Here is a 44962-nt window from a genome sequence, read left to right on the forward strand (position 1 = left end):
GTCGAGCAGTTCGCGCTGGACCAGGGCCGCCGCGTCGAGTTCGGCGTGCAGCGCCAGTACGCCCTGATTGGTCTCGTGCAGCTCCTCGCGGTGGAAGCGCATCAGGGATTCCTGTTCGTCCAGCCGCTCCAGGAGCACCGCGGTGTCCTCGTCGGCGGCCAGGACGGCCTCGGCCAGCCGGGTCGCGCCGGTGCCGGGCGATGGGGCGGCGCCGATGCGGTGGGGCGGTGCGGGGCACGCGAGCGTGCACTGCCAGGGCGGCGCCTGCCGCGGCGGATGACCGGCCGGTCGTACGGCGACGTGCAACTCCCCCGCGACCGCGCGGGCGTACGCGTCCGGTGCGGCGGGCCGGACGGTGAAGACGACCTCGGCTCGGCCCGCGCTCAGGCACCGCCGCAGCTCGGTGGAGAAGGCGGCGAGGAAGCGTGCGCGTTCCACGGCCGGCACCTCGGCGTCCGCCGTGAGCCGGGCCGCGTGGGTGCGGGCGTGGGCGGCGTCCGCGGCGGAGCTGATCGTCCGGATGTCAGGGGCGTCGGTCATCGGCAGTCCGGCGGTCGGGGAAGGGTACGGCCACGCCGGCGTCGCCCCGGAACGGGCGGGCGGCGGTTGCCGGAGCCACGCACGAGGGCGGCGAGCGACGCGGCCGGGTCGCGGGTGCGCGGCGGGCGGGCGTCGTCGGGGGCGGGGATGTCCCGGGGCCCGCTCATGGCGTGCCCGGGCGGCGTGCTGGGGGAACGACGGAGTTCCAGGAGACGACGGTCACGGTCGTGCCGCGGCCGGGCTCGGTGTCGACGGTGAGGTCGTGGACGAGCCGTTTCGCGCCGCTCAGGCCCAGGCCGAGACCCCCACCGGTGCTGTAGCCCTCGGTCATCGCCAGGCCGATGTCGCGGATGCCGGGGCCGTTGTCGCTGAACGACAGCCGCAGTCCCGAAGGGTGCTCGTCGTCCAGCGGGACGATGTCCACGTGTCCCCCGCCGCCGTGGACGAGGGTGTTGCGGGCGAGTTCGCTGGCCGCGGTGACCAGTTTGGTGAGGTGGACGAGGCTGAAGCCGAGCCCGGCGGCGATGTGCCGCACGTGCTGCCGGACCCGGGCCAGGTCGGCGTCCGAGGCGATCGGCAGGCTGGCCGGGGCGGAACGGCGGGAGGCCGGCATCATGTCCTCCCCCCGGGGGCGGGCGGGCCGGCCGGTGTGCCGCGCCGGAGCAGTTCCACGGCACGCTCGGTGTCCCGGGCGGTGGCCGGGCCGGGCAGCGCGAGCCCCAGCTCGACGAGGGCGATCGCCACGGCGGGCCGTATGCCGGCCGGCACGGTCCGGGCGGCCGGCAGCCGGGCACCGGCGGCGATCTCGGAGAGGACGCGTCCGAGGAACGAGCCGACGACGTCCACGCCGGAGAGGCCGATCACCGCACCCGAGACTCCGCCGCGGGCGGCACGCCGGGCGAGATCCTGACGGAGCTGCTCGGCGAGCCCGTCGCGCACCTCGCCCCGCAGGGCGACCAGCAGGATGTCCCCCAGGGCCCTTACGGGCACCCGGGCCGCGGAGTCGGTGGAGCCGGCGAGGGAGAAGGTCACAAGACGCTCGCCCCCGCCGTGTGCGGGGATGCCTCGAGCCTGCTGAGCGTGTAGGCCAGGGCGTCGGCCAGTGAGGAGTGGGTGAGGACCGTCCCGAGGTCGATGCCGAGGTGCACGATGGTCTGCGCGATCGCGGGGCGGATACCGGAGACGACGCATTCGGCGCCCATCAGCCGGGCGGCGGCCACCGTCTTCATCAGGTGCTGGGCAACGAGCGAGTCGACCGTGGGCACGCCGGTGATGTCGAGGATGGCATAGCGGGCGCGCTGGTCCACGATCGCCTCCAGCAGGCTCTCCATCACCACCTGGCTGCGGGCGCTGTCCAGGGTGCCGATGAGGGGTACGGCGACGACGCCCTCCCACAGCGCGATGACGGGGGTGGCCACTTCGAGCAGCTGCTGGCGCTGACGCTCGATCAGTTCCTTCCCGGCGCTGAGTGCCCGCTCCATGACCACCAGGCGCAGGGTGCCCATGAGCACGGTGAGGGCCAGCACGCTCTCGTGGGCCCGGGGATCGGACGGGTCGGCGAACTCGGCGCGCAGCAGGGACACGGCCGGCGACCGCAGTGCGGCCACCTCGTCGGCGATCTGCGCCGGGCTCAGTCCCGCACGGGCCCGGGAGGCGGCCGTCCGCCCCAGCTGATCGCATACCGCCTCGAATCCGGGGGCCGCGATGTCCTCCAGCCGCCCGGACCCGGCCACCACGGCGAGGGCGTCGACGACGGACTTGCAGGCCTCGACCGCCTCGTCCCTGGAAAGGGTGAAGACGGTGCGGAACAGAGCGGCGTCGGCCCACCGTTGGGCAATCTGCTCGCGGGAGCGCTCCAGGAAGGCCCCCACCTGCTTCGCCGCCGGCTCGCGGGTCGTGTCCTGCTCCAGCACGTGCACCGTCTCCCTCAGTACCGCCGACGGCTTCTGCGACCACTCGCTCGACGCAGAGCCATTAATTGCCGCATGACAAACATTAGCCGTGGCGGCGTCGACCGAACAACAGGTGATCATCACTCTTTGGAGGGGCATCGGCGGCCTCGCCGACGACCCCCGGCCCCGCCGCGCGTCACCTGCCGTGCCAGTCCAGGCAGACCACCAGGGCGTCGTCGTCCGGGACGGGTCTGCCGCGGTGGCCGGTGAGTTCCCGCAGGATGGCGCGCGGCACCTCGGCGGCCGGCAGCAGACGCGTGGCCGTGATCGCCCGGGTCAGGGCCGCCTCCCCGTACGCCTCGCCCTGCGGGGAGGCGTCCGCGTAGACGCCGTCGCTGACGAAGACCAGCCGGTCGCCGGGCTCGACGCGGAACTCCTGGGCCACGTAGTCGGTCTCCTCGAACATGCCGAGGGGCAGCTGCGCGTCGAAGGTGATGCGGTCCACGGTGCCGCCGCGCAGCCGCAGCATCTGCGGGGAGCCCGCGTCCACCACCCAGGCGCGGCCGGTGGCGAGTTCGAAGTCGAACATCAGCACCGACAGGTAGCAACGGCCCCGGTAGTGGGCGTAGATGGCCTGGTCGGCCAGGGCGGCCTGGTCGGCGATGGGGATGCCGGCCCGGCGGGCGTTGCGCAGGGCGTTGATGGCCAGGTTCGTCAGCAGGGATGCCTCTATGCCCTCGCCCATGCCGTTGGTGACGTAGAGCATGAGGTGGTCGGCGGTGGCGGACCAGTCGAAGTTGTCGCCGAAGATGGCGTAGGCGGGCTCCAGTTGGGCGCCCAGCTCGTACTCGGGCCGGGCGCAGGAGCGGCCGGGCAGGAGCTGCCACTGCATCTCGGCGGCGAGCGTGAGGCGGTCCTTGCGGCGGGCCTGGAGGTAGATGTCGGTGTCCCGTTCGGCGACGATCACCTCGTGGGCGAGCACCTCGGCGATCTCGCTCAGCTCGCCCAGGTGGCGCCGTGCCTGCTCCTCGCCGCGCAGGGTCACCGTCAGCACGCCGAGCCGGTCCCCGCGCACGGTGACCGGGAGGTGCAGGCGCACCAGGCCGTCGCCCGCGGGTTCCACGAACGGCTCCTGGGCGCCGAACGCCCGGCCGGCGGCGCTGTTGTGCACCGGCACGGGGTCGAGGGTGTGCGGCAGGACGGACACGGGTTGCAGGACGGTCAGGCCGTAGTCGGCCATGAGCAGCTCGACCGAGTCCGCCTGGTACTGCTCGGCCAGAGTGCGGCGGGCCGCGTCGAGCAGCTCGTGGGGTGCCGCCGTGCGCAGGGCGCGCTCGGCGGTCACGAATCTGTTCACGATGGTAAGTACACCAATCTTTCGCCGGACACCTGTGGACCTCGCCCGGACGGGGAGGACCGCTCCATCGGCCGCGCCGGTCGGGGAGTCGATCCTGACCGGCTCGGGCGTCTGGTACGCCTAGTACGCTGACAGCCACCCCAGTGCCTGCGAGAGTGTGATCGTGACTTCCTTCCGCCGACGCCCAGAGCCGCACGAGATCGCCGCACGCGTGACCTCAACGGCCGCGGAGCTGCTGGAAGTCCTGTGGGGCCGGGCCTCGACCGCGCCCGCGTCCGCCTCGCAGCTGCGGGTGCTGTTCATCCTGGAGCACCACGAGGGGATCAACCTGCGCACCCTCGCCGACTCCCTCGCCTCCACCCCGCCGTCGACCAGCCGGCTGTGCGACCGGCTGCAGGCCGCGGGCTTCGTCGACCGCATGGTGAGCCCGCACGACCGGCGCGAGGTGCGGCTGTACCTCAGCGGCCGGGGGCGCGCGTTCCTCGCCGATCTGCGGGTGCGCAGGGAGCGGGCGCTGCAGACGGTGCTGGAGCAGATGCCTGCCGCCGAGCGCGTGGCGCTGGTGCAGGGACTGGAGGCGTTCTGCGCGGTGGCCGCGGCGCAGATACACGACGAGGGCGCCGAGGACCGGCGCGACCGGACCGCCTGACCTCCCGTCACTGCCTCACCTCCTCCGCACCCCGCCGTCCCCGCGCACGCCGTCAGGGTTACTGTGTTGCCTGGTGAGCATAGTTGTCAAATGGCAACTGTTTGCCGGTCCGGCGGTCAACAGGGCGCTGGAACGCAGGGATTTGATCCGTCCGACGGCGACCCTGTGTGAAGCTGTCGCCATGGAATCTTCGCGTGATGACGTCAGGGCCAGGCTGCAGACCGATCGCCCTCATTCCGCCCGGGTCTGGAACTATCTGCTGGGAGGCAAGGACAACTACCCCGTCGACAGCGAGGTCGGCGACGTCATCCTGTCGAAGTTCCCCGAGTTCGCGGCCGTCGCCCGGCTTCAGCGGCAGTTCCTCGCCCGCGCCGTGCGCTTCCTGGTGCAGGAGGCCGGCATCCGGCAGTTCCTGGACATCGGCACGGGGCTGCCCACCGCGGACAACACGCATGAGCTGGCCCAGCGCATCGCGCCCGAGAGCCGCATCGTGTACGTCGACAACGATCCGCTCGTCCTGGTGCATGCCGAGGCCCTGCTCACCAGCACCGCCGAGGGAGCCTGCGCGTACATCGACGCCGATGTGCGCGACCCGGACCGGATCCTGGCCGAAGCCTCGAAGACCCTGGACCTCGACCGCCCGGTCGGCCTGACCATGCTCGGGATCCTGGGGCAGATCTCCGACGCCGACCGGCCGGCGGAGCTGGTGAGCGCCCTGCTGTCGGGACTGCCCTCGGGCAGCTGGCTGGCCCTGAGCGACGGCACGAACTCCGACGAGGCGCTCAACAGGGCGGTCGAGGCGTACAACCAGCAGTCGGCCAACACCTATCACCTGCGGTCCCCGCAGCAGATCGCCTCCTTCTTCGCGGGGCTGGACCTGGTGGAGCCGGGCGTCGTGCCCACGGCCGCCTGGCGCCCGGACGCCGGCCGGCCCGAGCAGGACACTCCCGACGTCTCGGTCTGCGGGGTCGCGGTCAAGAGCTGACCGTCCGGCAGGGAGGCGGCACCGGCCGGGGCGGGGCACCGGGAGACGGCGCGGCCCCCTCTGCCGTGATGTGTGGTCACGGCAGACGGGGCGGCGCAGGCGCTCGGCAGCGGGCGCGGGGGCTCAGGAGCGCTCGAGGGCCTTCCGGAAGGAGCCGCCGCGCTGCAGCGCGCGTTCGATGCTCTCCAGGGATCTCCCGCGGGTCTCCGGCACCTTCGCCGCGACGAACGCGATGCACGCGAGGTTCATCACGGCGTAGACGAAGAAGGTGCCGGAGCGGCCGATCGCCTCGATGGCGGTCAGGGCGGTCACCGCGATCAGCAGGTCGACGCCCCACAGGGTGACGGTGGCCAGGCTGGTCGCCGGGCCGCGCACGCTCAGCGGCAGGATCTCCGGGCCGAGGAGCCAGACCACCGCCTGGATCCCGATGCCGTTGAACAGGATGTACGCGAACAGGGCGACGATCACCGTCCAGCGCTGGGCCGCCGAGCCCTCCGGGCCGAGGAAGGCGAGCGCCATGACCGCCATGGCGAGACCGGAGCCCGGCAAAAACCACAGCATGATGCGCCGGCGGCCCACCCGGTCCACGGCGATCGCACCGACCACACCGGCGATCACCAGCATCACGCCGATCCCGACGCCGGTGAGCAGGGCGACCGAGTCTCCGAACCCCGCGTCCACGAGGATCGTCGGCGCGTAGTAGACGACGGCGTTGATGCCGGTCAGCTGGGAGAAGGCCGCGATGCCGACGGCGATCAGGAGGGCGGGGCGCAGCCAGTGCTGCCGCAGGTCGCGCCAGCCGCCGCCGGGAGCCGCGGTGACCACCCCGGTGATCTCGTCGATCTCGCGGCGGACGTCCGTGCCGGGCGGCCGCAGCCGGGTCAGCACCGTCGCCGCCTGCTCGCTGAGGCCGCGCTCCACGAGCCAGCGCGGACTCTCGGGCAGGAACAGCATGCCGACGCCCAGGACCACGGCGGGCAGGACGGCCAGGCCGAACATCAGACGCCAGCCGCCGGTGTCCGCCAGTGCCCAGCCGCAGATGTACGCGATGAGCTGCCCGCAGGCGACCATCAGCTGGAACAGCACCATGAGCCGGCCCCGGATCCTGGCGGGGGCGACCTCGGCGATGTAGACCGGCACCATGTTGGAGGCGCCGCCGACGGCGAGGCCGAGGGCGAAGCGCGCGGCGACGAGGCTGCCCGTGCCGGGTGCCGCAGCCGCCGCAGCGGCTCCCAGGGCGAACACCGCCGCGACGCCGATGACGACCTTGCGGCGTCCGTGGCGCACGGCCAGGCGCCCCGCGAGGAGTGCTCCCACCATCGCGCCGAGCAGGATGACGCTGACGACGATCTCCTGCTCGCGGGAGGTCAGGTGCAGGTCGTCGCGCAGGTGCAGCAGGGCCCCGGAGATGATGCCGGTGTCGTAGCCGAAGAGCAGGCCGCCGAGTGCGGACACGGCCGAGACCGCGTACACCGCGGCGGGGACCTTCCGCGGGTCGCCGGCGGGCGCCTCGGCGCCTGAGGATGCGGTGACGAGCTCAGGCATCGCCCATGACCAGACCCTCGATGGTGTGCTTCTGCGTCACCGGCTCCAGCACGTCGACGATCGGGCAGTCCAGGTGGCGGCGGACCCGCTCGGGCAGGGACTCCCAGTAGGCGCGGGTCACGGCCGTGTCGTGCCGGTCGCCGTTGGCGGCCTCGGGGCCGTCCACGCCCAGGACCAGCACCGGGCGCGACTTCGATGAGTTGTTCTTGGTGCCGCGGTGGATGGTCAGCGCGGTGCGCGCCGAGATGTCGCCGCGCTGCGGGTACTTGCGCACGGCCAGTTCCTCGTAGCGCGGGTAGTGCGACCGGGGCGGGAACATCCCGTGGCCGAACTCCGGGCTGTCGTCCCACTGGGTGCCCGGTGCGATCTCGAAGGGGCCCATGTCCTCCTGGGTGTCGACGGCCGTCACGTTGAAGGCGAGGGAGGTCAGCCGCCGCTCGGCGCGGGTCTCCTCCGGCATGGGGAAGTCCCGGTGCCAGGGCTGGTTGACGGCGCCCTCCAGCGGGACGTCGAAGCCGAGCTCGACGATGCGGTAGTCGGGGCCCAGGACGGCGGTGCAGACGGAGCGCACCCAGGGGTGGTCGACGAGGTCGACGAAGCCGCGCATCTGCTCGGGGTGGATCTCCACGTAGTAGCGGTGCGGTCCGCGGCCCACGGCGCCGCCGGGCCGCTCCAGTGCCTCCCGGAAGGCCCGGTCGATGTCCTCGCGCAGCTGGTCGGCCCATTCCGGGGTGAAGGCACCCTTGCGCGCCGTGATGCCGTCCGAGTACAGGGCCTCGACGTCGGCCGCCACGTCCACATCGAGGTCGGCCGGGTCGATACCGGGGTAGGCGTGCGGACTCATGGGTGTGCCTCCTTGCACGTGCGGCGGAACTGTCCCGCACATGTTGCATCGTTGAATTCAACGTGGCAATACCCTCTGGCTTGTTTCTGGAGCGATCTTGGTCGGGGTGGCACGGCATGCCACGATGTGCGGGTGAGCAGCAGCCTTAAAGACGTAGCCGCCCGCGCCGGGGTCTCGGCGCGCACCGTGTCGAACGTGGTGAACGGGACCGCCCGCGTCTCCGAGGAGACCCGCAGGCGGGTCCAGGAGGCCATCGACGAGCTGGGATACCGCCCGAACCTCGCCGCACGCAGCCTGCGGGCCGGCCGGACCGGCATCATCGGGCTCGCCATCCCGGAGCTGCACTCGCCCTACTTCAGCGAGCTCGCCGGGCTCCTGGTGGACGAGGCGGGACGCCGGTCCTGGACGGTGATCATCGACCAGACGCACGGGGACGCCGAGGCGGAACGGCGGCTGCTCAAAGGCGACGGCGGCCGGGTGATGGACGGCCTGATCATCAGCCCCTGGGCGCTGGAGGCCCAGGAGGTGGCGGACATCGCGCGCCCGCTGCCCGTCGTGCTGCTCGGTGAGCGCAGCCCCCAGGGCCGGGCGGACCGCGTGGCGGTGGACAACGTCGCCGCGGCGGACGAGGCGACCACCCACCTGCTGTCGCTGGGACGCCGTCGCGTCGCCGCCATCGGCCTGCAACCGCATCTCCACAACGGCACGGCCGAGCAGCGCGCCGAGGGCTACCGCAGGGCGCTGCGCCGTGCGGGCCTCACGCCCGAGCCACGGTGGGAGCGGACGGTGGACGCGCTGCACCGGGAGGACGGCGCGCGGGCCATGGCCGAACTGCTCGACGGGGACGCCGCCCCGGACGCGGTGTTCGCCTTCACCGACGAACTGGCGCTGGGCGCCCTGCACATGGCCCACGCCCGGGGCGTACGCGTGCCGCAGGAGCTGGCGATCGTCGGGTTCGACGACATCGAGGACGGCCGGTTCAGCCATCCGCCGCTGACCACGGTCTCCCCCGACAAACGCCAGATCGCCCAGCGGGCCCTGCAGTGCCTGGCGGACCGCATCTACAGTCCGGACAATGACGTGCCCGCCTCGGATCTGACGATCCCGCACCGGCTGGTGGTGCGCGGGAGCACCGGTCCGGAGGCACGGGCGACCTGATCCGCGCCCCGGCAGCAGGGCCCTTCGGGCTCAGTGCCTGCGGCCGGCCCGCAGTTCCAGTTGCTCTCCCCCGAAGTGTGCGCGGAAGGCGCGGTCGTGCGAGACCGCGACCACCGCGCCCGGGTACGCCGCGAGCGCGGCCTGCAGGTCCTCGACCAGGTCGAGCGCGATGTGGTTCGTCGGCTCGTCGAGGACGAGGAGGTCCGCGGGCCGGGTCACCAGGCGGGCGATCTGCAGCCGCCGCTGCTGTCCCGCGGACAGGGCGGCCACCGGGACGTGCAGGTCCTCCTCGCGGAACAGGCCCAGGGACAGGAGCTGTTCCGCGTACTCGTCCGGCGCTCCGGGACGCCCGGCGGCGAACGCGGCGAGCAGCGGGAGCCGCGTGGTGTGCGCGGGCAGCTCCTGTGCGAGGTAGCCGGTCCGGGCGGGGCGGTGTGCCGTGCCCGCGTCCGGTTCGAGGTCGCCCGCCAGGACACGCAGCAGCGTCGTCTTGCCCGCGCCGTTCTCGCCGGTGACGAGGAGCCGCTGTCCGGGCGCGATCGTCAGGAGCCCGTCCAGACGCAGGCGTTCGCCGACGCGTACGCCGTCGAGCTCGGCGAGCGGGCCCTCGGCCGGGACGCCCGCCGCCGGCAGCCCCGCGGTGAAGCGGAGGGGTGCAGGTGGCTCGGCCACCGGGTTGCGCCGCAGCTGGGCCAGGCGCTCGCGGGCGGCGCGCACCTGCCCGCCGAGCTTCGCCTCGCTGGAGCGGCGGTGCTTGCCGAATCCCTGCTTCGGATCGCGGCCGGTGGTGGCGAGCCGCCTGGCCGCGGCCTCGAGCAGTTCCTCCGTGCGGGCGACCTCCTCGACCCAGTCCGCGTACCGCTGTTCGGCGCCGCGCCGGGCGGCGGACTTCGCGGCGCGGTAGCCGGCCCAGCCGTCGCCGTACCGGCGCACCGTGCGCTCGTCCCGGTCGACCTCGAGGACGGTGGTGGCGATGCGCTCCAGGAAGCCCCGGTCGTGGGTGACGGCGACGACGGTGCCGCGGTGGGCGCGCAGGTGCTCCTCCAGCCAGCGCACGGCCGCCGCGTCGAGGTGGTTCGTCGGCTCGTCCAGCAGCAGCAGTTCGGGGGCGGCGGCCAGGACACAGGCGAGCGCGAGCCGCGACTGCTCGCCGCCGGACAGCGTGCCGAGCGGGCGGTCACGGGTGATCCGGGCGAGCCCGAGCCCGTGCATCGCGGCGTCCACCCGGGCGTCGGCCTCGTACCCGCCGCGTTCCTGGTACGCGGTCAGCAGGTCGCCGTAGGCGGCGAGTTCGTCGTCCGAGGCGTCGGCAAGGCACTGCTCGGCCGCACGGAGCCTGCTTTCCATGTCCCGCAGGTCGGACAGGGCGAGGTCGACGGCGTCCTGCACGGTGCAGGAGGCGTCGAGGTCGAGGGTCTGGGCGAGATGGCCGGTGCCGCCGGGGAAGCTGACGGTGATCTCCCCGGTGTCCGGCAGCTCGATCCCGGCGAGCAGCCGCAGCAGGGTGGACTTGCCGGATCCGTTCTCGCCGATGACGGCGGCCTTCTCGCCCGGCCGGACGGTGAAGCCGACCTGGTCGAGGACGGTGCGGGTGCCGTAGGACTTGGTGACGTCCCTGACGGACAGCTGCGCCACGGCGGTGGGGGCGACGGTGGGCAGGGTGGTGGTACGAGCGCGGTCGCGCATATGGCTTTCCCCGGGCATGCGAAGGGTCTACGGGCGGCAGAGACGGCGGCATCGGCCGTGCCCGGAATCAGACGAAGAAGAGGAAAGCCATGCCGACACCATAGCAAGACGAACCGTCTCGTTTCAACAGCGTCGGTCGCAGCAGGTCAGAGGTCCAGCGTGCCGAGATCACGACGGAGAACGGCGCGGGCCGCTCCGGTCGTGTCCTCGGGCGCCTGCCTGGCTGCCTGGTAGTCCGGCGACGGGACCGTGGAGCCGGCGGCGAACACCTCGCGGATCTCCCGCAGCGAGACATACGACGCCTCGGTCGCCGATGCCATCTCGTCGGACAGTCCGCGTAGAGGTTGCGGCGATCCAGCAGCTCGTTGACGGCCCCGAGCCCCGTGCCCACCAGAGTCGCCCACTCCACGCCGAGGGCTGGGGCCATACAGCGACGTCTGACGGGCGGTGCGGCCTCACACCGAGGCGCGGGCCACGAACTCGGCCTTGACGTGCACCGTCTTGTGCACCTTCCGCCGGCCGTTCAGGCGTTCGGTGAGCAGCCGGGCAGCGGCCCGGCCGACATCGGCCGCCGGATACCGGATGGTCGTCAGCCGAGGGCGGACCAAGGACGCGAAGGAGGCGTCGTCATGGCCGATGAGGGCGACGTCGCCGGGTATGTCGATGCCGAGTTCGTGGGCCTTGTCCATGGCGCCGACGGCGATCACGTCGTTGCCGCAGAAGACCGCGTCGGGACGGTAGCGGCGGCTCATGAGGTCGCCGAATCCGGCCGCACCCGCTTCCCGTGTGTGCTCACCCCTGACCACCAGTTCGTGCGGCAGCGACATACCGAACTGGAGGGCCAGCGCTCTGAGTTGCTCCAGCCGGGGATCCCCGCCCGTGGCGTCCCGCGGGCCCGCGATCATGGCGATGCGCCGCCGCCCCGCCCCGGCCACCTGCTCCAGCGCACGCCGGGTCGCCACACGGGCGTCGGGGGTCACGAGATCCATCGGCCCGAAGGAGACGTCAGCGCTGACGACCACGGGCATACCGGCGTCGACGACCGGCTGGAAGTCACGCGGCTTGAGCCGGAACGGCGTGATGATGACGCCCGCGAATCGCTGCTGGACCGCCTCGGCCAGCAGGGCCTTCTCCTCGTCGCGGCGGGCGCGGGTGTTGCAGACGACGACATGCAGCCCGAGGCCGCGCAGTTCCTCCTGAAGGGTCGCCGCGAGCTGGGCGAAGAAGGGGTTCGCGATGTCCGGCACGATCAGCGCCACCAGGCTCGACCGGCCGGTCCGCAGGCTGCGCGCCGTGACATTGACGGTGAACGACAGCTCCTCGATCGCGGCTTCCACCACGGCCCGGGTCTCGGGCGCCACCGGTCGCTTGCCGGAGAGCACGTAGGAGACCGTGGCGGACGACACCCCTGCCGCACGGGCGACATCGGCCATGGTGACCCGCTCTCGCACCACACACGCTCCCTTCGACGGCCACCCTACTTCACGTGCGGCAAGACCGAGAAAGCGCTCTCCGCGCCGGGCTCGGCCGACGCCACGGGACCGCTCGCGGCACTCCCGGCTGCGGGCGACGCACGGGAGTGAGCCGTGGGCCGGCCCGCCGCAGCCGCTGTCCCGACGGCGGCACGACGCACCGTCCGCGACGGCCGCCCGGCGACGCGCCGGGGCCGCTGGACGTCCGTCCCGTCAGCTCACGACACGGCGCAGCCGGACCAGGGCGCTCGCCCAGTCGCCCGGCGGCAGCGCGGGCAGCGGCAGGCCGAAGCCCATCAACGTCGCTCCCGACCACTCGCGTCCGGTGTCCTCGTCGCGGTAGCGGGCCGCCGCGTCCAGTCCGCGCAGGCGCAAGGGCGGCTCCGCGGGGCCGAACGCGGTACTGGGCCGCCAGACCAGGACGACGGCCCGGTCCCCGTCGGCGTACTGCACCGCCGTCAACGGCCCGGAGCCGGGCGCCAGGAGGCGGTACTGCTCTCCCCGCTGCACCACGGGACGGATGTCCTTGTACACCCCGATCAGGTCCGCGGCCTCAGCGAGTTCCGCCTCCGTCCAGCGTGTCAGATCCCCGCCGAGGCCGAGCACCCCGGCCATGGCGCTGTGGAAACGGAACCGCAGCGGCACCGCCCGACCGGTCAGCGGATTGGGGCTGTCGGTCACCCACGCCGACATCACGCCCGCCGGGTACAGCCCGCTGAAACCGTGCTGGATGCGCAAGCGGTCCACGGCGTCGGTGTTGTCGGACGTCCACACCTGGTCGGTGCGGCCCAGGATGCCCGGGTCGACGCGTCCGCCCCCGCCCGCGCACGCCTCGATGCGCAGGTCCGGGAACTCCGCCCGCAACTGGTCCAGCACCCGGTACAGCCCCCGGGCGTGATCGACGTGCGCCCGCCGGGCGTCGGGCCCGCCCGCGCGCGTGCCCGCCTCGGTGAACGAGCGGTTGAAGTCCCACTTGAGGAAGTCGACCGTGTTCTCGGTCACCAGCCGGCGCAGCTGTCCCAGCGCCCAGTCGGTCACCTCCGGCCGGGAGAAGTCCAGCACCAACTGGCGCCGCAGTTCGGTGGCGGTGCGGCCGGGGGCATGCAGGACCCAGTCCGGGTGGGCCCGGTACAAGTCGCTGTCGGCGTTGACCATCTCCGGCTCCACCCACAGACCGAACGCCATTCCCAGGCGGTGCACCTCGTCGGCGAGCGGACGCAGGCCCCGCGGGAACCGCCCGGGATGCGGCGTCCAGTCACCGAGTCCCGACCGGTCGTCGTCACGGCCGCGGAACCAGCCGTCGTCGAGCACGAACAGCTCGGCACCGACGGAGGCGGCACGGCGGGCGAGGGCGATCTGGTTCTCCTCGCTCACTTCGAACGACGTGGCCTCCCACGAGTTGTACAGCACGGGCCGCAGCTCCTGCGGGTGGGGCAGGACGTGCGCGCGGAGGTGGCGGTGGAAGGCCCGGCTCGCACCCCCGAAGCCGCCCCTGGTGTACAGCGCCAGACTGACCGCTGTGCGGTGCCGCCCACCGGGCGCGAGGCGCAGCTCGGCAGCCTCGTGCCCCTCGTTCGCCAGGACGCCGGTCCGGCCGGCGGCCGTGCGCTGCGCGGTGATGTGCCAGCTCCCGCTCGCGGCGAGGGCGACGAGCCACACCTCCCCGTGCTCCTCACCGGCGTCTGCGGGATCGAGGGCCACCCAGGGGTTGGCGTGGTGTCCCGTGTGGCCGCGTCTGCTGCCCAGCACCGTCTCGCCGACCGGCAACTGCGCCCGCTGGAGGCTGCCTTCGGCGGACCAGCCCCCGTGCACGGAGCTGATCCGCCAGTCCGGCCGCTGCGGCAGCGGCCAGTGGGCGGAGGCGTAGCTGACCAGCAGGACGTCGCCGTCCTCCGGCGTGCCCGTGTGCACGAACTCGGTCCAGCGCTCCACCACGTCGCCGTCCGGCGGGACGCGGTAGTGCAGGTGCCAGGCCAGCGGCCGGGTGCGGTCCCGCAGGAGGACGACCACATGGTCGTGTTCGAGCAGGACGACGTCCTGGACGGTCGCTTCGACGGGGCTGCTGCCGTCGGCGAGCCGCACCTCGAAGGCGGGCACACCGAAGCGGGCCCCGCCGTCGGCCGGGTACTCCTCGGTGCCGTCCCAGCGGCCGGCGAAGCTGTTGTCGTGATCGCTCCACAGCGGCAGGGCCGCCGCGTCGGCGAGCGGCACCGGGGCGCCCCAGTGGACGTGCCGCACCGTGCCCCCGGCCCGGTCGACCCGGAAGACGTAGGCGCTGCGGGCGGTGCGCAGCAGCACGGTGCCGCTGTCCTCGTCCATCTCCACGCGGCGTGGCGCGCCGGTGGACGACGAGGCCGGACGGGCGGGCGTGGTCGTCATGTGACCGTTCCTCATGGGGTTCTCGCAGACGGGTCAGGTCGAGGCGGGGACGTGGTCCTCGCGGACGACGACCACTCCCCCGGGCGGCACCGCGGCCCGCCCGTCGGTGAGTCCGCCCCCGGCGAGGGCCTGGCCGGCGACGGGCACGCTGACGGTTTCCTCCGTGTGATTGACCAGGAACAGGTAGGAGTGCCGCCGTCCCACCCGGCGTACCGCCTCGAGTCCGGGCGGTCCCTCGACGACAGGGGTGACCCGCGCCTGCTCGCACACCGCGCGGAGCACGTCGCGCAGCGCGGTTACGGGCAGCCGTCCGGCCGTGTACCAGGCGGTGCCGCGGCCGAAGCCGTGCCGGGTGACCGCCGGGCCGCCGCGGGCGGGCCCGCCGTCGGCCCCGTCAGCGTAGTGCACCACCGTGGTGCACCCCCGGGGTTCGACACGTTCCGCCCACTGCTCGACGTGCGTTCCGTCGGAGAGCCGGGCCCGCTCGCCCGGCCGCAGAGGCAGGAACTCGTCCACGACGAGTCCGAGCACGTCCCGCAGGGCTCCCGGGTGACCGCCCGGCCGCACCCGGTCCGAGTCGTCGACGACCCCGCTGAAGCAGCCGACGGCGAGCCGGCCTCCCTGGTGGACGTACCGGGTGAGGTTGTCGGCGTCGTCGTCGGACAGCAGGTACAGATTGGGGGCGACGACCGCCCGGTAGGGGGTCAGGTCGGCGCCGGGGGGCAGGAGGTCGCAGGTGATGTTCATGGACCACAGCGCCTCGTACCAGTCGCGGACCACGTCCAGGTAGCGGAACTGGTCCGAGGGCCGGGCCTGCAGTTCCAGGGCCCACCAGTTGTGCCAGTCGAACAGCACGGCCACCTCGGCGCGCACGCGGCTGCCGGTGACGTCCTTCAGGCGGGCCAGCTCCGCGCCCAGCGCGCTGACCTCCTTCCAGACTCGGCCGTCGGTTCCGGCGTGCGGCAGCATCGCGGAGTGCCACTTCTCGGCGCCGGCCCGGGACTGCCGCCACTGGAAGAACATCAGCCCGTCCGCGCCGCGGGCGAGGTGGGTCAGGCTGTTGCGCCGGGTCTCGCCGGGGCGCTTGGCCACGTTGACGGGCTGCCAGTTGACGGCGGAGGTCGAGTGCTCCATGAGCACCCAGGGGCGGCCCCTCGCCATGCCGCGGGCGAGGTCGGCGTTGAGCGCCAGGTCGATGTGGCCGTCCGGGTCGGCGGCCGGCAGGTAGTGGTCGACGGAGACCAGGTCGCACTCCGCCGCGAAGGCGTAGCCGTCGACCTTCTTCTCCAGCGTGCCCATGACGTTGGTGGTGACCGGCACGTCGGGGGTGATCCGGCGCAGCAGGGCCGTCTCGGCGATGTGCCGGGTGAGCAGGGCGTCCGAGGAGAAGCGGCGGTAGTCGAGCTCCTGTCCCGGGTTGCGGAAGGCGGTGGTGTCCCGGGGTGGGTCGATCTCGTCCCAGTCGCCGTAGCGCTGGCTCCAGAAGTCGGTGCCCCAGGCGTCGTTGAGGGCGTCGAGGGTCTTGTACCGCTCCTGCAGCCAGGTCCGGAAGGCGTCCGCGCTGGTGTCGCAGTAGCACAGGGCGTTGTGGTTGCCCCACTCGTTGTGGACGTGCCACAGGGCGAGGGCGGGGTGGCCGCCGTAGCGGGTCGCGAGTTCTGTGACGAGTTCGTCCGCCGCCTGTGCGTAGGCGGGGCTGCTGGGGCAGAAGACCTGCCGGCTGCCGTGGGCGAGGCGGGTGCCGGAGGCGGTGACCGGCCGGGCCTCGGGGTGCCGGCGGGTGAACCACGGTGGTGGTGCGGCGGTGGGGGTGGCGAGGTCGACGGCGATGCCGTGCGCGTGCAGCAGGTCCAGGACCTCATCGTGCAGGCTCCAGTCGTACGTGCCGGGCCGGGGCTGGATGCGGGACCAGGAGAAGACGCCGACGGTGACGAGGTTGACGCCCGCCTCGCGCATCAGGCGGACGTCCTCGCGCCAGACCTCGCGCGGCCACTGCTCCGGGTTGTAGTCGCCGCCGTAGGCGATCCCGCCGAGCCGGCGGGTCACTTCGGCGAGGGGGCGGTTCACGATTTCACGGCTCCAGCGGCGAGTCCGGCGCGCCAGTAGCGCTGCAGGAGGAGGAAGGTGAGCACGATCGGCACGACCGAGACCAGGGCGCCGACGATGGTGAGGGTCTGCAGTTCGGGCAGCCGGCTGGTCTGCGACTGCCAGGTGAACAGGCCGAGGGTGACGGGGTAGAGCTTCTCGTCCTGAAGCATGATCAGGGGCAGCAAGAAGTTGTTCCAGATGACGACGAACTGGAACAGGAAGACGGTCACCAGGGCGGGTGCCATCAGGCGCAGCGCGATGGTGCGGAAGATGCGGAACTCGCTCGCGCCGTCCACGCGGGCGGCCTCCATCACCTCGTCCGGGACGGACGCGGCGGCGAAGATGCGCGAAAGGTACACGCCGAACGGGCTGACGACGCTGGGCAGGAACACCGACCAGAAGGTGTTGGTGGCGTCGAGTTCGGCGAACATCAGGAACAGCGGCAGGGCGAGCGCCGTGGCCGGCACGAGGACGCCGCCGAGGACGACGGAGAAGACCGCCTCCCGCCCGCGGAAGGTGTACTTGGCGAGCGCGTACCCGGCCGCCGCGGCCAGCAGGGTGGCGACCGCCGCACCGGCTCCCGCATACAGCAGGCTGTTGAGCAGCCAGCGGGCGTAGACACCGTCCTGCTGGGCGAGGAGCGAGGACAGGTTGTCGCCGAAGTGCCAGTCGGCGGTGCGGAATCCGGGCGTGGTGACCAGGTCGCCCTGGCTCTTGGTGGACGACACGAGCAGCCAGTAGACCGGCAGCAGCATGTAACAGGCGACCGCGGTCATGAAAGTCACGGCGACGACGGTGGACAGGCCGGTGCGCGGCCGCCGGCTCGTGGTGGCGGAGGGGGCGTGGGCGCCCTCGGTGCGGGTGAGGAAGCTCATCCCTGCCTCCTGGAGGTGAAGCGCAGGAACGCGAACGACAGGACGAACGTGACGAGCGCGAGAACGACCGAGAGGGCGGCGGCCTCGCTGTAGCTGTCGCCGGAGGCGAGTGAGTACGCGGCGATGTTCGGGGTGTAGGTGCTGGTGACGCTGGTGGAGATGGAGCGGAAGACCTGCGGCTCGGTGAACAGCTGGAAGGTGCCGATGATGGAGAAGACACCGGTGAGGACGAGGGCCGGACGGATGATCGGGATCTTGATGCGCAGGGCGATGGTCCAGCCGCTCGCGCCGTCCATCCGGGCCGCCTCGCCGATGTCCGACGGTACGGCCTGCAGGGCGGCGTAGATGATGAGCATGTTGTAGCCGGTGTACGTCCAGGTGACGACGTTGGCGATGGACCACAGGATCGCGTCCGGGCCGAGCAGGTCGACGTGCACGCCGGCCGATCTCAGCAGGTCCACCACGGGCGACAGCCGCGGGTCGTACAGGAACGCCCACATCAGGGCGGCGACGACGCCGGGAATGCCGTACGGCACGAAGTAGACGAGCCGGAAGAACCGCTTGGCGCGTGCGACCGCGGAGTCCAGCAGCAGGGCGAGGACCAGGGCCAGCAGCAGCATCACGGGGATCTGCACGAGGGCGAAGCCGAGGACGCGCAGCAGGCTCTCGGCGAAGTAGTCCTCCTTCAGCACCCGCCCGTACTGCTCGAACCCGGCGAAGACCGTCTCGGTGCGGCCGAAGGTGCCGCCGGTGCGTTCCGTCTTGTGCAGACTCTGCCAGAAGGCGTAGCCGACGGGGACGAGGGTGAACAGGACGAAGGGGATGAGGAAGGGGGCCAGGAAGGCGTACGGGGCGAGGGTCCGGCGCGGGCGGCGGCGCGCCGGGGCCGGTGTGCCGGTGGCCGGGGCGGGGGCGATGGTGGATGTCACGGGGAGCCTTCGAGGTGCTGTTCCCCGCCGCCCGAGGGTGGCGGGGAGGCCGGGGAGGGACCGGTCACTCGGCCACGTCGAGTGACTGCTTGCGCAGGGACTCGACGCTCTGCGCGCCGGTGTCCTCGAGCACGTCACCGAGGGTGCTCTTGCCGGCGATGGCGCTCGCGGTGCCGTCGCTGAGGAAGCGGTAGGTGTCCGTCATGGTCGGCCCCCAGGTGAAGTCGGTGTCGACGTTCGCGGAGGCCCGGGCGAAGACGTCGAAGATCTTCTGCTTGCCGTAGAAGTCGACCGGCTGCTTCAGGGCGGGCAGTTCGAGGCCGGCCTCGGCCGCCGGGTACAGTCCGCCCTCGCGGTTGAGGATCTCCAGTGCCTCGGGGTCGGTGTTCAGCCACAGGGCGAACTGTGCGGCCTCCGCGGGGTGTTCGGTCCCTGCCATCACCGTGGTGGTGGAACCGCCCCAGTTGCCCGCCTGCTGGTCGCCCTCGTTCCACTGCGGCATGGGAGCGACCGCCCACTTGCCGTTCGTCGACTCGGCGTTGTCGCGGATGGTGCTGTAACCCCAGGCGGCGCTGACCCAGGTGACCACCTCGCCGGCGTTCCAGGCCTTGTACAGCGCCGGGGAGAAACCCTGCAGGTCGGTGGCGACGAGCTTGTCGTCGATCATCTTCTGCCAGTAGTCGGCGACCTGGCGGCTCTCCGGCCGGTCGACGGTGACCTTCCATGTGTCGCCGTCACGTTCGAACATGGCGGCCTTGTTCTGCCACAGCAGGCCGGTGAACCAGTTGGGGTCGGTCTGGGAGAAGTGGGTGATGAACTTGCCCTTCTCCTTGAGCTCGCGAGCCTGCTGCGCGTACTCGTCCCAGGTGGTGGGGGCTTTCATGCCCATCGCGTCGTAGATGTCCTTGCGGTAGAACAGGGCCATGGGGCCGGTGTCCTGGGGCACCGCCCAGACGCCGTCCTCGCCGCCGGCACCGAACTCCACCTGCGACCAGGTCCAGTCGACGAACTTGTCGCCCGCCTCCTTGACGCCGGGGCAGGAGGAGATGTCCGTCAGCCCCTCCTTGAGCCGGAAGCTCGCCAGGGAGTCGTACTCGACCTGACCGAGGTCCGGGGCCTTGCCGGCCTTCAGGGCGTTGGACATGTTCTGGTAGGTGCCGGCGTTGCCCGCGGGGGTCGTCTTCAGCCTGACCTGGATGTCGGGGTTCTTCGCGTTCCACACGTCGACGGCCTTCTGCATGCCGGGGACCCAGGACCAGTAGTCCAGCGTGACCTTGCCCGAGGCGGGCTGGCAGGACGCCCCGGTCCCGCCGTCGGCCTGGTCGCCGCTGTCACCTCCACCGCAGGCGGTCAGCGCCGTGAGGGCCAGAACCGTTCCGCCGATCACGCAGCGTCTGACCAGAGATATGCGATCACGCATCGCCATGGTTGCTCCTTGCACCGGGATCCGCTCCGTCGAAGCGGTGGGCACACGAGACACCGGAAACCAACGGAAGTCAACACCCCGAGGGAAATCAATGACGTCAAACCTTGCTTCGTAATCAGCCCGAGACTTCACGGAGGGTGATGAAATGGCGTGTGACCTGCGCATTCATGGAGGGCATCACGGAATCCCTATACCGGCCTCGCGATGCGGAATCGATTACGCTACGGTGCTCGAGCGCACCGAGAAGAGAGCGATGGTGTGTACCGAGGGCGGGGCACTGCGCCGCCCCGCCCTCATCCCAGCCGACGTGACGACACGTCAGAAGATTGCCGCGGCGTCGCCCCGTGCGCAGGTCAGGGGCCCGTGCCAAGGCCATGCCGGTAGCGTCCGGCACGCATCCGGGCCTCGCCTTCGGCCACGGTTTCCTCCAGGGCGTGTCGAAGTACGAGTCCCTCGTGCGGCACTACGCCTCCTGGGGGCTGATCAGTGTCGCGCCGACATCACAGGGCGGCTTGTTCCGGACGCTGCCGGCGCAGTTCATGGGGGGCAGCCACGACACCGTCGCGCGCCCGGAGCAGCACACGCGCAAGATCTACGCCGCCAAGCCCGCCCCGGCGCAACTCCGCAAGCCGCACAGACACTGCCCGGGGTCGACTACGAGGCCAGGTCCACCGGCTGACGGCGACGGCGGGCAGTGACGTCGGACACCGCGCGCACCGCCGCCGTGTTCTCTCAGTCGTGTCCCGTGTCAGTCATCACCACCGGTCGCGGTGGATGACCTCCTCCACGGGACGGCGACGGACGGGGCCGAAGCGACCGAGCGGCCACCCCACGGGCACCACGGCGAAGGTGTGCATGTCCTCGGGGATGCCGAGGACCCTCTTCCACTCCTCCTCCAGGAACAGGTGCCAGATGGTGAGGTTGGCGGCCAGCCCCAGGGCCCGTGCGGCCAGCAGCATGTTCTGCACGCCGGGGTACACGCAGGACCCCTCCGCGAGCGCCATGAACCGTTCCTGTGTCTGCGCCATCCGGTTCGTCGCCTCGGCGCCGAGCGCCTCCGCCGAGGCGCGCAGCCCCTCTTCCTCGATCCGGGGCGGGGGGAACTGGTAGCACGGGATGATCAGGGCGGGCGTGTCGGCGAAGTTGTCCCGCTGGTGTCGGATGGCGGCGACCATGCGGTCGTAGGCGGCGGGGTCCATGCCCTCCGGCGGGTACTTGCCGGTGGTCGCGAGGTAGGAGTCCACGCACCGCTGCCACAGGGGTGCCAGCTCGGCCATGACCTCCCGGTCGGTGACGACGACGTACTGGTAGCGCTGCATATTGCCCCCGCTGGGGCCCCACACCGCCGCCTGTATGAGCCGCTCCAGCAGCTCGTCCGGAACCGGATCGGCTTTCAGGCGGCGCATGGCGCGCAGGGTGGACATGGTGGCGAACAGCGGGGGTTCGTCCGTGGTGGACGGACGGCCGGCATCCGACGATGCGTCAGTGATCATGCCTTCGATCCTAGGGACAACACCCCCCGGGATGTGGCCGGTTGGCCACGGACCCGCGCCGTTCCACGGCCGAGCCGGGCTGTCACCAGGCCAGTTCGTCGATCAGCGCGGTCGCGTCCGGTTCCGGGGTGCGGCCCGGTACGTGTTCGGCCCAGATCACCTTCCCCGTCGCCGCGTAACGGGTGCCCCAGCGGTCCGCGAACTGGGACACGAGATACAGGCCGCGGCCTCCTTCGTCGGTGGCGGCCGCGCGGCGCAGACGGGGTGAGGTGTTGCTGCCGTCCGAGACCTCCAGGACCAGGGTGCGGCCCAGCAGCATCCTGACGCGCACGGGCGCGGCACCGTAGCGGATCGCGTTGGTGAGCAGCTCGCTGAGGATGAGTTCCGCGGTGAAGGACGACTCCTCCAGCCCCCAGTCGTCGAGCCGGCGGCTCACCTCCGCACGGACCCGAGACACGGCCGTCGCGTCGAGCGGCACGTCCCAGACCGCCACCCGGGACGGGTCGAGCCGCCGGGTCCGGGCGACCAGCAGTGCCACGTCGTCGCTGGGGCGGCCGCGCAGCATCCTCTCCATGGCGGCACGGCAGGTCTCCTCCGGCGTCTGGTCCGGATCGGCGACGGCCGAGCGGAGCATCCTGAGGCCCTCGTCGATGTCGCGTCCCCGGTCCTCGATCAGTCCGTCGGTGAACAGCACGAGCCGGCTGCCCTCGGCCAGCTCCAGCTCGCCTGCCTCGAAGGGATGCCCGCCCACCCCGAGGGGTGGCGACAGGGGGAGGTCGGGGAAGGTCACGTGGCCGTCGGGGTCCACCACGGCCGGTGCGACATGCCCGGCGCGGGACAGTGTGCAGCGCCCGCCGACCGGGTCGTAGATCGCGTACAGGCAGGTGGCGCCGGTGACCGGGGCGCCGTCGCCGTGGGCGTTCGTCGTCTGTGTGTCGAGGACGCTCACCATTTCGTCGAGGTGGCCGAGCAGTTCGTCCGGGGAGAGGTCCAGGGAGGAGAAGTTCAGCACCGCCGTCCGCAGCCTGCCCATGGTCACCGCGGCGTGCAGCCCGTGCCCCACGATGTCGCCGACCACCAGGGCCACCCGGAAGCCGGGCAGCGCGATGACGTCGAACCAGTCGCCGCCCACGCCGGACTCGGCGGGCAGATAGCGCCAGGCGATCTCCAGGGCGTCCTGGTCCGGGACGTCCCGGGGCAGCAGGCTGCGCTGCAGGGTCACGGCCATGGTGTGCTCGCGGGCGTAACGGCGGGCGTTGTCGATCGCCACGGCGGCCCGCGCGACCAGCTCCTCGGCGACCGCGACGTCCTCCTCCTCGAAGGGCGGGGAGCCGGCGCCCCGCCAGAAGTTGACCATGCCCAGGACGACACCCCGGGCGCGCAGGGGAACGGTGATCAGCGAGTGGATGCCGTACTCCAGCGCCTGGCGGGCCCCCTCCGGGTCCTGGGCGCGCCAGTCCTGGGCGCTGTTCAGGTCCGCCACCCGGACGGCCTTCCCGCGGTGCAGCGCCGCCGCCATCGGCGTGTCGGCCACCACGAACTGGATCAGGTCTCCCACCGGCTGCAGCGGCTGCCCGGCCCGGGACCCGCCCAGCGCCGTGCGCCGCATCCGTCGCACGGCGCCGGTGGGCTCCTCGCCGCCCAGGACGGAGTCGAGGAGTTCCACCGTGGCGAAGTCGGCCATGCGCGGGACCGCGACCTCGGCGAGTTCCTCCGCTGTACGTCGCACGTCCAGCGTGGTGCCGATGCGCACGCCCGCCTCGTACAGGAGCGACAGCCGTCCCTGCGCCACCTCGGCCTGGCCCGACAGGGCCCGCAGCTCCGTGGTGTCACGGAAGGTCGCGACCAGGCCCGGCGCGCCGCCGTAGGGCTCGGTGCGCCGGGTGTTGACCGCGAGCAGCCGCTCACCGGCCGGGAGGACCTCGTCGGAGACGGGCTCCCCCGACATCAGCAACCGGGTCAGGCGAGGGCTGAGCCCCAGCTCCGTGACGGACCGCTGGTCGGCGTCCTGCGACAGGTCCAGCAGCCGGCGCGCCTCGTCGTTGGCGAGACTCAGGCGTCCGTCGCCGCCGACGATCATCACGCCCTCGCGCACCGCGTGCAGCACGGCGTCGTGGTGCTCGAACATCCGGGTCATCTCGGCCGGGCCCAGACCGTGCGTCTGCCGGCGCAGCCGCCGGCCGACCAGGGCAGTACCGCCGGTGGCGAGCGCGAGCGTGCCCGCGGCCGCGGCCAGCACCATCGGGACCTGCTGGTTCAGCACCTCCCCGAGAGTCTTGAACTGGATCCCGGCACTGACGATGCCGACCACGCGCCCGTCGTCGTCCCGCACGGGCACCACCGCGCGCACGGCGTCGGCGGGCTCGCCCTCGAACGTCTCGGTGAAGGTCTCGCCCCGCGCGGCCCGGCCCACGCCCTCCGCCTCGGTGCCGATCAGCTCGGGCTGCGGATCGGTGAGCCGCACGCCTTGCGTGTCCAGGACGGTGATGAAGTCGACGCCGGACCCCCGTCTGGCCGCCTCCGCCGCCGGCTGGAGCCGTGCCGTCGGATCCGGCGACTGAAGTGCTGCGGCCGTGCCGGGCGCGTTCGCGAAGGCCTCGGCCGCGGCCAGGGCACGGTTGCTGGCGCCCCGCTCCGCGTCGTACCGCCCTTGGACGACCAGGGCGGCGACCGCCACCGCCACGAGCACCACCATGATGAGGACCTGGAGCAGGAAGACCTGCGTGGCGAGCGTACGGACGCTCAGGGACGGCGCCAAGCGGCGTCCGGAGGAATGCCGCGCCCCCGAGTGGCGGGACCCGCCGAAGCCCCGCCCCTCACCGAACGGCACCGCTCTCGTCCGGGACCGGCGAGAAGGACCGACCATGCCCTATTTCTAGCATTACGCCCTCTTTACCGGCGACTGCTGCGGGGATTCCTCCCGCCCCCGTTTATGTCGTGGCTGCGTCACCCGGGCGCGTCCCGGATCCACGCGGCGACCGGTCGGGCTGCCGCGGGGTGACGGCCGTGAGGCGTGAGGCGCTGGTCAGCGCCCGCTGGAGGTGCCGGCCGGCCCGGGGGCACCTGGTGCTTGCGTGTGCATGCGTGTGCATGCCCCGGGGGCCGGCCCGTTGCAGAGCCCAGCGAGGTCAGCGAGGTCACAGCAGCAGCACTTGCTCGGCGGCACAGCGACGGGCCAGGCCCAGGCACCGGGCGAGCAGACGGGTGAACCGGCCTCCCGGCCCCCGGCCGTCTCCGACCGCAGGATCTGACGACCGACGGACCGCGCCCGTGCCGCTGCGGGAGGGACGGACAACGGCGGCACGGGCGCGTCATCAACCGGCGGATGTGCACACGGGGAATCCGCCGACGGTCAGCGTGCCATGCCGGTCGAGCCGCGCCCAGGGTGACTCCGCGTCAACGTTCTGACGCTTCGTCAAAGTGCTCTCGGCACTGCATCATCTGCATCCTGCCCGCCCCGTGAGGACCGGACCGCGAGGGCTTCGGGCCCGCCGACGCACTCAAGGAGAGACACCGTGGAGGACACGTCGTTCGCCGAGAGCCCGGACGGCCCCGCGGCCGCCCTGCCGCCCCGCGAGGCGTGGCGGAGGAAGATGCGCGACGACGTCCTGGACGCGGCACGCGCCATGGCGGCGGAGAGGGGCTGGGACTCCGTGAGCCTGTCGCAGGTGGCGTCCCGCGCCGAGGTGTCACGGCCCACGGTGTACAAGGAGTTCGGCAGCCGCGGCGGGCTGAGCCAGGCGCTCGTGCGGCGTGAGGCGGAACGCTTCCTCGGGGGCGTGGACCGGGCCCTGCGGCAGCCGGCCCCGAGCGCGCCCGACGCGCTGACCACCGCGATCCTGTACGCGCTGCGGGAGGCCCGGGAGAACGTGCTCGTCGCCTCGGTGGTGAAGGCGGCCCGCGCCGGCACGGACTCGCTGCTGCCCTATCTGACGGCGCGCTCGGAACCGGTGGTCGCGGGCGCACGGCTCCTGGTGCGGTCGTGGTGCCAGACCCACTACCGGCAGTTCGACACCGTACGGACGGACCAGGCGGCCGACGTCGTCGTGCGGCTGACCCTCTCGCACATCGTGCTGCCTCCGCCCGAGCACAGCTTGCGCGAGTCGGCCGAGCTCATCACCGCGGCGGCCCTGGGAGTGCTGGCACGGGCGACGGATCCGTCCGCGCCGTGAGCTGACGGCGCATCAAAACATTGACAGAGCGTCCCCGATTGTCAGCGACGGTCGCCGGTGCCACTCTCTGCCGCGTCTTCCGGATCCTTCCGAACGCCCGCAAGGAGCACAGCCGATGACCGCACCGTCGCCGTCGCCCCCCGCATCCCCCGCCGGCACGCCCTGGCGTGACCGCAAGCGCTACGCGTGGCTGCTCGGCCTCGCCGTCCCCACGCTGCCCTTCCAGGCCGCGGCGCTGGTCGCCGTCAGCGGCCTGGAGGTGCTGTGGTGGTGGGGGCCGTTCTTCGCCTTCGTGATCATCCCGCTGCTCGACACGCTGATCGGCCCGGACCAGGAGAATCCCCCGGACGAGGCGATCGGGCTGCTGAAGGAGGACCGCTACTACCGCTGGTGCACGTACCTGTATCTGCCCCTGCAGTACGCCGGACTGCTGTACGCGTGTCTGCTGTGGTCCGAGGGCATGAGCGTGCCGGACGCGCTGGGGCTCGCCGCGACGGTGGGCGTCGTCGCCGGTGTCGCCATCAACACGGCGCACGAGCTCGGGCACAAGCGGGAGACCGTGGAACGCCGTCTGGCCCGCCTCGCGCTGGCCCAGTCCGCGTACGGCCACTTCTACGTCGAGCACAACCACGGACACCACGTCCGGGTCGCGACACCCGAGGACCCCGCCAGTTCGCGGCTCGGTGAGAGCCTGTGGGCGTTTCTGCCGCGGACGGTCGCGGGGAGCGTCCGGTCGGCCTGGCGCCTGGAGGCCCGCCGTCTCGACCGGCGCCGGCACCGCACCTGGTCGTACCGCAACGACGTGCTGACCGCGTGGGGACTGACCGCCCTGGTGTTCGCCACGCTCGCCGCCGTCCTCGGGCCGGTGGTCCTGCCCTACCTGCTCGTCCAGGCGGCATGCGGCATCCTGCTGCTGGAGACGGTCAACTACCTCGAGCACTACGGCCTGTTGCGCGAGCGCCGACCGGACGGGCGGTACGAGCGGGTCGCCCCGCGCCACAGCTGGAACAGCAACAACACCACCAGCAACATCTTCCTGTACCAGCTGCAGCGGCACTCCGACCACCACGCGAACCCGCTGCGCCGGTACCAGACCCTGCGCCACTTCGACGAGGCCCCCCAACTGCCCTCCGGCTACGCCTCGATGATCGTGCTGGCGTGGGTGACCCCGCTGTGGCGCCGGGTGATGGACCCGAAGGTGCTGGCGCACTACGGCGGCGACGCGCGCCGGGCCAACCTGTGTCACCGGCGGGCGGAGCGCTACGGAGCACTCCACCCGCAGGAGTGACGTGACGCCGAACCGGCTCCCGCCTCCCTTGCCCGTCCCTACGATCCTGACCTCCCGACATCGGAGGTTGTGATGAGTGATCGGCCGGTCCACACGGTCGAAGTGCCCCTGGGCGACGGCAGCGGCGAAGCGGTCCGGGTGCAGATCCGTGAAGTGGACGAGACCCTGGTCCGGGTGGGCCGAGGGGGCCGTTCCGTGGCGCGGGCCGAGCGGTCGTTCGGGCAGATGCTGGACACCGTGCGGCCGGTGGCCGAGAGCTTCGTGGGGCGGTTCAGGGATCTGGCGAGCGCTCCGGACGAGATCACGCTGGAGTTCGGGGTGTCCCTGTCCGCGGCGGCGGATGTCGTCATCGCGAGCACGGCGACCGCCGCGAACTTCTCCGTGACCCTGACCTGGAACAGGCGCGAGGACGCGCAGGACCCGTCCGGTGTCCCCGCACAGTCGGCGGCCTGCGCCGGATGACGGGACAGGACACCGCGCACGGGACCCGGCCGCCGCAATTCGGCGCGGACCAGCTGCCGGCCGCGGGCGTGGTGCGGATCAGCGGCGAGGACGGCTTCCTGGGCGGCGCCGGCTGCCTCGTCACCGAGGACCTGGTGCTGACGTGCGCCCATGTCGTGGCGGACGCCCTGGACCGGCCGCGCGACGAGGCCGTGGCCGTCGGCACGACGGTGCGGGTCGCGTTCCCCCTGGCCACAGCGGGCGGTGGTGAGGACCCCGGTGTCGCCGAGGTCGTTCACTGGGTGCCGATCCGGGCCGACCGCACCGGGGACCTCGCGGTCCTGCGGTTGCGGGGCCCGGCCCCGGGCGGGGCGCGTCCGCTGCCCATGGCGTGGCCGAAGGACCTGTGGAACCACCGGGCGCGGGCCGTGGGGTTCACCGGCGGCGAGCCGAGCGAGATCTGGTTCCGCGGACGGCTCGGCGGGCGGACGAGCGAGGGATGGCTGCAACTGTCCCGCGCGGACGGGCAGACCACCCATGTCCGGGAGGGGTTCAGCGGCGGTCCCGTGTGGGACGACGAGCTGGACGCGGTGGTCGGCCTGGTCGTGGCGGCGCAGGTCGGGCCGGATGCCCAGGCCTTCGTCCTGCACACGGAGACCGTGCTGCGGGAGCTCCCGGGGCTCGTCCCGGTCCTCGATCCTCCCTCGCCCTTCCGCGGTCTGGTGACGTACGAGGAGGACGACGAGGACGTCTACTTCGGGCGCGCCGGTGACATCGACGAGGTGGTCACGGCCCTGTCGGGCCCCTGTGCGTCCGTCACGCTGTACGGGCCGTCGGGGTGCGGCAAGTCCTCCCTCGCGCGAGCCGGTGTGCTGCCGCGGATGCGGCGGGACGGGTACGAGGTCCTGGTGGTGGACGCCGGAAAGGTGTCGTCCCCGCGTGCCGCGCTCGCCGTCGAGCTGTGGGAAGCCGTCCGGGACGCTCCCCGGGGCCCCCAGCGGGCCGGGGGCGTCGACGAGGTCGAGCGCATGCTCGCCGCGTACGGACTCGGCGACACCCTGCACCGGCTGCGCGGCAGGCGGAGCGGCCGGCTGCTCGTCCTGCTGGACCAGGCCGAGGCCCTGCTGGACCGCACGGAGACGGAGGTGGCGGAGGCCGTGGAGCTGCTGTTCCCGCAGCGGCCCGGCCCGGGGCCACGGGTCCTGGTCACCCTGCGGGCCGACTTCATGGACGCCGTGCTGAGGCATCCCCTGTTGGGGCCGGCGCTGCGCGGCGGCAGGACGCTTCCGCTCACGCCGATGTCCCGTGCGCAGCTCGAGGAGGTGATCACCAAGCCGGTCGCACGGATTCCCTCGGTGGACTACGACCCGGGGCTCGTCCGGCGCCTCCTGGACGACGCGGGGAGCGAACCGGGCGTGCTGCCGCTGCTGGGCTTCGTCCTGCGGACCTTGTGGGAGCGGCGGGCCGGTGGGCGGCTGCTCACGACGGCGTACGAGGAGATGGGCGGCGTCCTGGGTGCGCTCAGGCGGCACGCCGACCGGGTCTGGGCGGAGTGCGTGGGCGGGCCGGGCGCGGCCGAGGCCGAGGCCGAGGCGCTGGCCCTGCTCACCGGACTGGTGCGGGTGCTTCCCGGCAGTGAGACGCCGCTGCGGCGCAGGCTCACCCGGCAGGAGGCGGGCGAGGTCCGCTGGGCGCTCGCCCGGGACTTCGCCGAGCGGCGGCTGCTCGTACTGCACGGGGACCAGGGCGAACCGGAGTCCGCCGAGCTCGCTCACGAGGCGCTGATCACCGTGTGGGACAGACTGCGGGACCGGATCGCCGAGGACGGTCAGTTCCTCGCGGCCCGCGCGGAGCTGGCCCACGACCTCGACCGCTGGACCCGCGGGCAGCAGTCCCCCGACCTCCTGCCCGGCCCGGTCCAGCTCGGCGTGCTCGAGAGCCGGCTCGCGCAGCGGGAGGACGAACTCACCGCCGCGGAACGGGACTTCCTGACGCGTGCCCGCCGGCGCCGGCGGGCGGCGCGGACGCGGGCCAGGACGGCCTGGACGGCCGTCGCCCTGGTGCTGGCGCTCGTCGCGGGACTGGGCACCTTCCTCGTGTACCAGTCGCACATCAGCGAGGAGCGGGACGCGCAGGCCAAGTCCCGTGCGCTGGCCGTCCTCTCGGACGAGCAGGCGACGCGGGATCCCGGTCTGGCCTCCCTGGCCGCGATCGCCGCCTACGACACCTCGCCCACTCATGAGGCCCGTAGCGCGCTGCTGCGCCGCTACGAGGCGTTGAAGGAGGCTGCCTGGATGCTGAGCGGCGCGGAGGGCAAGATCCGCGGGGTGGCGACCAGCGGCGACGGCGCGGTGACCCTGGTGACGACGGAGCGAGGGCGCGCGACCCTGTTCGTGCGCCGGCCCACCGGTGCGGTGGTGCGCACTCATCTCCGGCTCGCGGTGAACGCCGTCGTCCCCCTGGTGAGCCGGGACGGGCGCCGCATCGCCTACCTGTCGTCCCGTCAGAACACGGTGTCCTGGCACGAGGTGGATCCCTCGGCGGGCCGGGTGCTCGGTCCGCGCAGGACCGTCCGGGCGGCGGGTTTCCGCAATCCGGAGCGGGTGGAGAACACCGAGGTGTCCCCCACCGGCACGGCCGGCTTCTCACCCGACGCCCGCCGTGTGGCCACGGTGTCGGACGACGGACGGCTGTGGCTGTGGGACCTGGACAGGGGCCGCGCCCGCAGGCTTCCCGCCCAGCCTCGGCACGCCCACGGGGTGTCCTTCGGGCCGGACGGGGACACGCTGGTGGCGCAGCTCCAGGACCCCGGGGAGACGAGCGTCGCGGTGGCCGCGGTGGACCTCGGCACCGGCAGGGCTCGCACCCTGGCACGCGACGTGGCCCTGTCGGCGGAGGTGGCCCAGAGCGCGCTGTCGGGCGACGGACGGGTGCTGGCCGTCTGCCGGGGCGCTTCGGGCGGCGAACCCGTCGTGTACCGGGCCGTACGGGTCGCGGACGGGCGGGAGCTGGTGCGCCACCGGCCCGATTCCGAGTTCCTGTGCGGCCACGTGGCCGTGGACCGCACCGGCAGCCTCATCGCCGTCCATCACGGGGGCAGCCGGTGGACCCTCCTGGGCACGAGCGAAGACGCGACGCCGAAGGAGATGACCGGCCCCTTCTTCGGGCACGCGACCGGCCTGCCCCTCCTCGGCAGCCGCGACACGCCGGTCGCCCTGGTGTGGGACGCGAGCGCGGTGGTCGCCCGGCCCATGCACACGGACGTCTTCGATGTCGTCGGTCCTCCGGTGCTGATCGACGACGGCGACAGGATGCTCGCGCACCAGGGCGATCACGGAGAACGCCTGACCCTGGCGGACACCAGGGAGTTGACGACCGGCGGCAGGCTCAGGGTTCTGCGCCGGGTGGCCCGGGAGGCGTCGAAGGCGCCCCTGACCGGACCCCCGCCACGGATGCAGGTCAACGACTCCGAGACACTGCTGGCCGACCTGGTCACGGGCGACAAGGTGGTGATCCGGTCCCTTCCGTCGCTGCGCCGGGTCGCCGAGATCACGATCGCCCCGCCCCCACCGGCACAACCGGGCACGGACGCCACGCCCTTCTTCGGATTCCTCGACGACGACGAGCTCCTGACGGTCTCCGGCAGCCGCATCGAACAGTGGAACGCGCGCAACGGGCTGCGGCTGGAGAAGACCATCGATGCCCGTGAACTCGGCCTGAGCGAGCAGCCGTCACCGCGGTTCTTCGTCCGGGCCCATCCGGAGCCGGGTCATCTGCTGGTCCATGTGCAGGGTCGGCCGACGGTCCACGCCGTCGACCGCCGTACCGGCAGGGAGAACAGGTCCCTTCGTGTCCGGTTCGGTGACGACTTCATCGCCGGTGGCTTCACGGGCGACGGGCGGCACGCGCTGGTCGCGACCATGGGCGGTCTGTACGAAGGCTGGTCGGTGACCGGTGGTACGGCGCGCAGGGTGCTCGGACCGCTCGGGCCCGCTCTGAGAGGGGACCAGTCGCAGCTGCGGCCGGTCGGCGACACCGGCTACGTCGTCGCCAACGGCACCTCCGTACGCTTCATCCACTTCGACGACCTCGACCGCCTCGACTCCTACGACTTCTCGCAGGAGCAGGTCTTCTTCTCGCTCTCCGGGGACGGCCGGACCGTACTGCGTCAGGTGGAGGGAGGGGGCATGGACGTGTTCCGGCTCGACCCGGCGCTGTGGAGACGCCACTTGTGTGCGGTCCTCGGCCGTGACCTGAGCGAGGACGAGCGTCGGGGCCTGCCGTCGGAGCCGGGGCGCCGGGTGTGCCCGCAGCGTCTCTGATCAGCGGACGGCGCCGGGGCGGCCCTCGGTGCTCTCCCGCAGCACGAGACGGTGCGGCACCCGCAGGTCCTTGGGTGACCGGTCGGCGGTCGCGGCGGCGTCGTCCGCCCCGGCCGCCCCCGACGCCTCGTCCATGCGGCGTCGCAGCAGCTCCACCGCCGTCTTGGCGACCGCCGCCTTGTCGGGCGCCACCGTGCTCAACGTGGGGATGCTGAACCGTCCGCCCTCCACGTCGTCGAAGCCGATGACGGCGACGTCCTCCGGGACCCGGACCCCGTGCTCGTGCAGGGTCCGCAACGCGCCCAGCGCCAGTTGGTCGTTGAGGCACAGCAGCGCGTCGGGGCGCAGGCCGTCGCCGAGGGCGCGGGCCACCGCCGCGGCGCCGTCGGGCATCCGGAAGGACGCCACGGGCAGCAGCAGCGCCGGATCGAAGGCGATGCCCGCCTCGGCGAGGGCGGCGCGGTACCCGAGCGTGCGCGCCCGTGCCGTGCCGTGGTGCGGCTCGTCCCGACCGCCGACGGCGAGGATGGTCCGGCGTCCGAGGCCGATCAGGTACTCGGTCGCCTCGCGAGCGGCCTTCTCGTTGTCGATGGCGACGTGGTCCGCGCCCTCCTCCAGCAGCTCGCCGAGCAGCACGGTCGGCGGCGCGCCGCGCGGACGGCCGCTGAGGTCGTCGGCGGTCAGCGCGAGCGGGCTGAGGATGACGCCGTCGACGAAGGTGGAGCCGAACCCGGTGAGCGCCGCCAGTTCGTGGTCGCGGTCCGCGCCGGTCTGGTGGATCAGCACGGTCAGGGAGCGCTCCTCGGCCTCGCGGATGACATGCCGGGCGAGCTCGGCGAAGTACGGGATGTCCAGCTCGGGCAGGACCAGCGCGATGATGCCGGTGCGGCCCTTGCGCAGATGCCGGCCGGCCAGGTTCACCCGGTAGCCGAGGTGCTCGATCGCCTCCTGGACCGCGCGCCGGGTGCGGTCGGAGACATGCACGTAGTCGTTGATCACGTTGGAGACCGTCTTCTCCGACACTCCCGCGTGCCGTGCGACGTCCTTGATGCTGGGCCGTGCCACCGCGACCTCCCTGCCCCTCGCCGCCGCCGAGTCTACGTCCCGGCGTGTCCCGTCTCCGAAGGCAGGCCCCGCGGCCGACGTTCATCTTTCCGGACGGTCGTCCCGAACTCTTTACAGCCCAATGTACATCGATGTAAAAACGCAGCGTCGCATCGCGTCACCCGCATTTCCCCTCCTGCCGAACGCGGTGATCCACGTCCGCCGTGGCCCGCCGCCGGCTCGTTCAGGCGTGTCCGGCCGTCGAAAGGTCCGTGATGTCTCTCCGACCCCCTGTCCCGGAAGCCGGGCGCTCGTCCGATCCGTTGCCCGGACTCTCCCGCCGCCGGCTGATGCGCAACGGCCTGGCCGCGGCCGGTGCGCTGCTCGCCGCCGGACCGCTGTCCGGCTGCGCCTCACCGGCCTCCGCCTCCGGCGCCTCGGACCTGAGCGTCTGGGACCTGTTCCAGGGCGGCGACGGTCTGCTGATGGACGACATGATCAAGGCCGTCTCCGGTGGCCCCCGGGGCTTCGACGTCGACCGGACGATCCTGGACTGGGGCCCGTCCTACTACACCAAGCTCGCCATGGCGGCCGCCGGAGGCCGCGCCTCCGACGTGGCCGTGCTCCATCTGTCCCGGCTGGCCGGCTACGCCCCCGGCGGCCTGCTGGACCCCTTCGACCTGGACCTGCTCGCCGAGTTCGGCGTGACCGAGCGGGACTTCACGCCCGCGGTGTGGGCGCGGACCCGGCACGACGACACCGTGTACGCGATCCCGCTGGACGTGCACCCCTTCATCGTGTTCTACGACAAGGAGGTGGCGGACACCGCCGGACTCCTCGACTCCTCCGGGGAACTCGCCCCCATGGGTTCGCCCGAGGCGTTCCTGGACGCGGGCAAGGCGCTCGCCGAGGCGACCGGGAAGTCGGGCGTCCTGTTCGGCCACGTCACCGACACGGCGCAGAACTGGCGGCAGTTCGCCGCCCTGTACGCACAGACCGGCGCGTCCTTCTCCCTGCCCGACGGAGGGCCACCGGAGATCGACGTCGACGCCGCGGTCCGCGTCGTGACGTTCATGCAGCAGCTCTTCGACGGCCGTACCAACCCCAACAACCTGGACTACAACGGGGCGGTGGCCGGCTTCCTCGGCGGCCGCGGCGGCATGGTCATGCTGGGCGAGTGGGAGCTGCCGAACCTGAAGAAATCCGGTATTCCCCTCGGTGCCGCGCCCTTCCCGCAGGTCTTCGACAAGCCGGCCGTCTACACCGACAGCCACGCCTTCGTCCTACCGCACCAGGACGACCCCGACCCGCGGCGGCGACGCGAGGCGCACCGGTACGTGGCGGAGATCGTCAAGCAGAGCCTGACCTGGGCCACCGCCGGACACATCCCCGCCTACCAGCCGGTGCTGGAGGAACCGGAGTACGCCGCGCTCGATCCGCAGTCCTCGTACGCGGACGCCGCCGAGGTGGCGGTGCTCGACCCGCCGAACTGGTTCACCGGGGCCGGGTCGAACTTCCAGAACCGGATGTCCCAGCCCCTGCAGTCGGCGCTGCTGGGCAACACCACCGCCGAGAAGGCGGTGCGCCAGATGGTCCGCGAGGCGGACACGCTGCTGCGGCAGCCCAACCCGGTGGCCTGACGAGGAGAAGGAGCGATCCCATGGCAACCACCGCACCCCCGGGGACCGAGGCGCACAGCGGCCCGGGGACCCGACGGCCGGGCGGCCGTCTCCGCACAGGCCGCGGCGGCACCTCCACCGCCTCGGGCTCCGGACTCGTCTTCGTCCTGCCGTTCCTGCTCGTCTTCGGCCTGTTCCTGGTGTGGCCCGTCGTGCACGGGCTCTGGATGAGTCTCACCGACACCTCGCTGGCCCTGCGCGCGACGAGCTTCGTCGGATTCGACAACTACGCCGAGGCGTTCGGTGACCCGGACGTGTGGAGCAGTCTCGGCAACACGCTCTTGTTCACCGCCGTCTCGAGCGTGCCGCTGGTGCTGATCGCGCTGGCGATGGCGCTGCTGGTGCACAGCGGCATCGCCGGGCAGTGGGCCTGGCGGCTGGCCTTCTTCGCTCCGTATCTGCTGCCGGTGACCGTGGTGACCCTGATCTGGGCGTGGCTCTACCAGCCGGACCTCGGCTTCGGCAACCAGCTGCTCGGGGCGCTCGGAGTGGAGCCCGTCGGCTGGCTGTCCGACGAGTCCGTGGCGATGTGGTCGATGGCCGCGCTCACCGTCTGGTGGACGATCGGCTTCAACTTCCTGCTCTACCTCGCCGCGCTCCAGTCGCTGCCGTCGACGTACGACGAGGCCGCCGCCCTGGACGGCGCCGGTGCCTGGCGGCGGCTGTGGTCGATCACGCTGCCGCAGCTGCGCAGGACCACCGCGCTGGTGGCGATGCTGCAGATCCTCGCCTCGCTCAAGGTGTTCGACCAGATCTACATCCTCACCAAGGGCGGCCCCAACGGCTCGACCCGCCCGATCCTCGAGTACGTCTACGACGTCGGCTTCACCGGCTACCGGCTCGGCTACGCCTCCGCCGTCTCGTATCTGTTCTTCGCGCTCGTGATCGTCGTCTCGCTCGTGCAGCTCCGCCTCTTCCGCCGGGAGGACTGACCGTGTCCGCCATCTCCACCCCCCTGCGCCCACGGCGCCCCCGGCCACCCCGTGACGCGGCCGGGTCGCCCCTCCTCCTCGGCCACGGCCGGCTGCCGCGCGTGCTGGCCGGGACCGCGCTGGTCGTCCTGGCGGCCGTCTGGCTGGTGCCCTTCGTGTGGGCGATCGCCACGTCCGTGCAGAGCGAGCAGGACGTGGCCACCCCCGGACTGTCGCCGTTCAAGGGCGCGTTGACGACGGAGGCGTACCGCCAGATCCTGGAACGCGGCAACGTCACCCTGTGGGCCTTCAACAGCTTCCTGATCGCGGCGCTGGTCACGGTGATCACGGTGGCCGTCTCCACGCTCGCCGCGTACGGCTTCTCCCGCGGCACGTTCCGCGGTCGCCGGATGCTGCTGGGCGTCACGGTCGCCGCCATCCTGATCCCGCCGCAGCTGCTCATCGTGCCGCTGTTCGAGCAGATGCTGCTGTTCGACCTGGTGGACACCTATGCGGGGGTCATCCTGCCGCAGGTGGTCGCGCCCATGATGGTGTTCATCCTCAAGCGCTTCTTCGACGGCATCCCCCGGGAGTTGCAGGACGCCGCCCGCATCGACGGCGCGTCGGAGTTCCGGGTGTTCCTGTCGGTCGTGCTTCCGCTGTCGCGGCCGATCGTGGCCGCCGTGGCGATCTTCGTGTTCATCGGGGCGTGGAACAACTTCCTGTGGCCGTTCATCGTCACCAACGACTCCGACCTGATGACACTTCCGGTGGGTCTGGCCACCGTGAAGGACGCGTACGGCATCCAGTACGCGCAGTCCATGGCGTCCGCGCTGCTCGCGGCGCTGCCACTGATCGTGGTGTTCCTCTTCTTCCAGCGCCGCATCGTCAACTCCGTGGCCACCACCGGCCTCGGCGGTTCCTGACCTCGTCCCCTCGCTCATCCACGGGCGCGGCCGTCCCGGCCCGCCCACCGATCGACTGGAGCATGTGTGCCCTCTCACTCCGTACCGCGTCCGGAGTACCCGCGCCCGCAGTTCGTGCGGCGCGACTGGCTCAACCTCAACGGCGTCTGGCGGTTCGAGACCGACCGGGGCGACAGCGGCCTCGAACGCGGTCTGCTCGGCCGGGAGCTGCGCGAGGAGATCCTGGTCCCCTTCCCTCCCGAGTCGGAGCTGTCCGGCATCGGTGACACGGACTTCCTCCAGGCCGTCTGGTACCGGCGCGCCGTCACCCTGCCGGCGGCGTGGGCCGGACGGCGCGTGCTGCTGCACTTCGGCGCCGTCGACCACGACACCACCGTGTGGGCCGACGGGAAGGAGGTGGCCCGGCATCGCGGCGGCTTCACCCCCTTCACCGCCGACCTCGGCGACATCGCGGGGGCGGGCAAGGAGGTGATCGTCACCGTGCGGGCCCGCGACCCCAAGTCCGGACCGCAGGCACGGGGCAAGCAGGCCGTCCAGTACGCCAACCACGACTGCAACTACACGCGGGTGACCGGCATCTGGCAGACCGTCTGGCTGGAGCCCGTCCCCGAGCTGCACCTGCGGCGCCCCCGGATCACCCCCGACCTCGCGGGGTCCGCCTTCCACCTCGAACTGCCCCTGTCCGGCAACCGGCCGGGGTACCGGGTGCGGGCCGTGCTCAGCGACGGCGCCGGCGAGGTCAGCCGCGCCGAGGCACGCGCCGACCTGGACCTCGCCCCGCGCCTGTATCTGCCGGTGCCGGACGACCGGCGGCGCGAGTGGGGCCCGGACGACCCCTTCCTGTACGACGTGCGGCTCGAACTCCTCGACGCCGACGGCCGGGTGACCGACAGCGCGGACAGTTACGCGGGGCTGCGCTCCGTCGGCCTGCGCGGCAAGGCCGTGACCCTCAACGGGCGTCCGGTTTTCCAGCGTCTCGTCCTCGACCAGGGCTGGTACCCGGACGGGCTGATGACCGCGCCGAGCGACGAGGCGCTGGTGCGGGACATCGAGCTCGCCATGGCTGCGGGCTTCAACGGCGCACGTCTGCACCAGAAGGTCTTCGAGGAGCGCTTCCTGTACCACGCCGACCGACTCGGCTATCTGGTGTGGGGCGAGTTCGGGGACTGGGGCTGCGAGACGGGCGGCTCCTCCGGCGACAACCAGAAACCCGACGCCTCCTACGTCGCCCAGTGGCTGGAAGCCCTGGAGCGCGACTACTCGCACCCCTCGATCATCGGCTGGTGTCCGCTGAACGAGACCTACCAGAAGCTCCACGACCGCATCACTCAGCTCGACGACGTGACCCGGGCGATGTTCCTGGCCACCAAGGCGATGGACACCACCCGGCCGGTGATCGACGCGTCCGGCTACGCCCACCGGGTCCCGGAGACCGACATCTACGACTCCCACCACTACGAGCAGGACCCGGAGGCGTTCCGGCAGCTGATGTCGGGGCTCGCCAAGGACGAGCCGTTCGTCAACACCCATGAGAACGGCACGCCCTACTCGGTCCCCTACCGCGGCCAGCCGTACTTCGTCAGCGAGTTCGGCGGCATCTGGTGGGACCCGGAGGCCGCGGCCGACCGGTCCGGCGACGACCGCACCGTCTCCTGGGGCTACGGTGAACGGGTCCGCGACGAGGAGGAGTTCCACGCCCGGTTCAGCGGACTCGTCGAGGTGCTGCTGCGCGACCCGCACATGTTCGGCTACTGCTACACCCAGTTGACCGACGTCTTCCAGGAGCAGAACGGCATCTACCGCTTCGACCGCAGCCTGAAGCTCGACGTCGACCGCATCCGTGCCGCGCAGCTGCGGCCGGCGGCCATCGAGGAGCAGCAGGAACAGGCGTAACGGCTGCGGCCCACATCCGAGGGCTCAGGTGGATGCCCCCGCGCCGGCGGGGGCATCCACCTGCTGCGAACCCCCTGTGCACACAGGCTCACGGAGTGAAAGCGCTTGCGCCGGCTCAGTCCCGCGCCGCCGCGCGTCCCAGCGTGCTCTCCCGCTCGACCAGGCGGTACGCGGCCGTGATGCGCCGAGGCTCGGGGGCCTCACCGGTCAGGCGGGCCAGCACCGACTCGACGGCCAGCCTGCCGATGGCTTCCTTGTCCGGCGACACGGACGTCAGTGTCACCGCGCCGAAGCGCCCTTCGACGACGTCGTCGAAGCCGGCCACCGCGACGTCCTCGGGGATCCGCAGCCCTCGCTCGTGCAGGACGCGCATCGCGCCGATGGCCATGAGGTCGTTGTAGGCGAACACCGCGTCGGGGCGGCGTCCCGCGTCCAGCAGGCGCGTCATGGCCGCGGCCCCGTCCGCGTGCCCCCAGCCGTCGGTGGCGGCGACGAGCCCGTCGTCGGCGGGCAGTCCGGCGCGGGTCAGTTCCTCGCGCCAGCCGCGGGCGCGGAGCTGCGCGGGCTCGCTGCGGCCGCGCCGGGCGCCGATGAAGGCCACTTCCCGGCGGCCGAGGCCGACCAGATGCCGTACGGCGGCACGGGCGGCGGCGACGTTGTCGATGGCGATGTGGTCGTAGGGCAGGTCGTACTCGCGCTCGCCGAGCAGCACCAGCGGTACGGTCTCCGTGCGCTCACGCAGATCGTCGGTCTCCAGCTCGATGGGGCTGAGGATGAGCCCGTCGATGACCCGCGCCCGGAATCCCTGGCTGACCAGGATCTCCTGTTCGCGACGACCGCCGGTGTGGTCGAGCAGCACGATGAAGTCGTGCTCGGCGGCGGAGTCGATGACGGCCGCGGCGAGTTCGGCGAAGTAGGGGTTGCCGAGCTCGGGCAGGGCGAGCGCGATGATGCCGGTGCGGCCCTTGCGCAGATGCCTGGCGGTCAGGTTGGGCCGGTAGCCGAGGGCGTCGATGGACCGCTGGACCCGCTCGCGCATGGCGGGGGTGACGTGCTGGTAGTTGTTCACCACGTTGGAGACGGTCTTGACGGAGACACCCGCGTGCGCGGCAACGTCCTTGAGGCTGACCCGCACGGCTCCCCTTCCGGAGCCCGGCGTGAGCGGCCGTCAGCGGTGGTGCCCGTCGCCTGCGGCCGTGCGCCCGCCGAGCCCTCACGCTCGCATTTTGCAACGTTATATCTCCGCTCGTCGGACGGTGACAAGGCCGCGGGCGCCGGTGCGGTACGACCGCCGACGGCCTCGACCGCTCGCTCACGGTCACGCAGCACGCCCTCCGTCCCGCGAGGCAGGCGCGCCCCGTCCGCAGCCCTCCGGCGGGACGCCACCACCAGGACGAACGCCATGAGGTGCCGCGGGTGCCGTGGCCCGTCGCGTCGCGCAGTCTGTGGGTGGGAAGGAGCGGGTCGATGGTGACGAGGGCACACGAGGCGGCGACGTCGTCGGCAGCCGTCGGCGGGGGTGCTCCGTGCTGAGCGGGTCATGGTGGCGTGGCCGGACGCGGAAACTGGCGGCCTGGAAGAAGGCCGTCCACGAGCGGGTGCAGATCCGGTTCCCGGTGGTCACCGGGCTCGTGGACCGCATGGTGGCGGTGAACATCTTCGACTCGGCCACCCGTATCGCCGCGCAGTGCTTCCTGACCGCCGTTCCGCTGCTGTTCGTGCTGAGCGCGTACGCGCCCGCAGCGGTGCGGGAGCAGATCACCGCGTCGATCAGTGCCGTCTTCGGCCTGACCGGCGAGGCGAAGGCCCAGATGGAGCAGGCGTTCAAGCCTCCGAGCGACGATCTGCGCCAGGCGACCGGGGTGGTGGGCGGTCTGATGGTGCTGCTGTCGGCCACCGCGGTGAGCCGTGCGGTGCAACGGCTGTGCAGACGGGTCTGGCTGCTCCCCCGGACGGAGACGAAGGTCGCTCCGTGGCGGTGGCTGGCGTGGATCGTCCTGTGGATCTGCGCGCTGGTGCTGCAGGGGCTGCTGCACAACGGTGTCGACGGGGGCACGCTGGTGGCCGCTCCCGTCGTCCTGGTCATGCAGACGGCGATGTGGTGGTGGACCCAGCACCTGCTGCTGGGCTCCGTCCGCTGGTGGCCCCTCCTGCCGGGGGCCGTCATCACGGCCGTCGCGGTCGGCGGCCTGTCGGTGACCGCGCACTTCTACATGCCGCGGGCGCTCAACCGGGCGCTGGCCGAGTACGGTTCCGCCGGGTCCGTGTTCGTTCTGCTGTCCTGGCTCATCGTCGTGTCGGTGGCCGTCGCCGTCAGCCTCACCGTGGGCGCCGTACTGTCCCAGGAGCCCTTCCTGAGGCGTCGCCTCGGGACCCCGGCCTCGCCGGCCGGCCGCACCGGGCCGGGGTGACCCCGTCGCGGGCTCACCCGTACGGCCGTGTGCGCTGGTAGGCGTTGCGGGCCGGTGGTGCGCTGGGGGCACACGTCCGTGCTGCCAGGAGGCCCGTTTCATGACCCGTCGTCCGTCCCGCACCGTCCGTGTCCTCGCCGTCGTGCTGACGGCGGGAGCTCTGCTGGCCACCGCGTCCTGTTCCGACGGCGCGGACGAGGAGACCCGGACCGCCGGCGTCTCCGCGTCCGCGACCCCGGGGGAGTCACGGGCCGCCGCGCCCGCCGCCCGGAGCACCACCACCCCCTCCGGCGACCTGACGGAGGCCGGCGCGCGGGCGGCACTGATCACCGAGGCCGACATCGAGGACGACTGGACGCGGGCGGACCGGGCCGAGGACTGGCGCGACAGCCTGCTGGTCGGCCGGGTCGACGTGGACGACCTGCTCACCGGCGAGACGGACGCCGCCGACTGCCAGCGGCTGCTCGACGGCCTCTACAGCGAGGACCTGCTGGGCAAGCCGTCGGGCGCGTCCGCGCTCACCGGCTTCACGCAGAGCGACTCGAGGCTGCTGTACCAGGTGGCCGCCTACGACCGGGGCAGCCTGGAGGACTCGCTGAACTGGCTCGGGAAGCTGCCGGACAAGTGCGACCGGTTCACCGCGACCGGCTCCGGGGGCGACGAACGCACCGTCCAGGTCGTCGAGGACTCGCTGCCCGACGAGGGCGACGCCCGGCAGGGGCTGCGCGTGACGGTGACGGGCACGGCCGGCGGCGCGCCCGCCACGCTCACCCTGGACGTCGGCGTCGTACGCGTCGGCTCCGACGCGATCACCGTCACGGCCGGGGGCCTGGACGGCGGCGAGAAGGAGTCCGTGGACGCGGCCGTGCGGCAGGGCACCGAGCGGCTGAAGGACGTGCTGGCGGGCCGTACGCCCGCCGCCTCCCCCACCGCGTGACGAGCGCCGGCGCGTCACCGGCCGCCGGGCGGGCGCGGGCCGGTGCCGCGGGACGCCGGCAGCGGCTGGGCGCCGGCGACGAGCAGTGCCACGTCGTCGTGCCCGGCGGGGTGCGGGAGGTGCCGGAGCAGCCGGTCACAGGTCTCCTCCACGGTGCCGTACGGCGGTGACAGCTGGCGCAGGAGGAAGTCGAGGCGTTCGTCGATGGGATCGTGGCGGGTCTCGACCAGCCCGTCGGTGTACAGGGCCAGTTGGTCGCCCGGGTGCAGCTCGAGGGTGGTCGTCTCGAAGGGGACGCCGCCCACGCCCAGGGGGGTGCCGAGCGGCAGGTCGAGGAGCTGGGGCGGCCGGCCCGCCCGCATGAGGACGGGGGGCAGGTGACCGGCGGAGGCCACGTCCAGGCGGTGCTCGTGCGGGTCGTAGACCGCGTACAGACAGGTGGCGATGTACGGGTCCAGACTGCGGGTGATCCTGTCGAGGTGGGTGAGGATCCGGGCCGGGCCGAGATCCAGGTCGGCGAGGGTGGAGGTGGCGGTCCGCAGCCGGCCCATGGTGGTGGCGGCCGGGATGCCGCTGCCCATCACGTCACCGACCGCGAGCGCGGTGCGGTCGCCGTCGAGGGCGATGGCGTCGTACCAGTCGCCGCCGACCTCGCTGAAAGCCTGCGCGGGCCGGTACCGGGCGGCGACCTCCAGGCCGGGATGGCGGGGTGAGAGCCGTGGGAGCAGGTTGCGCTGCAGCGTCTCGGCCGCGCTGCGGATGTGCTGGTGCAGGACGGCGTTGTCCATGCTCAGCGCCGCGGAGGAGGCGAGTTCGCCGGCGAGGGCGACGTCGTCCTCGTCGAACGGGACCGGATTGCGGGCACGGGCCAGGCCCATCACACCGATGATCTCGCCGCGGGCGATGAGGGGCACGGTCATGTCGGTGTGGACGCCGGCCCCGGCGAGCAGGCGGGCGGCCTCGGGACCGGTGGCGATGCGGGAGAAGTCGCCTTCCAGGTGGGTGATCAGCTGGGGACGGCGGGTGCGGATGGCGCGGGCGGCCGGGTGGTCGGCGTGGTACGTGGTGAGGTGGCCCGGCGGGACGATCGCCTGGGCGGCGTCGGTGGGGTAGGCGGTCTTCACCGCGAGGGCGCGGAACAGCGCCGGACCGTCGCCGAGGCCCGTGCGGCCGGTCTGCAGGACGGAGTCCAGGAGGTCCACCGCGACCATGTCGGCCAGGTCGGGCACGAGGACGTCGGCCAGTTCCTGCGCGGTGCGCTCCACCTCGAGCGTGGTGCCGATGCGGGAGGAGCCGCTGGCCACCAGGCGCAGGCGCTGCTGGGCCCGGTCGGCTCGCCGGGCCGCCTGGAAGCGGTCGGTGACGTCGACGACCACGTTGGCGATCCCCAGCACGTGCCCGCGGTGGTCCTCCAGCCGGTACAGCGACATCGTCCAGGCCCGCTCGTCGTCCCGTGCGACGGCCGTCGGACCCACCACCAGCTGGTCCACCACGGGAACGCCGCCCGCCAGGACCTGCCGCATCGCCGTCTCGACGCTCGCGTACGGCTCGGCGGGCAGGACGTCCCGGAAGCGCCGGCCCACGTGGTCGGCGGGGTCGACGCCGTCCATGGCCGCCAGGGCGGGGTTGACGGCCAGGTAGCGCAGCTCGGTGTCGAGGACGGACAGTCCGATCGGAGCCTGGGCGACCAGCCGTTCGGACAGGGCGAGCTTGCGTTCCATCTGCCGCAGGGTGGCCCGGTCGGTGGCCAGCCCCAGGGCGTAGTGGTCGCCGAGGCTGTCGGTCAGCCGCATGGTGCGCAGCTCCACGGTCCGGGTGCTGCCGTCCTTGTGCCGGATGGGGAAGGCTCCGGCCCATTCCCGGCCGGTGACCATCACCTGGGCGAACAGCCTCATCGCCGAGGCGCGGTGCTCGGGGTGCACGAGCAGCGGCGCGGCGTACTCCCCGACGGCCTCGGCGCACGCGTAGCCGAACAGTTCCTCCGCCTGCGGGCTCCACATGTCGATCCGGCCGTCGGGCTCCACGAGGACCGCGGCGACGCCCAGGAGGTCCATCAGGCCGCTCGGACCCGCGGCCCCGTCCTCCGCGCCCGCCCGCCCGAAGCGCTGCTCCGCTCGGCTCATCGCATTCACTCCCTCTACCTGCCTACCTCACAGGCGCCCCTGCTGCAGCACGCGAGGCAGGCACGGCCGGCCACCGGCGGGGCGGCCGCCCCCACCCACGATGCGGCACGTGCCGTCCGGCGGCGAGGGGACCCGCCGGGAGGGCGCGACAACGCGCGGCTCCCGGCCACGTTCGCCGAGGACACGACCTGGGCCGTGGAGGCACCCTGGGCTCCGTGACACCGCGCCCGGAGAGCATCGCAACTCCCGTGCTCCGTAACGGTGCGTGCTCCGCCCGGCGTAGGCTGCCCTCGGCATGAGACCTGGCTGGGGTGGGGAACGGCATGGCGGTTGAGGCGGACGGCGAGGCGTGGGAATCGGCACTCGACTCGGTGGTGGTGTATGCGCAGGGCGCGCTCTGCCGCCGCCTGGCGCGGGGCCGGGTGCCGGCCGGCGGACGCCTGCGCGTGACAGGACTGCCCCGCTCGCTGGACCCCGGCTCGCTGCGGGCGCGTGTCCTGGGCGGCTCCGGGGTGCGCGTCACTCAGGCGCGGGTGGAGGCCGAGGCCGAGCCGCTCGGCGAGGACACGGCCGACGCGCTGCGGCGCGAGGTGGACCGGCTGCGCGACGCGCACGCGGCGGCCGAGGCGCGCCGGGACCGACACCTCGGGCTGATCGAGGAGATCAGGGCGCTGCGCCCGGTCCCGCCGGCCCGCAGACGGGACGATCCGCACCGGCGCACTCCGGTCGACGCCTGGCTGGAGCTCGCCGACTTCGTCGACGAGCGGCTGACCGGGCTGCACGCCCGCCTCGCCGAGCTGGAGGAGGCGCTGCGCCAGGTCGAGCACGAGCTCACCGTCGCGGTGGACCGGCAGTCCCGCGCCTCGACCGACACACCGTCGGCGCACGTGGAGACAGCGATGTGCGCGGTGCTGACCCTCGACGGCACGGGTGACGCCGGCGAGGTGGAGGTGGAGGTCGAGTACGGGGTGCCCGGTGCCGTGTGGGTACCGGCCTACCGGCTCACGCATCGCCAGGGCGACGGCGACGGGCGTCTGGTGCTGCGTGCCTCGGTCGCCCAGCGCACGGGCGAGGACTGGACCGGTGTGCGCATCGCCTTCGCCACCGCCGACCTGCGGCGGCGCACCGATCTCCCCCGGCTCCGTTCGCTCCGGATCGGGCGGAGCCAGCCGGCCCCCGCGTCCTCCGGCTGGCGCGAGCCTCCGGCGGGGCTGGCCGATCTGTTCGCCGGGTACGACGCGGCACGGTCCCGGCCCGTTCCGCGGGGGTCGGCCGCCGTCCCCGCCGCCGCGGCCCACGCCGGTGGCTCCGCGGCCGGGGCTGCCGCCGACCCTTCCGCCGCCCCGTCGGTCGCCGGCGGCTCCCCGCTGCCCCCGCTCCCTGCGGCTTACGGCGGGCCGCCCGTCCCGCCCCCGGCTCCCGGCGGCGCCGAGCCCCCCGAGTTCTTCGCCGGCGCACCGGTCGCCCCCGCGCCGCCGTCCGGGCCCCGGCCCGCCG

35 protein-coding genes (1 of these 35 running past the window's edge) are annotated in these 44962 nt (G+C 72.6%); 15 read left to right on the forward strand and 20 right to left on the reverse strand.

Going from position 1 to position 44962, the window contains the following annotated elements; genetic code table 11:
- From AB0412_RS25550 to AB0412_RS25570, 5 genes are all read right to left on the reverse strand, one after another.
- Window positions 1-540, reverse strand: the beginning of a protein-coding gene (locus tag AB0412_RS25550) for a SpoIIE family protein phosphatase (RefSeq protein WP_366404900.1). It extends 1305 nt beyond the left edge of the window; only the first 540 of its 1845 coding nucleotides appear in the window; it begins with the start codon at window positions 538-540; the stop codon falls past the left edge of the window.
- Between the two features lie 163 nt (window positions 541-703).
- Window positions 704-1153: an anti-sigma regulatory factor gene (locus AB0412_RS25555; RefSeq protein WP_366404939.1), complete on the reverse strand. Its 450-nt coding sequence runs from the start codon at window positions 1151-1153 to the stop codon at window positions 704-706.
- Entirely contained in the window at window positions 1153-1572 is a 420-nt protein-coding gene (locus tag AB0412_RS25560) for an STAS domain-containing protein (RefSeq protein ID WP_366404901.1), read from the reverse strand. Before AB0412_RS25560 ends, AB0412_RS25555 begins: the two co-directional genes overlap by 1 nt.
- On the reverse strand, window positions 1569-2459 hold the full coding sequence (locus AB0412_RS25565; protein WP_366404902.1) for an STAS domain-containing protein: 891 nt from the start codon (window positions 2457-2459) through the stop codon (window positions 1569-1571). The genes AB0412_RS25560 and AB0412_RS25565 overlap by 4 nt, the downstream gene beginning before the upstream one ends.
- A 169-nt stretch (window positions 2460-2628) precedes the next feature.
- Window positions 2629-3789 (reverse strand): PP2C family protein-serine/threonine phosphatase, encoded by a 1161-nt coding sequence (locus AB0412_RS25570; RefSeq protein ID WP_366404903.1) that lies wholly within the window; start codon window positions 3787-3789, stop codon window positions 2629-2631.
- Between the two features lie 157 nt (window positions 3790-3946).
- Here AB0412_RS25570 and AB0412_RS25575 point away from each other — a divergent pair, with 157 nt between their 5' ends.
- Window positions 3947-4438, forward strand: a complete 492-nt coding sequence (locus AB0412_RS25575; protein ID WP_366404904.1) for a MarR family transcriptional regulator — start codon at window positions 3947-3949, stop codon at window positions 4436-4438.
- A 181-nt stretch (window positions 4439-4619) separates the two neighbouring features.
- Window positions 4620-5423 carry an SAM-dependent methyltransferase gene (locus AB0412_RS25580; RefSeq protein WP_366404905.1) on the forward strand — a complete coding sequence of 268 codons (804 nt, stop codon included), beginning with the start codon at window positions 4620-4622 and terminating at the stop codon, window positions 5421-5423.
- Window positions 5424-5546: 123 nt separating this feature from the next.
- Here the strand turns inward: AB0412_RS25580 and AB0412_RS25585 are convergent, their stop codons facing one another.
- Together AB0412_RS25585 and AB0412_RS25590 are read right to left on the reverse strand one after the other, a co-directional pair.
- On the reverse strand, window positions 5547-6968 hold the full coding sequence (locus tag AB0412_RS25585) for a sugar porter family MFS transporter (RefSeq protein ID WP_366404906.1): 1422 nt from the start codon (window positions 6966-6968) through the stop codon (window positions 5547-5549).
- On the reverse strand, window positions 6961-7812 hold the full coding sequence (locus AB0412_RS25590; RefSeq protein ID WP_366404907.1) for a phytanoyl-CoA dioxygenase family protein: 852 nt from the start codon (window positions 7810-7812) through the stop codon (window positions 6961-6963). The genes AB0412_RS25585 and AB0412_RS25590 overlap by 8 nt, the downstream gene beginning before the upstream one ends.
- Window positions 7813-7944: 132 nt before the next feature.
- Between AB0412_RS25590 and AB0412_RS25595 the strand changes: the two genes are divergently transcribed.
- Window positions 7945-8970 carry a LacI family DNA-binding transcriptional regulator gene (locus AB0412_RS25595; RefSeq protein WP_366404908.1) on the forward strand — a complete coding sequence of 342 codons (1026 nt, stop codon included), beginning with the start codon at window positions 7945-7947 and terminating at the stop codon, window positions 8968-8970.
- 30 nt (window positions 8971-9000) lie between these two features.
- Here the strand turns inward: AB0412_RS25595 and abc-f are convergent, their stop codons facing one another.
- The 8 genes from abc-f to AB0412_RS25635 form a co-directional block, all read right to left on the reverse strand.
- The gene (gene abc-f / locus AB0412_RS25600; protein ID WP_366404909.1) at window positions 9001-10656 is read right to left on the reverse strand and encodes a ribosomal protection-like ABC-F family protein; all 1656 of its coding nucleotides are present in this window, start codon (window positions 10654-10656) and stop codon (window positions 9001-9003) included.
- Window positions 10657-10802: 146 nt separating this feature from the next.
- Window positions 10803-10976, reverse strand: a complete 174-nt coding sequence (locus AB0412_RS25605) for a hypothetical protein (RefSeq protein ID WP_366404910.1) — start codon at window positions 10974-10976, stop codon at window positions 10803-10805.
- Window positions 10977-11111: 135 nt separating this feature from the next.
- Window positions 11112-12107, reverse strand: coding sequence for a LacI family DNA-binding transcriptional regulator (locus AB0412_RS25610; RefSeq protein WP_366404911.1), 996 nt, complete (start codon window positions 12105-12107; stop codon window positions 11112-11114).
- Window positions 12108-12341: 234 nt separating this feature from the next.
- On the reverse strand, window positions 12342-14507 hold the full coding sequence (locus AB0412_RS25615; RefSeq protein ID WP_366404912.1) for an alpha-galactosidase: 2166 nt from the start codon (window positions 14505-14507) through the stop codon (window positions 12342-12344).
- A 33-nt stretch (window positions 14508-14540) separates the two neighbouring features.
- Window positions 14541-16574, reverse strand: a complete 2034-nt coding sequence (locus AB0412_RS25620; protein WP_366404913.1) for a beta-galactosidase — start codon at window positions 16572-16574, stop codon at window positions 14541-14543.
- Window positions 16571-17470 (reverse strand): carbohydrate ABC transporter permease, encoded by a 900-nt coding sequence (locus AB0412_RS25625; protein ID WP_366404914.1) that lies wholly within the window; start codon window positions 17468-17470, stop codon window positions 16571-16573. The genes AB0412_RS25620 and AB0412_RS25625 overlap by 4 nt, the downstream gene beginning before the upstream one ends.
- Complete coding sequence (locus AB0412_RS25630; RefSeq protein ID WP_366404940.1) at window positions 17467-18309, reverse strand: sugar ABC transporter permease; 843 nt, start codon at window positions 18307-18309, stop codon at window positions 17467-17469. Before AB0412_RS25630 ends, AB0412_RS25625 begins: the two co-directional genes overlap by 4 nt.
- Window positions 18310-18463: 154 nt before the next feature.
- The gene (locus AB0412_RS25635) at window positions 18464-19825 is read right to left on the reverse strand and encodes a sugar ABC transporter substrate-binding protein (protein ID WP_366404915.1); all 1362 of its coding nucleotides are present in this window, start codon (window positions 19823-19825) and stop codon (window positions 18464-18466) included.
- Window positions 19826-20199: 374 nt separating this feature from the next.
- Here AB0412_RS25635 and AB0412_RS25640 point away from each other — a divergent pair, with 374 nt between their 5' ends.
- Window positions 20200-20523, forward strand: coding sequence for a hypothetical protein (locus tag AB0412_RS25640; protein WP_366404916.1), 324 nt, complete (start codon window positions 20200-20202; stop codon window positions 20521-20523).
- Between the two features lie 57 nt (window positions 20524-20580).
- Here the strand turns inward: AB0412_RS25640 and AB0412_RS25645 are convergent, their stop codons facing one another.
- Window positions 20581-21318, reverse strand: coding sequence for a nitroreductase family protein (locus AB0412_RS25645; protein ID WP_366404917.1), 738 nt, complete (start codon window positions 21316-21318; stop codon window positions 20581-20583).
- A gap of 82 nt (window positions 21319-21400) precedes the next feature.
- On the reverse strand, window positions 21401-24013 hold the full coding sequence (locus AB0412_RS25650; protein ID WP_366404941.1) for a SpoIIE family protein phosphatase: 2613 nt from the start codon (window positions 24011-24013) through the stop codon (window positions 21401-21403).
- 820 nt (window positions 24014-24833) lie between these two features.
- Between AB0412_RS25650 and AB0412_RS25655 the strand changes: the two genes are divergently transcribed.
- The 4 genes from AB0412_RS25655 (at window position 24834) to AB0412_RS25670 (ending at window position 31541) form a co-directional block, all read left to right on the forward strand.
- A complete protein-coding gene (locus AB0412_RS25655) occupies window positions 24834-25490 on the forward strand; it encodes a TetR family transcriptional regulator (protein ID WP_366404918.1) in 657 nt (218 codons plus the stop codon).
- Window positions 25491-25605: 115 nt separating this feature from the next.
- Window positions 25606-26778, forward strand: coding sequence for an alkane 1-monooxygenase (locus AB0412_RS25660; RefSeq protein WP_366404919.1), 1173 nt, complete (start codon window positions 25606-25608; stop codon window positions 26776-26778).
- A gap of 72 nt (window positions 26779-26850) precedes the next feature.
- Entirely contained in the window at window positions 26851-27240 is a 390-nt protein-coding gene (locus tag AB0412_RS25665; RefSeq protein WP_366404920.1) for a CU044_2847 family protein, read from the forward strand.
- The gene (locus AB0412_RS25670; RefSeq protein ID WP_366404921.1) at window positions 27237-31541 is read left to right on the forward strand and encodes a trypsin-like peptidase domain-containing protein; all 4305 of its coding nucleotides are present in this window, start codon (window positions 27237-27239) and stop codon (window positions 31539-31541) included. Before AB0412_RS25665 ends, AB0412_RS25670 begins: the two co-directional genes overlap by 4 nt.
- On the opposite strand, the gene AB0412_RS25675 is transcribed toward AB0412_RS25670, so the two are convergent.
- Entirely contained in the window at window positions 31542-32606 is a 1065-nt protein-coding gene (locus AB0412_RS25675; RefSeq protein WP_366404922.1) for a LacI family DNA-binding transcriptional regulator, read from the reverse strand.
- A 254-nt stretch (window positions 32607-32860) separates the two neighbouring features.
- Between AB0412_RS25675 and AB0412_RS25680 the strand changes: the two genes are divergently transcribed.
- From AB0412_RS25680 to AB0412_RS25695, 4 genes are all read left to right on the forward strand, one after another.
- Window positions 32861-34225, forward strand: coding sequence for an extracellular solute-binding protein (locus AB0412_RS25680; RefSeq protein ID WP_366404923.1), 1365 nt, complete (start codon window positions 32861-32863; stop codon window positions 34223-34225).
- A 20-nt stretch (window positions 34226-34245) separates the two neighbouring features.
- A complete protein-coding gene (locus AB0412_RS25685; RefSeq protein WP_366404924.1) occupies window positions 34246-35196 on the forward strand; it encodes a sugar ABC transporter permease in 951 nt (316 codons plus the stop codon).
- 2 nt (window positions 35197-35198) lie between these two features.
- Window positions 35199-36101 (forward strand): carbohydrate ABC transporter permease, encoded by a 903-nt coding sequence (locus AB0412_RS25690; protein WP_366404925.1) that lies wholly within the window; start codon window positions 35199-35201, stop codon window positions 36099-36101.
- A 66-nt stretch (window positions 36102-36167) separates the two neighbouring features.
- Window positions 36168-37994, forward strand: coding sequence for a sugar-binding domain-containing protein (locus AB0412_RS25695; protein ID WP_366404926.1), 1827 nt, complete (start codon window positions 36168-36170; stop codon window positions 37992-37994).
- Between the two features lie 115 nt (window positions 37995-38109).
- Here AB0412_RS25695 and AB0412_RS25700 read toward each other — a convergent pair whose 3' ends face one another.
- A complete protein-coding gene (locus AB0412_RS25700; RefSeq protein ID WP_366404927.1) occupies window positions 38110-39129 on the reverse strand; it encodes a LacI family DNA-binding transcriptional regulator in 1020 nt (339 codons plus the stop codon).
- Window positions 39130-39520: 391 nt separating this feature from the next.
- Between AB0412_RS25700 and AB0412_RS25705 the strand changes: the two genes are divergently transcribed.
- A complete protein-coding gene (locus AB0412_RS25705; RefSeq protein ID WP_366404928.1) occupies window positions 39521-40405 on the forward strand; it encodes a YhjD/YihY/BrkB family envelope integrity protein in 885 nt (294 codons plus the stop codon).
- 100 nt (window positions 40406-40505) lie between these two features.
- A complete protein-coding gene (locus AB0412_RS25710) occupies window positions 40506-41342 on the forward strand; it encodes a hypothetical protein (protein ID WP_366404929.1) in 837 nt (278 codons plus the stop codon).
- Between the two features lie 14 nt (window positions 41343-41356).
- Here AB0412_RS25710 and AB0412_RS25715 read toward each other — a convergent pair whose 3' ends face one another.
- Entirely contained in the window at window positions 41357-43465 is a 2109-nt protein-coding gene (locus AB0412_RS25715) for a SpoIIE family protein phosphatase (protein ID WP_366404930.1), read from the reverse strand.
- A gap of 323 nt (window positions 43466-43788) precedes the next feature.
- Here AB0412_RS25715 and AB0412_RS25720 point away from each other — a divergent pair.
- Window positions 43789-44962 (forward strand): DUF4140 domain-containing protein (locus AB0412_RS25720; protein ID WP_366404931.1); only part of this gene is annotated, 1174 nt, incomplete at its 3' end.

Source organism: Streptomyces sp. NPDC052012 (assembly GCF_040689265.1).
Classification (GTDB): Bacteria; Actinomycetota; Actinomycetes; order Streptomycetales; family Streptomycetaceae; genus Streptomyces.

What these genes read in the sequence shown, in the direction of transcription:
- AB0412_RS25555 (WP_366404939.1), bottom strand. Translation starts at nt 1,153, where the DNA reads ATGCCGGCCTCCCGCCGTTCCGCCCCGGCCAGCCTGCCGATCGCCTCG.
- AB0412_RS25580 (WP_366404905.1), top strand. Translation starts at nt 4,620, where the DNA reads ATGGAATCTTCGCGTGATGACGTCAGGGCCAGGCTGCAGACCGATCGC.
- AB0412_RS25585 (WP_366404906.1), bottom strand. Translation starts at nt 6,968, where the DNA reads ATGCCTGAGCTCGTCACCGCATCCTCAGGCGCCGAGGCGCCCGCCGGC.
- AB0412_RS25590 (WP_366404907.1), bottom strand. Translation starts at nt 7,812, where the DNA reads ATGAGTCCGCACGCCTACCCCGGTATCGACCCGGCCGACCTCGATGTG.
- abc-f (WP_366404909.1), bottom strand. Translation starts at nt 10,656, where the DNA reads ATGCGCGACCGCGCTCGTACCACCACCCTGCCCACCGTCGCCCCCACC.
- AB0412_RS25605 (WP_366404910.1), bottom strand. Translation starts at nt 10,976, where the DNA reads ATGGCATCGGCGACCGAGGCGTCGTATGTCTCGCTGCGGGAGATCCGC.
- AB0412_RS25615 (WP_366404912.1), bottom strand. Translation starts at nt 14,507, where the DNA reads ATGACGACCACGCCCGCCCGTCCGGCCTCGTCGTCCACCGGCGCGCCA.
- AB0412_RS25625 (WP_366404914.1), bottom strand. Translation starts at nt 17,470, where the DNA reads ATGAGCTTCCTCACCCGCACCGAGGGCGCCCACGCCCCCTCCGCCACC.
- AB0412_RS25635 (WP_366404915.1), bottom strand. Translation starts at nt 19,825, where the DNA reads ATGGCGATGCGTGATCGCATATCTCTGGTCAGACGCTGCGTGATCGGC.
- AB0412_RS25640 (WP_366404916.1), top strand. Translation starts at nt 20,200, where the DNA reads ATGCCGGTAGCGTCCGGCACGCATCCGGGCCTCGCCTTCGGCCACGGT.
- AB0412_RS25645 (WP_366404917.1), bottom strand. Translation starts at nt 21,318, where the DNA reads ATGATCACTGACGCATCGTCGGATGCCGGCCGTCCGTCCACCACGGAC.
- AB0412_RS25650 (WP_366404941.1), bottom strand. Translation starts at nt 24,013, where the DNA reads ATGGTGGTGCTCGTGGCGGTGGCGGTCGCCGCCCTGGTCGTCCAAGGG.
- AB0412_RS25660 (WP_366404919.1), top strand. Translation starts at nt 25,606, where the DNA reads ATGACCGCACCGTCGCCGTCGCCCCCCGCATCCCCCGCCGGCACGCCC.
- AB0412_RS25665 (WP_366404920.1), top strand. Translation starts at nt 26,851, where the DNA reads ATGAGTGATCGGCCGGTCCACACGGTCGAAGTGCCCCTGGGCGACGGC.
- AB0412_RS25670 (WP_366404921.1), top strand. Translation starts at nt 27,237, where the DNA reads ATGACGGGACAGGACACCGCGCACGGGACCCGGCCGCCGCAATTCGGC.
- AB0412_RS25680 (WP_366404923.1), top strand. Translation starts at nt 32,861, where the DNA reads ATGTCTCTCCGACCCCCTGTCCCGGAAGCCGGGCGCTCGTCCGATCCG.
- AB0412_RS25685 (WP_366404924.1), top strand. Translation starts at nt 34,246, where the DNA reads ATGGCAACCACCGCACCCCCGGGGACCGAGGCGCACAGCGGCCCGGGG.
- AB0412_RS25710 (WP_366404929.1), top strand. Translation starts at nt 40,506, where the DNA reads ATGACCCGTCGTCCGTCCCGCACCGTCCGTGTCCTCGCCGTCGTGCTG.
- AB0412_RS25715 (WP_366404930.1), bottom strand. Translation starts at nt 43,465, where the DNA reads ATGAGCCGAGCGGAGCAGCGCTTCGGGCGGGCGGGCGCGGAGGACGGG.